The 56,780-nt window shown below is 72.8% G+C and carries 46 protein-coding genes and 2 pseudogenes; 20 read left to right on the forward strand and 28 right to left on the reverse strand.

What is annotated here, in order from left to right; all coding sequences use genetic code 11:
• Both ACFVT2_RS21715 and ACFVT2_RS21720 read left to right on the forward strand, forming a co-directional pair.
• Positions 1-177, forward strand: a pseudogene (locus ACFVT2_RS21715) (transcriptional regulator); the annotation flags it as partial.
• Between the two features lie 96 nt (positions 178-273).
• Positions 274-812 (forward strand): annotated as a pseudogene (locus tag ACFVT2_RS21720) (SDR family NAD(P)-dependent oxidoreductase); the annotation flags it as partial.
• Between the two features lie 210 nt (positions 813-1,022).
• Here ACFVT2_RS21720 and ACFVT2_RS21725 read toward each other — a convergent pair.
• Positions 1,023-1,724: a TetR/AcrR family transcriptional regulator gene (locus tag ACFVT2_RS21725; protein WP_390020227.1), complete on the reverse strand. Its 702-nt coding sequence runs from the start codon at positions 1,722-1,724 to the stop codon at positions 1,023-1,025.
• Between the two features lie 85 nt (positions 1,725-1,809).
• Here ACFVT2_RS21725 and ACFVT2_RS21730 point away from each other — a divergent pair, with 85 nt between their 5' ends.
• From ACFVT2_RS21730 to ACFVT2_RS21740, 3 genes are all read left to right on the forward strand, one after another.
• Positions 1,810-2,565, forward strand: a complete 756-nt coding sequence (locus ACFVT2_RS21730) for a class I SAM-dependent methyltransferase (protein ID WP_390020230.1) — start codon at positions 1,810-1,812, stop codon at positions 2,563-2,565.
• A gap of 342 nt (positions 2,566-2,907) precedes the next feature.
• Complete coding sequence (locus tag ACFVT2_RS21735; RefSeq protein WP_390020233.1) at positions 2,908-3,441, forward strand: GNAT family N-acetyltransferase; 534 nt, start codon at positions 2,908-2,910, stop codon at positions 3,439-3,441.
• A gap of 259 nt (positions 3,442-3,700) precedes the next feature.
• A complete protein-coding gene (locus ACFVT2_RS21740) occupies positions 3,701-4,438 on the forward strand; it encodes an SDR family NAD(P)-dependent oxidoreductase (protein WP_390020476.1) in 738 nt (245 codons plus the stop codon).
• A gap of 209 nt (positions 4,439-4,647) precedes the next feature.
• Here ACFVT2_RS21740 and ACFVT2_RS21745 read toward each other — a convergent pair whose 3' ends face one another.
• Both ACFVT2_RS21745 and ACFVT2_RS21750 read right to left on the reverse strand, forming a co-directional pair.
• Positions 4,648-5,577 carry an SDR family NAD(P)-dependent oxidoreductase gene (locus tag ACFVT2_RS21745; protein ID WP_390020236.1) on the reverse strand — a complete coding sequence of 310 codons (930 nt, stop codon included), beginning with the start codon at positions 5,575-5,577 and terminating at the stop codon, positions 4,648-4,650.
• A 51-nt stretch (positions 5,578-5,628) separates the two neighbouring features.
• A complete protein-coding gene (locus tag ACFVT2_RS21750) occupies positions 5,629-6,516 on the reverse strand; it encodes an SDR family NAD(P)-dependent oxidoreductase (protein ID WP_390020239.1) in 888 nt (295 codons plus the stop codon).
• A 70-nt stretch (positions 6,517-6,586) separates the two neighbouring features.
• Between ACFVT2_RS21750 and ACFVT2_RS21755 the strand changes: the two genes are divergently transcribed.
• On the forward strand, positions 6,587-7,528 hold the full coding sequence (locus tag ACFVT2_RS21755; RefSeq protein ID WP_390020241.1) for a LysR family transcriptional regulator: 942 nt from the start codon (positions 6,587-6,589) through the stop codon (positions 7,526-7,528).
• Between the two features lie 144 nt (positions 7,529-7,672).
• Here ACFVT2_RS21755 and ACFVT2_RS21760 read toward each other — a convergent pair whose 3' ends face one another.
• From ACFVT2_RS21760 to ACFVT2_RS21775, 4 genes are all read right to left on the reverse strand, one after another.
• Positions 7,673-9,157, reverse strand: coding sequence for a family 43 glycosylhydrolase (locus ACFVT2_RS21760; protein WP_390020244.1), 1,485 nt, complete (start codon positions 9,155-9,157; stop codon positions 7,673-7,675).
• A gap of 169 nt (positions 9,158-9,326) precedes the next feature.
• Positions 9,327-10,295 carry an alpha/beta fold hydrolase gene (locus tag ACFVT2_RS21765; RefSeq protein ID WP_390020247.1) on the reverse strand — a complete coding sequence of 323 codons (969 nt, stop codon included), beginning with the start codon at positions 10,293-10,295 and terminating at the stop codon, positions 9,327-9,329.
• Between the two features lie 150 nt (positions 10,296-10,445).
• Positions 10,446-10,664, reverse strand: a complete 219-nt coding sequence (locus ACFVT2_RS21770) for an EF-hand domain-containing protein (protein ID WP_390020250.1) — start codon at positions 10,662-10,664, stop codon at positions 10,446-10,448.
• A 236-nt stretch (positions 10,665-10,900) separates the two neighbouring features.
• A complete protein-coding gene (locus tag ACFVT2_RS21775; RefSeq protein ID WP_390020252.1) occupies positions 10,901-16,714 on the reverse strand; it encodes a TIR domain-containing protein in 5,814 nt (1,937 codons plus the stop codon).
• Positions 16,715-16,967: 253 nt separating this feature from the next.
• Between ACFVT2_RS21775 and ACFVT2_RS21780 the strand changes: the two genes are divergently transcribed.
• Positions 16,968-18,155, forward strand: coding sequence for an SLC13 family permease (locus ACFVT2_RS21780; protein ID WP_390020254.1), 1,188 nt, complete (start codon positions 16,968-16,970; stop codon positions 18,153-18,155).
• A 17-nt stretch (positions 18,156-18,172) separates the two neighbouring features.
• On the opposite strand, the gene ACFVT2_RS21785 is transcribed toward ACFVT2_RS21780, so the two are convergent.
• The 5 genes from ACFVT2_RS21785 to ACFVT2_RS21805 all read right to left on the reverse strand — a co-directional run bounded on the left by ACFVT2_RS21785 (position 18,173) and on the right by ACFVT2_RS21805 (position 21,698).
• The gene (locus ACFVT2_RS21785) at positions 18,173-19,015 is read right to left on the reverse strand and encodes an inositol monophosphatase family protein (protein WP_390020256.1); all 843 of its coding nucleotides are present in this window, start codon (positions 19,013-19,015) and stop codon (positions 18,173-18,175) included.
• A complete protein-coding gene (locus ACFVT2_RS21790; RefSeq protein WP_390020258.1) occupies positions 18,996-19,655 on the reverse strand; it encodes a hypothetical protein in 660 nt (219 codons plus the stop codon). The genes ACFVT2_RS21785 and ACFVT2_RS21790 overlap by 20 nt, the downstream gene beginning before the upstream one ends.
• Positions 19,656-19,674: 19 nt before the next feature.
• Positions 19,675-20,625, reverse strand: coding sequence for a hypothetical protein (locus ACFVT2_RS21795; RefSeq protein ID WP_390020261.1), 951 nt, complete (start codon positions 20,623-20,625; stop codon positions 19,675-19,677).
• Positions 20,626-20,802: 177 nt separating this feature from the next.
• Positions 20,803-21,165, reverse strand: coding sequence for a DoxX family protein (locus tag ACFVT2_RS21800; RefSeq protein WP_390020264.1), 363 nt, complete (start codon positions 21,163-21,165; stop codon positions 20,803-20,805).
• 38 nt (positions 21,166-21,203) lie between these two features.
• Positions 21,204-21,698 (reverse strand): cupin domain-containing protein, encoded by a 495-nt coding sequence (locus ACFVT2_RS21805; RefSeq protein WP_390020266.1) that lies wholly within the window; start codon positions 21,696-21,698, stop codon positions 21,204-21,206.
• Positions 21,699-21,777: 79 nt separating this feature from the next.
• Between ACFVT2_RS21805 and ACFVT2_RS21810 the strand changes: the two genes are divergently transcribed.
• On the forward strand, positions 21,778-22,629 hold the full coding sequence (locus tag ACFVT2_RS21810) for a LysR family transcriptional regulator (RefSeq protein WP_390020268.1): 852 nt from the start codon (positions 21,778-21,780) through the stop codon (positions 22,627-22,629).
• A 129-nt stretch (positions 22,630-22,758) separates the two neighbouring features.
• Here ACFVT2_RS21810 and ACFVT2_RS21815 read toward each other — a convergent pair whose 3' ends face one another.
• The 3 genes from ACFVT2_RS21815 to ACFVT2_RS21825 are packed head-to-tail and all read right to left on the reverse strand — an operon-like array spanning position 22,759 to position 27,946.
• Positions 22,759-24,849: a serine/threonine-protein kinase gene (locus ACFVT2_RS21815; protein WP_390020270.1), complete on the reverse strand. Its 2,091-nt coding sequence runs from the start codon at positions 24,847-24,849 to the stop codon at positions 22,759-22,761.
• A 36-nt stretch (positions 24,850-24,885) separates the two neighbouring features.
• Positions 24,886-27,069: a protein kinase gene (locus tag ACFVT2_RS21820; RefSeq protein WP_390020272.1), complete on the reverse strand. Its 2,184-nt coding sequence runs from the start codon at positions 27,067-27,069 to the stop codon at positions 24,886-24,888.
• Positions 27,070-27,073: 4 nt separating this feature from the next.
• Positions 27,074-27,946, reverse strand: a complete 873-nt coding sequence (locus ACFVT2_RS21825; RefSeq protein WP_390020275.1) for a serine/threonine protein kinase — start codon at positions 27,944-27,946, stop codon at positions 27,074-27,076.
• Positions 27,947-27,980: 34 nt separating this feature from the next.
• Between ACFVT2_RS21825 and ACFVT2_RS21830 the strand changes: the two genes are divergently transcribed.
• Complete coding sequence (locus tag ACFVT2_RS21830; RefSeq protein ID WP_390020277.1) at positions 27,981-28,280, forward strand: hypothetical protein; 300 nt, start codon at positions 27,981-27,983, stop codon at positions 28,278-28,280.
• A 295-nt stretch (positions 28,281-28,575) separates the two neighbouring features.
• Positions 28,576-28,884: a hypothetical protein gene (locus ACFVT2_RS21835; protein ID WP_390020280.1), complete on the forward strand. Its 309-nt coding sequence runs from the start codon at positions 28,576-28,578 to the stop codon at positions 28,882-28,884.
• A 261-nt stretch (positions 28,885-29,145) separates the two neighbouring features.
• Here ACFVT2_RS21835 and ACFVT2_RS21840 read toward each other — a convergent pair whose 3' ends face one another.
• Positions 29,146-29,421 (reverse strand): hypothetical protein, encoded by a 276-nt coding sequence (locus tag ACFVT2_RS21840; protein ID WP_390020283.1) that lies wholly within the window; start codon positions 29,419-29,421, stop codon positions 29,146-29,148.
• A 493-nt stretch (positions 29,422-29,914) separates the two neighbouring features.
• Between ACFVT2_RS21840 and ACFVT2_RS21845 the strand changes: the two genes are divergently transcribed.
• The gene (locus ACFVT2_RS21845) at positions 29,915-30,502 is read left to right on the forward strand and encodes a LuxR C-terminal-related transcriptional regulator (RefSeq protein WP_390020285.1); all 588 of its coding nucleotides are present in this window, start codon (positions 29,915-29,917) and stop codon (positions 30,500-30,502) included.
• A gap of 25 nt (positions 30,503-30,527) precedes the next feature.
• On the opposite strand, the gene ACFVT2_RS21850 is transcribed toward ACFVT2_RS21845, so the two are convergent.
• The 6 genes from ACFVT2_RS21850 to ACFVT2_RS21875 all read right to left on the reverse strand — a co-directional run bounded on the left by ACFVT2_RS21850 (position 30,528) and on the right by ACFVT2_RS21875 (position 38,840).
• Positions 30,528-32,306 (reverse strand): ATP-binding cassette domain-containing protein, encoded by a 1,779-nt coding sequence (locus tag ACFVT2_RS21850; RefSeq protein WP_390020288.1) that lies wholly within the window; start codon positions 32,304-32,306, stop codon positions 30,528-30,530.
• A complete protein-coding gene (locus tag ACFVT2_RS21855) occupies positions 32,303-34,096 on the reverse strand; it encodes an ABC transporter ATP-binding protein (protein WP_390020291.1) in 1,794 nt (597 codons plus the stop codon). The genes ACFVT2_RS21850 and ACFVT2_RS21855 overlap by 4 nt, the downstream gene beginning before the upstream one ends.
• Positions 34,097-34,168: 72 nt before the next feature.
• Positions 34,169-34,297 (reverse strand): SapB/AmfS family lanthipeptide, encoded by a 129-nt coding sequence (locus ACFVT2_RS21860; RefSeq protein WP_390020293.1) that lies wholly within the window; start codon positions 34,295-34,297, stop codon positions 34,169-34,171.
• 65 nt (positions 34,298-34,362) lie between these two features.
• Complete coding sequence (gene lanKC, locus ACFVT2_RS21865) at positions 34,363-36,993, reverse strand: class III lanthionine synthetase LanKC (RefSeq protein ID WP_390020296.1); 2,631 nt, start codon at positions 36,991-36,993, stop codon at positions 34,363-34,365.
• A gap of 264 nt (positions 36,994-37,257) precedes the next feature.
• A complete protein-coding gene (locus tag ACFVT2_RS21870) occupies positions 37,258-37,947 on the reverse strand; it encodes an SDR family oxidoreductase (protein ID WP_390020298.1) in 690 nt (229 codons plus the stop codon).
• Positions 37,944-38,840 carry an NAD(P)H-binding protein gene (locus ACFVT2_RS21875; protein WP_390020300.1) on the reverse strand — a complete coding sequence of 299 codons (897 nt, stop codon included), beginning with the start codon at positions 38,838-38,840 and terminating at the stop codon, positions 37,944-37,946. The genes ACFVT2_RS21870 and ACFVT2_RS21875 overlap by 4 nt, the downstream gene beginning before the upstream one ends.
• A 67-nt stretch (positions 38,841-38,907) precedes the next feature.
• On the opposite strand from ACFVT2_RS21875, the gene ACFVT2_RS21880 reads away from it, so the two are divergent.
• From ACFVT2_RS21880 to ACFVT2_RS21890, 3 genes are all read left to right on the forward strand, one after another.
• A complete protein-coding gene (locus ACFVT2_RS21880) occupies positions 38,908-39,717 on the forward strand; it encodes a LysR family transcriptional regulator (RefSeq protein ID WP_390020302.1) in 810 nt (269 codons plus the stop codon).
• Positions 39,718-39,858: 141 nt separating this feature from the next.
• On the forward strand, positions 39,859-42,858 hold the full coding sequence (locus ACFVT2_RS21885) for an amino acid adenylation domain-containing protein (protein WP_390020305.1): 3,000 nt from the start codon (positions 39,859-39,861) through the stop codon (positions 42,856-42,858).
• 151 nt (positions 42,859-43,009) lie between these two features.
• The gene (locus tag ACFVT2_RS21890) at positions 43,010-43,789 is read left to right on the forward strand and encodes an aminotransferase class IV (protein ID WP_390020308.1); all 780 of its coding nucleotides are present in this window, start codon (positions 43,010-43,012) and stop codon (positions 43,787-43,789) included.
• Positions 43,790-43,912: 123 nt separating this feature from the next.
• Here the strand turns inward: ACFVT2_RS21890 and ACFVT2_RS21895 are convergent, their stop codons facing one another.
• On the reverse strand, positions 43,913-44,617 hold the full coding sequence (locus ACFVT2_RS21895) for a DUF2470 domain-containing protein (protein WP_390020310.1): 705 nt from the start codon (positions 44,615-44,617) through the stop codon (positions 43,913-43,915).
• 124 nt (positions 44,618-44,741) lie between these two features.
• On the opposite strand from ACFVT2_RS21895, the gene ACFVT2_RS21900 reads away from it, so the two are divergent.
• Positions 44,742-45,215, forward strand: coding sequence for a GNAT family N-acetyltransferase (locus ACFVT2_RS21900; RefSeq protein ID WP_390020313.1), 474 nt, complete (start codon positions 44,742-44,744; stop codon positions 45,213-45,215).
• Positions 45,216-45,314: 99 nt separating this feature from the next.
• Here the strand turns inward: ACFVT2_RS21900 and ACFVT2_RS21905 are convergent, their stop codons facing one another.
• Positions 45,315-45,905 (reverse strand): isochorismatase family protein, encoded by a 591-nt coding sequence (locus tag ACFVT2_RS21905; protein ID WP_390020315.1) that lies wholly within the window; start codon positions 45,903-45,905, stop codon positions 45,315-45,317.
• Between the two features lie 239 nt (positions 45,906-46,144).
• Here ACFVT2_RS21905 and ACFVT2_RS21910 point away from each other — a divergent pair, with 239 nt between their 5' ends.
• Positions 46,145-47,134, forward strand: a complete 990-nt coding sequence (locus tag ACFVT2_RS21910; protein ID WP_390020318.1) for a GlxA family transcriptional regulator — start codon at positions 46,145-46,147, stop codon at positions 47,132-47,134.
• A gap of 153 nt (positions 47,135-47,287) precedes the next feature.
• Here the strand turns inward: ACFVT2_RS21910 and ACFVT2_RS21915 are convergent, their stop codons facing one another.
• The 3 genes from ACFVT2_RS21915 to ACFVT2_RS21925 form a co-directional block, all read right to left on the reverse strand.
• On the reverse strand, positions 47,288-48,097 hold the full coding sequence (locus ACFVT2_RS21915; RefSeq protein WP_390020321.1) for an SDR family NAD(P)-dependent oxidoreductase: 810 nt from the start codon (positions 48,095-48,097) through the stop codon (positions 47,288-47,290).
• Positions 48,098-48,162: 65 nt separating this feature from the next.
• Positions 48,163-49,497 (reverse strand): cytochrome P450, encoded by a 1,335-nt coding sequence (locus ACFVT2_RS21920; RefSeq protein ID WP_390020323.1) that lies wholly within the window; start codon positions 49,495-49,497, stop codon positions 48,163-48,165.
• On the reverse strand, positions 49,494-51,017 hold the full coding sequence (locus tag ACFVT2_RS21925) for a prenyltransferase/squalene oxidase repeat-containing protein (protein ID WP_390020325.1): 1,524 nt from the start codon (positions 51,015-51,017) through the stop codon (positions 49,494-49,496). The genes ACFVT2_RS21920 and ACFVT2_RS21925 overlap by 4 nt, the downstream gene beginning before the upstream one ends.
• Positions 51,018-51,352: 335 nt before the next feature.
• Here ACFVT2_RS21925 and ACFVT2_RS21930 point away from each other — a divergent pair, with 335 nt between their 5' ends.
• The 3 genes from ACFVT2_RS21930 (at position 51,353) to ACFVT2_RS21940 (ending at position 55,339) form a co-directional block, all read left to right on the forward strand.
• A complete protein-coding gene (locus ACFVT2_RS21930) occupies positions 51,353-52,933 on the forward strand; it encodes a DUF4334 domain-containing protein (RefSeq protein WP_390020479.1) in 1,581 nt (526 codons plus the stop codon).
• A 430-nt stretch (positions 52,934-53,363) separates the two neighbouring features.
• Positions 53,364-53,501, forward strand: a complete 138-nt coding sequence (locus ACFVT2_RS21935; RefSeq protein ID WP_390020327.1) for a hypothetical protein — start codon at positions 53,364-53,366, stop codon at positions 53,499-53,501.
• A 923-nt stretch (positions 53,502-54,424) separates the two neighbouring features.
• Complete coding sequence (locus ACFVT2_RS21940; protein WP_390020330.1) at positions 54,425-55,339, forward strand: PE-PPE domain-containing protein; 915 nt, start codon at positions 54,425-54,427, stop codon at positions 55,337-55,339.
• Positions 55,340-55,343: 4 nt separating this feature from the next.
• Here ACFVT2_RS21940 and ACFVT2_RS21945 read toward each other — a convergent pair whose 3' ends face one another.
• Positions 55,344-56,006 (reverse strand): TetR/AcrR family transcriptional regulator, encoded by a 663-nt coding sequence (locus tag ACFVT2_RS21945; protein ID WP_390020333.1) that lies wholly within the window; start codon positions 56,004-56,006, stop codon positions 55,344-55,346.
• A gap of 185 nt (positions 56,007-56,191) precedes the next feature.
• Between ACFVT2_RS21945 and ACFVT2_RS21950 the strand changes: the two genes are divergently transcribed.
• Positions 56,192-56,758, forward strand: coding sequence for a rhodanese-like domain-containing protein (locus tag ACFVT2_RS21950; protein ID WP_390020335.1), 567 nt, complete (start codon positions 56,192-56,194; stop codon positions 56,756-56,758).
• Positions 56,759-56,780: the final 22 nt, after the last annotated feature.

Genomic DNA, 56,780 nt, shown 5'->3' on the forward strand with positions numbered 1-56,780 from the left:
CATCCGCAGGCGGGACAACTGACGCTCGCCTACCAGACCTTCGAAGTACAGGACGCGCCCGGCCAGTGCCTCTTGGTCGGCACCGCAGAGCCCGGCAGCCCCGACGCCCACCGCCTGGCCCTGCTCGACTCTCACCGTGCCGGGGGCGGCCAGGACGTCAGCGTCGGCCAGCGGTAACGGAAATCCTCGTTGGCTTGCGGAGCCTCTCTCGAAGTGGACTGGCTGCCGCGTCAGGCATCGATCTCCCCAGGGGGCTTGCCACGCCCGGTCGTAATCACCGAGCGCAGCGGTCATCTCGACATCGTCGTGGCCAACGCCGGCGTCGGGGACTTCGGCCCGCTCGGCGAGATCACCGAGGAGGGGTACGACCGCACCACCTCCATCAACCTCAAGGGCACGGTCTTCACCGTCCAAAAGGCGCTTCCGCTGCTGCCGGCCGGCGCCTCGGTGATCCTGCTCTCCTCCAGCGCGGCCCTGCGCGGCACCCCGGGCCTGGGCATCTACGCCGCCACCAAGGCCGCGATCCGCAGCCTCGCCCGCACCTGGCCGCCGAACTCGCCGACCGCGGCATCCGCGTCAACGCCCTCACTCCGGGCCCCGTCGCAACCCCCGGCGGCGACGAGCTGCGCGCCGCATTCCCCCAAGGCGATCAGGCCACCCCAGCGACCGAGTCCGCCGCACCGGCGCCGACCCCGCTCGGCCGAGCCGGTCGTCCCGACGAGGTCGCCGCCACCGCCGCCTACCTGGCTGGGGACCAGAGCTCCTTCACCACCGGCGCGGAACTGCTCGTCGACGGCGGCACCACCCAGCTCTGGACCAAAACGGTTTCGCCGCCGTCGGTCCGCCACATGTCCGCTCGGGATGCACTGGCGGCGGCGGGCGCCTGTTGCGACATCGGCCTCCCCACCTCCCCAACCCCGCGCCAACATCAGTACCGGTGGATACCCACTCCTCGCCGATGCCGTTCGACGGTTCCGACTCGGCAGCACCCGGGTCAAAGCCCGCCCGATCACCGGCAAGGGTTATGCGGAGCTCGCGGAACGATCCCGTTTCCGGGCCGCCTTGTCCCGCGCCCGGGCGGGCTCGCCAGTTCCCCCGCACCCCTCCTGCTCCTGCTCCTGCTCCTGCTCCTGCTCCCATGACGTGGCCGTCGGATGAAGCACGGTGTCGATGATGAGGTCGAGCTCCCGCGGACTCGGCGGCTCGCCGGTGAGCAGAAAGGTCTGCAGTATCAGAGCGGGACCGGTGCGAGCGGCCAGCGGGTGCACGACCTCGGGACCGTACTCGCCACTGCGCACGCCCTCGCGCAGGATGGCTTCGATGCGCTCAAGTCGCGGCGCGATGATCCTGTCGGCGAATACGGCACGCAGATGCGGCTCGCGCAGCAGGTCGCCGATGAACTCGATGCCTGGTACGAGAGTTCTGCCGGCCAGCACAGCACTGAAGGCGGCGAGCGCGCCAGCGAGGTTTTCCCGGGCCGAACGCCCCGGGTCCGGCTCAGGCAGCGGGGGCAGGGCATAGCGCAGGGCGTCCAGGACCAGGGGCTGCTTGCCGGACCAACGCCGGTAGAGCGCGGCCTTGCCGGTGCCTGCGCGAGCGGCGATGCCCTCCATGGTGAGTTGGCCGTAGCCGTTCGCGGCCCACTCGTCGAGCGTCGCTACGTAGATCGCGTGCTCCAGTTCCGCACCTCGGCGACGGCGTCCGGGTGTTGCGCTCTCTGCCATGGGTCCAACAGTAGACGCTGGCGTTCCTTCCTGCCTACACTCTCTTTAGTGAACAACCCCGTCTACTAGAAGAGGTGAGGGTTGGATGGCCGATCTGCATACTGCGCGTGACCATCAAGGCGGCCGGGAGCCGGCGCTGGATTTCGAGGCGGTGTACCAGGGGCGCGAGATCTCCTACGGAGCGGACGACCACCGGTCGGACCTGATCCCATGGGCACTGGACGCTCCCCAGCCGCTGGTCGTCGAGCTGGAAGCGGCGGGCGAAATCACCGGCCCGGTTCTGGAATGCGGCTGTGGGCTCGGGGACAACGCCCTGTTCCTGGCCGGCCGCGGCTACGAGGTGACCGCCTTCGACGCCGCACCTTCCGCGATCGAGCGCAGCCGGGCCAAGGCCACCGAGGCCGGCAGCCCCGTGACCTTCACGGTCGCCGACGCGACGGAACTACACGGCATCGGTGTCCCCGGAGGCTTCCGCACCGTCGTCGACAGCGCCATGCTGCACTGCCTGGACGCCGATCAGCGGCGGGCGTACCTCGCCGGGCTGCGTCGGGTGTGCGCGCCCGGTGCGCGGCTTCATGCCCTGTGCTTCCGCGGCGAGTTGGCCGCTCGCCTGAAGATGCCGGCCGACATGGACGAACGCAGCCTGCGCGAGGCTTTCCATGACGGCTGGACGATCCGGCGCATGGAGCCCCGCCACTACACCACTGGTTTGACCCGGCAGGCATGGCAGAACTTGGCGCCCGCCGGACCGGGCGCCTCGGAACGGGACGACGCCGTGACCGTCGACCAACACGGCAGAGTTCTGCTGCCGTTCTGGCAGATCACCGCTGATCTGACCTGATCGGTCTGGGGCCGAGACCAGAACCGGCCCCAGACCCGGACCCGGACCCGGATGCGTCACTGGTTGCCGTCGCCGCCCGTGTCCTGGGCGCTGCCGCCGGGGCCGGCGGAACCGTCGGACGGGTTGCCGTCACGGCGGACAGGTTGGGCCCTCCTCCGCCAGTCCTCCACGGGCCGGGGGCTGGGTCCTACCGGACCGTAAATTTCAGGGCGGTAGCGCCCCGCTGTCCGGCGCGGGCCGGGCAGGGACCGTCGGACACGCCGTACTGCCGTGGGGCCGGGAGCGACAGTGCGGCGAGTGCCGATTACCGATGAGTCCCTTGCCTTAGGCAGGATGGGCGCCATGACCGAGATCCGCACCCCCCGCCTCCTGCTCCGTCGCTGGCACGACGACGACCTCGCACCCATGGCCGACATCAACGCGGACCCGCGGGTCATGCGCTGGATCGACGACGGCTCGGTGCGCGACCTGGACCACACGGCAGAGGCCATCGAGCGATGGGAGGAGGAGTGGGACGAGGAGGGCTTCGGCCTCTTCGCCGTCGAGCTGCTGGCCTCGGGGGAACTGGCCGGCTTCACGGGTCTGTACGTGCCTGAGTCCCTGCCGGAGGTCATGCCCGCCGTGGCGATCAGCTGGCGGCTCGGCTCACAATTCTGGGGCCAGGGATACGCGTCCGAAGCCGCTCAGGCCACCCTGGAGTTCGCGCTCCAGGACCGTGGCCTCGACCGCGTCATCAGCATCAGTCGGGCGGGCGACGACGCCTCCGAGAACGTCATCCGCAAGCTCGGCATGGTGCTGGAGCGCGAGACGGCACATCCGGTGTACGGCTTTCCGCTCAACGTCCACACCATCGACCTCACCGAGTACCAGGCGTGAACCAGCCGAGTCATCGGATCATGCGAGCCGGCTGGTCTTCGGCGTCGGCCAGTTCGTCGACCGCGTTCGGTTGCGGTGGGTGGAAGGGCAGTGCCACGACTGACCGCACGCATGGTGCGAGACGGGCCCGGCTCCCGGACCGTGCTGCGCCCCTCGGGGGCTCCGCCGGAGTAGCCGGGCGAGCGCCTGGTCCAGCCCGCGCATAGAAAGAGACCAGGGAGCTGAGGCGACAGAGGGAGTGGCTGTGACGACCGCGTCGATGGCAGGGAAAGTCGCGTTGGTGACCGGGGCGACCAGCGGCATCGGGGCAGCCACTGCGGAAACGCTCGCCGAGCGTGGCGCGCACGTACTGGTGGCGGGCCGGGACCGAGGGCGCGGCGGGGCCGTCGTCGAGGCCATCCGGAGACGCGGTGGCACGGCGGATTTCGTGGCCGCCGATCTGCTGGACGTCGACTCGGTGCGACAGCTGGCTCGGCAGGCTGTCGAACTGGGCGGTGGCCGGGTGGACATCCTGGTCAACGGGGCGGGCATCTACCCCTTCGGGCCCACCGAACAGACGCCGCAGAGCGAGTTTGACGCCGTCTACGCGCTGAATGTGAAGGCCCCCTTCTACCTGGTGGCGGAACTCGCGCCGGCGATGGCCGAGCGGGGCAGCGGGGCGATCGTCAACGTCAGCACCATGGCGGCCGCGCTCGGCGTCTCGGGAATGGCACTGTACGGATCGAGCAAGGCGGCCGTGAACCTGCTGACCAAAGCCTGGGCTGCCGAATACGGCCGGCGCGGGGTCCGGGTCAACGCCGTGCAGCCCGGTCCGACGCAGACCGAAGGCACGGCAGACATGGGAGGGGACCTGGACACCCTCGCTTCCCAGGCGCCCGCCGGTCGGCCTGCTACCCCGAGGGAGATCGCCGAGGCGATCGCGTACCTGGCTGACGACACCGCGAGTTATGTGCACGGTGTGGTGCTGCCGGTCGACGGCGGCCGCACAGCCGTGTGACCCGGGCCCGAGACCGAGCCACCGGCCCGCGCCACCCGAGAGCGGACGGCACGGCATCCGCATCTCGGCCGGCATCCACTCGGCCGAGCTGGAGCGGCAGGTATAGCTGGCCTGACCGGCCCAACTCTGGCCTGACCGGCCCAACTGGCCTGACCGGCCCGACTGGTCTGACCGGTCCAGTTGATCCAGCTGGACCAGTTGATCCAGGGTCAGTCGGCCTGGGTGAGCAGTTCCTCCGACAGTGCCCACAGCCGGCGCGCGTTGTCCGGGTCGACGGCGTAGCGGGCGACGCCGTGCAGGGTGCCGGTGCGGTGGTCGACGACCTCGGTCTCGTTGGAGTCGACGAAGTACCGGCCGCCGATGCCTTCCAGCAGGGGTGAGGTGGCGAGGAGTACGGAGGTGGCGGCGCCCTGCTCGACCGTCTTGATGAACTCGGCCGGGACCCGGCCGCTGCCGCGGCCGCCGGTGTGGCGCTGGAGGTTGGTGTAGATGGCGCCGGGCATCAGGGCGTTGGCGGTGATGTTGTCGTCGGCCCAGCGGCGGCTGGCCTCGACCGCGAACAGGACGTTGGCGGTCTTGGACTGGCCGTAGGCGAGCCACGGGTCGTAGCGGCGGAAGGCGAAGTTGACGTCGTCCCACACAATGGGGGACTGCTGGTGGCCGGTGGAGCTGACGGCGATGATACGGGCGGCGCCGTCGGCGGCGAGTGCGGCGTGCAGGCCCGTGGCGAGCGCGAAGTGGCCGAGGTGGTTGGTGGCGAACTGCCACTCCCAGCCCTGTTCGGTGTGCTGCTCGGGGCAGGCCATGACGCCGGCGTTGTTCACCAGGACGTGCAGCGGGCCCTGCCAGGCCGTGGTGAACGCGGTGACGGACGTGGGATCGGCGAGGTCCAGGTGGGCGACGTGCAGGTCGTGGTTGCCGGTCGCCTCGGCGATGTTCTCGGCGACGCGTTCGCCGGCTGCCACGTCGCGGACAGCCAGGGTGACGGCCGCCCCCGTACCGGCCAGCGCGCGGGCCGTTTCCGCGCCGAGACCGGAGGATGCGCCGGTGACCAGCGCGCGGCGGCCGGTGAGGTCGACGCCCTGTGCGACCTGCGCGGCCGTGCTGGAGAAACCGTAGGGTGTGGTGATGAGGGGCATGGGTGAACTCCTGCTGCTGCGCTGCGAGTTGAGGCCGGAGCGAGGGTCCGCTCAGGGTTTGAGCATGCGGTCCTGTTCCACCGGGGGCGTGCCGCCGTGCCAGTCCAGGGCCTTGCCGAAGCGGATCAACTCGCCGTACAGGGCGGGGTCGGCGTGCTCGGCGAACACGACGTCGAGCACGGCCCGCGCCGCCTCGGACGGCGGCCGGGCCTGGCTGAAGTCGGTGAACCACGGCCGGGAGGTCGCGGTGTCGACCATGCCGGGGCAGACGGAGGCGATCAGGGTGCCGGCCGTGAGGTCGCGCTCGCGGCGTATGGCGGCGACCGCGCGCACCGCGGCGACCTGGGCCACCTTCGAGGGCACGTTCAACCAGAGCGGCCAGCCCGCCTCTTGTGCCGTGTTGTTGTGGATGGCGGTGCGCCAGGACTCGACGGCGTACTCGACCTGGTCCAGGTCCGCGCCGTCGAACAGGTGCCGCAGCCGAGGAGTGAGGTGGCCGAGGGTGCCCAGGCTGCTGGCCACCACGAGCAGCCGGCCGCCAGGGCGCAGTACGGGTCCGAAGGAGCGCAGTATCGCGTGGGTCGCGGTGTTCGAGACGTCGATCAACTCGTCGGCGCGCTCGGCCTGTGACTCCCCGGGCAGCAGCCGGGCGACGGCGTTGGAGATCACGACGTCCACGCCCCCGTATTTGAGGCGGAGTTCCTCGGCGAGCTGCGCGATGGCATCGACGTCCGTGACGTCCAGCACCCGTCCCTGAACCCGGCCGCGCGTGCCGGGCAGCTGCGCCACCTCGCGGGCCGCGTCAGTGACGCGCCGCTGGTCGCGCCCGGTGAGCAGGACGAGGCCGTCGGGCTCCGTACGGGCCGCGAGCCCTTCGACAAGGGCGCGGCCCAGACCTTGGTTGGCGCCCGTGACGAGGGCGATTCGGGAGGCGTTCACACGGCCACGCTAAGAACACTTCGGCCATGAGTCCAACGAAAGTTCAGCACGGCTGGTATGCGTATATGTCATGGACTTCACGGATGTCTCACTGGTCGCGCTGCGCGTCTTTCGCGCGGTGGCGGAACACGGAACCTTCACCGCGGCCGCGGCGTCGCTCGGGTACACGCAGTCGGCGGTGTCCCGGCAGATCGCCTCGATCGAGCGGGCCGCGGGCGCGGAGCTGTTGGAGCGGCGGCGCGACGGTGTCCGGTTGACCTCGGCGGGCCGCGTCGTGATGCGGCGCGCCACGGTCGTGCTCGACGAGATCGACGCGACCGCCCGCGAGCTGGCCGGCCTGCCAGGGCAGGCCGGTACCGTCCGCCTGGGCTGGTTCCCCAGCGCCGGAGCCACCCTCGTGCCCCGGGCGCTCGTCGCCCTCCGGCGCAGCGACCCGGGCCTGCACGTCGTGAGCCGCGAGGGCGGCACCCCGGCCCTCGTGCGCGCCCTGCGGGCCGGCAGCATCGACCTGGCCCTGCTGGCGTCCGGGCCACCGTTCCGCGCACCCGACGACGAGTCGCCGCCGCTGGCGCTGCAGACCCTCACCGAACGCGCGCTGCGCCTCGCGGTGCCCGCCACCCACCCGCTCGCCCGCGGCGACTTCGTCGATGTGGCCGATCTGCGCGGGCAGCGTTGGATCGCCGGCTCATTGTCCGGCGCCGACCGGCTCATGGGGGTGTGGCCGGGCCTGGACGAGCGGCCCGAGATCGCCCACGTCGCCCGTGACTGGCTGGCCAAGCTCCACCTCGTCGCAGCGGGCTGCGGGATCACCACGGTGTCCGCCTCGCTCGCCCCGGCCGCGCCACCGGGCGTACGCATCCTGCCCGTTCGGGGCGGGCCCCGGGAGCTGCGGCGCCTGCTCCTGGCCCGGCTTGCGCACCCGCCCTCGGATGCCGTCACCCGCGTGGCGGCCGCCCTCCGCGCCGCCGCCCTCGACAGCGAAACCCCAGGTGCGTCCTCGCCGCTCTCATGACGACGTCTCGATCAGTTCGGTCAGCGGCAGTCTCCACAAGTGGGAAGCGGCGCGCCTTTCCAGACCGACCCCGCAGCGGGCCCGCGGCGGCATCCGGCGCCCAACCACCGCACACGCTGCGGCAGTCAGGGCGTCGGGACGGTCTCAGTCGGTGTAGACCTCGGCCCGGTCCACGCTCACGAAGGACGCGGTGGACAGGGCGCTGTGCTCCCCGGTGACCCGAACGCGCAGGGTGTGCCTGCCGGAGGGCAGCCGCGGGCTGAGGTACTGGAGCGTCTCGCCCGTCCGGGGCGACCCGTAGAAGTCGACGCGCTGTTCGGGGCCCCCGTCGACGCTGATGGCCGCGATGCCGTTGCCGGTGTCCTGTACGGACAGCAGCGCGATGCGGGTGCCGGTGAAGGTGAAGGCCGCGGTGTTGCCCGCCCGGTCGCTCCAGTGGTCGTCGCCCCAGAAGCACTGGGCCGCGCACCCCGTCCCCGAGTTCCAGGCACCCTGGTAGGAAACGTGGCCGGCTCCACTGGAACGGCCGTCGTCGTTGATCCAGTAGTTGCCGTTGCCCGGGTCACCGGCAGGCAGGTCCTGCGTCGCGCCCAGGGCGAACGGCCGGCCCAGGTCCGGGCTGCCGTCCGCATGCCAGCCGATCGGCTGGGCCCGGGACGTGCGGTGGTCGTAGGTGTAACCCGCGGTCGACTTGGCGTGGTGGACGATCCAGTCCTGCGTACCGTCGGGCGACCGGAAGAAGGCGTGGTGGCCGGGGCCGTAGACCCCCTTGGCGTCGTTGCGGCCGAAGACCGGGCCGGGGTGCTGCTGCCAGTCGCCGGGCGTCAGGGGGTCGGCGTGGTCCGGCAGGGACAGCATCCACAGCTGGTAGTCCGGCTTGCCGGTGTCACAGGTCGAGTACGTCAGCCATGTACGGCCGTTGCGGTTGAGGAACTCGGGGCCCTCACGGACCTCCGGGCAGCCCCCGTCGGCCTTGAGGGCCACCGCGTCGCCGGAGACGGTGTACGGGTTCGACATCGGGGCGATGTTCAGACCGTTGTGCTGGTAGGGGTTGAGCCCCGAATACGCCAGGTAGAGCTTGCCGTTGTGCTGGAAGACGCTGGGGTCGATGGCGAAGTCGTTCGCGTGGTCGGGCGGATTCAGCTTCGCCTTGAAGTGGTACGGCCCGGCCGGGTCACCGGCCTCCGACTCCAGGACGTACAGCCGGTGATGGTCGTCCACACCGTCGTCGGCCGTGTAGTACATGTACCAGCGGTCCCCGAAACGGTAGAACTCGGCCGCCCAGATGTGCTGGTTGCGTGTGGGGTCGGTGTCCCGCCACACGGTCACCGGGTCCGCGTCGAGCAGCGTGCCGAGCGAGGGCGAACTCCACATCTTGATGCTGTCGTCCTGGGTGGTGGTGAGGTGATAGGCCCCGTTCGCATACGTCATGAAGGGGTCCGGCCCCGTGTTCAGTGGATTCCGGAACGTCCCCGCGGCCTTGACCGCCGGCACCTGCCCCTGCCCTGCTCTCACCCCCGCTCCCGGCTGCGGCTCCGGCTTGCCCGCCTCGGCCTGGGCGGCGCAGACCAGGCCAGCGAACAGGGTGAGTAAGACTGCTAACAGGGCGATTTTCGGCTGACGGGGCATCAGCGAGACTCCTCACCGTGGCGCGACTACTACTGGGGCATCGGGCTCGGCTTCCGGACGGATGTCGCCCTACGGCTATGCCGTAACAGCCCTCCCCCCGATGTAATCAGGCCCCGCCGCAAACCCGCGCAGCGGGGCCGCCCGGCGGACCGGTGCCGGTGGACCGGCCTCAGCCCCGCAACTCCGTCAGGAACTCGACCAGCGCGGCGTTCACTTCCCGCGGTCGCTCCTGCTGGGTCCAGTGGCCGCAGCCCGGCAGCATGATGGGCGCGCGGCGGAGACCGGGCAGCAACGTGGGCAGCCGCGCGATGAGTTCCGGCGTACCCGGGAACGTCGCGACCAGGTCCCGGTCGCCGTACATATACAGCGCGGGGGTGGTGACGACGGCGCCGTGCCAGGGGGCGGTCAGTTCCCAGTTGCGGTCCAGGTTGCGGTACCAGTTCAGTGCGCCGGTGAATCCCTTGGCGTAGTTGGCGGTGAGCTCGTCCAGGTCCTCCTCGGTGAGCCAGTCCGGCAGTTCCTCGGGGTCGGTCATGTCCGCGAGCCAGCCTCGCGCCGGGTCGGACACCAGGGCCTGGTCGGGGCGGCCGGTGCCGGGGGCGTCACCGGAGGCGGAGTAGAGCAGTGTGCGCAGGGCGGTCCGGGGGTCCCGGGCGAACTCGGCGTCGGCGAGCCCGGGCTGGTTGAAGTAGTTCCAGTAGAACCGTCCGTCGAACCGCTCCTGCATGGCCGCGAGCGGCGGGTGCTCCCCGCGGAACGGCGGCGGCACGCTCAGCCCCGCCACCCCGCGCACCACATCGGGCCGCAGCAACGCGGTGTGCCAGGCCACCGGTGCGCCCCAGTCGTGCCCGACGACGAACGCCTCCCGCTCGCCCAGGGCGTGGATCAGTCCGATCACGTCCCCGACGAGGTGCAGGATGCTGTACGCGCCCACGTCCTGCGGGTGGTCGCTGCGGCCGTATCCGCGCTGGTCGGGGGCGACGACCCGGAAGCCGGCGGCGGACAGCGGGCCGAACTGGTGGCGCCAGGAGTGCCAGGACTCGGGGAAGCCGTGCAGCAGCACGACCAGCGGCCCCTCACCCTCCTCCGCGATGTGCAGCCGGATCCCGTTCACGTCGATCATGCGATGCTCAACCATGCGGCGAAGATACTCCTGCGCGGCACCGTGAACCGGCTCGGGCAGCGGCCCGCTCCACGCCGCGAGCGACCGCTCGGCGCCCGTCGGGCCCGCTCGGCCGCGCCACGTTCGCGGCGGGTCCGGCACGCTCACGTGCCGGACCCGGCAGTCTCAGCCGGTCATGGCTGCCCAGAACTCCTCGAAGGACATCTGGCGGTCGCCGTTGGTGTCGAGCGAGTCGATCAGTGCCTGGGCCTCCGACTCGGTGATCTCCGTGCCCTCCAACTCCGCCACGACCTTCCGGTATTCCTCCGCCGTGACCTGGCCGTCCCCATCGATGTCGTAACGCTGGAAGACCTTCCGCGCCGCCGCCTCCACGATGTCTGCCATATGCTCCGCCCTTCTGCGATCTTCGCTGACGGGCCCAGATTATCCGTCCGCCCCGAAGCAACACGGGCCCGCCCAACCCGCCTGACTGTCGCGGGGCGAGCTCGCTCCAAGGCCGGCCCGGCGCCCGACCAACAGCGGCTGACGCAGGGAAGCGGCAGAACGAAGCGGCAGGGTGATGCGCACTCACGAGGTGAGCTGGCCTGTCTCCTGCCTGGCGGATCACCGCCGTCGCGGTGTCACAACTCCGCGTCGAGCGGGAGCCGGTGGACGCCCGGAAGGTACTCGTCCAGTTCGCCGGGGGTGAAGCGGGCCATGCCGACGACGTGCCAGAACTCGCCGGCCACCTCGCCCTCGTACTTGTAGCCGCCCTCGGGGGTCAGTGCCGCCCAGCCGCCGGGGACGCCGATGAGCGTGGCGTGCGGGGCGGGTGGGCCGTCCGGTGCGGGGACGTTCCACAGGCGGACCGTGCCGTCCTCGCCGCCGCTGGCCAGGAGGGTGCCGTCGGGGCTGAAGGCGAGGGAGAAGACCCGTCCGGTGTGGCCGGTGAGGCGGGCGGTGCGGGTGCCGGTGCGGGCGTCCCAGAGGCAGATGACGCGGTCGTCGCCGGCGGTGGCGAGCAGTGGCAGCCGGGGGTGGGCGACGGCCGTCCAGAGCCGTCCGTGGTGTCCGGTCAGGACGTGGCGGGGGGTGCCGTCGCGCCAGATGATGGCGGTGCCGTCCCAGGAGGCGCTGGCCAGCCAGTCGCCGTCGGAGCCGAAGGCGACGGCGTAGACGCGGTCGCTGTGGCCGTCGAGTTCGCCCGCCAGGCGGCCGCTCTCCTGGTGCCAGAGGCGGACCCGGCCGTCGTCGCAGCCGGTGGCGAGGGCGGTGCCGTCGCCGCGGAAGCTGATGGACCGCACCCGGCCCCGGTGGTCGGAGAGGGTGGCGACATGGGCGCCGGTGGCACGCCACCACAGGCGGACGGAGTCGTCGTCGTTGGCGGTGGCGAGCAGCGTGCCGTCGGAGCTGAACGCCTCGGCCCAGGTGTGGTCGGTCTCCACGTCGATCTCGCGGAGGTACTCGCCGGTCACGGCGTTCCACAGGTAGACGTCGCCGTCGTTGCTGGCGGTGCCGAGTATCGGGCCGGCGGGGCTGAAGACCGCGGAGATCAACCGGTCGCCGCGGCCGGTGAGTTCGGCGGTGCGGCGGCCGGTGCGGGCGTCCCAGAGGCGGACGATTCCGTCGTTGCCGCTGGTGGCGAGGCGGGCGCCGTCGGCGCTGAAGGCGACGGTGTTGACCCGCCGGCCGTGGCCGCGCAGGATGCGCTGGCCCTGGCCGGTGTCGGCGTGCCATATCTGGGCGCCGCCGTCGTTGCCGACGGTGACGAGCTGGCTGTCCTGTGGGCGGAAGCGGCAGGCCCAGGCGGAGCCGCGGTGCTCGACGGGCTGCTGGCGCAGCAGGCTGATGGCGCGGTGGCCGCCGGAGAGCGCGACGCGCCACAGGCGGACGGTGCCGTCGCTGTCGCAGGCAGCGAGGAGCCGTCCGCCGTTGCCGAACATCACCTGGTAGACGGCGCCGGTGCACCGCTCCAGGACCCCGGCGGGGGCGCCGACGACCGGGTCCCACAGCCGGACCTGGCCGTCGGTGTCGCCGCTGACGAGGAGGGTGCCCTCGGGGTGGAAGTCGAGGGTGTAGACGCGGCCGGTGTGGCCGGTGAAGGTGTGCAGCAGGCGCCGGTCGGCGAGCCGCCAGACGCGGACCGTGCCATGGCCGTCGGCGCCGTGGTCGCCGGTGGCCAGGAGGGTGCCGTCGGGGCTGAACCGGGCGCGGAACACGGCGCGTTCGTGGCCGTCGAGGCTGCCGGTGCACTTTCCGGTACGGGTGTCCCAGATGCGGAGGTTGGCGGCGGCGTCGCCGGTGACGAGGGTGTGCCCGTCGGCGCTGAACACCGCGGTGTAGACGGGGGCGGTGTGGCCGGGGAGCTGGTGCAGCGGTTCGCCGGTGGCGGTGTCCCAGAGGGTGACCAGGCCGTCGGCGTCGCCGGTGGCGACCAGGGTCCCGGCTTCGTCGAGGGAGACCGGCCAGACGCCGCCGGGGTGGACGTCCAGGCGGTGCAGTTGGCGTCCGGAGACCGGATCCCACAGGCGTACGGTGCCGTCGGCGCTGCCGGTGGCGAGGACCCGGGAGCGGAACTTCACGGCGTAGACGCGGCCTTCGTGGCCGTGCAGGGTGCGCAGCGCGCGGCCGGTGTCGGCGGCGCAGATCAGCACGCCGCCGTCCTCGCTGCCCACCGCGAGGAGTTCGCCTTCGGGGCTGTACGAGAGGGGTTCGGGCAGCCGGCTGGTGCGCATGTCGAAGCCGTACGGGACGCCGACGGCGGCGGGGCGGAAGCCGACCTCGACGGGCATGCCGGGGGCGAGGGCGGCGGTACGCAGTTCGGGGGCGGCGCGGACCTGTGGGTCGGTGAGCGGGTCGATGAGCGCGGCGCGGTGCCAGCGGCTGCGGGTCAGGCGGGCGCCGCGCAGGTCGGCGCGGGTGAGGCGGGCGCCGCGCAGGTCGGCGCCGGTGACGTCGGCACCGGAGAGGTCGGCGTGGTCGAGGCGGGCGCCGTTGAGTCGGGCGTCGCGCAGCACGGCGCCGGAGAGGTTGGCGCCGATGAGGCGGGTGTCGGTGAGGTCGGCGCCGGTGAGGTCGACGCCGGAGAAGTCGCGGCCGGAGAGGTCCTCGCCGGACAGGCGGGCGGCGCGCAGGTCGGCGCCGGCGGGGACCCGGAGCCGGTCGATGACGCGGACGGCGTTGGCGCGGGCCGCGTCGCTGACGCCGGGCCCGGGGGTGTTGAGGACGGTGCGGACCCAGGCGGTGCTCAGGTCGTGGTCGGCGAGGTCGCAGAAGAACTCGGCGGCGAGGGCGCTCAGCGGGCGGGCGGCGAGCAGGGTGCTGTCGCCGTCGGCGAGGCGGTCGGCGGCCTGGCGGGCGATGAGCCATTCGACGACGGAGCCGTGGATGAACTGGAACAGGCCGTCGTCGGTGCGGATCAGCAGGCTTCCCGCGCCGACGGCCTGGGCGCTCTCCTGGGTGGTGAGGGTGGTGCCGGCGAGCCCGGCGAGGGCGGTGGCGACGGTGTCGGTCAGTTCGTCGAGGTGCAGACCGCTGCGGCCGGTCTCCCACAGGCGGCGGGCGAGGGCGGTGACGGCGGCCCAGAGGTGGTCGAGGGTGAGGCCGGGGGCGGCGCCGGGGCCGCCCTGACCGCGGCGTTCCTCGTGGGCGAGCCAGGAGGTGAAGACGTCCTCGTAGAGCCGGGCGGGGCTCAGGGCGCGCCCGGCGCCCGCGACGGCGCGCAGTTGGTCGGGGTCGAGGTCGGCGACGAAGCTGAGCAGTCGGGGGTTGGCGCACAGGGCGAGCAGGTCGGGGATGTTGCCGAGGATTTCGAAGCGGCGCTCGGCGGTCTGCTCGTCGCCGTAGCGGTTGACGAGGTAGGCGCGGATCTGTTCGGGGACGAAGCCCTCGACGGCGAGGATGCGGCGCTGCGGGAGCAGGCCGATGCGTTCGCCGAGGGCGGTGAGGATCTGGTCCTGCGATTTGAAGTGCTGGGTGCGGCTGCTGACCACGATCTTGGCGTTGTCGACGGCGGCGTTGAGGAGGACCTGGAGGTGGTCGGCGGCGCGGTCGTAGCTGACACGGTTGACGAGTTCGTCGAAGCCGTCGAAGAGCAGGACGACGCGGCCCTGGCCGAGCATGTAGCGCAGGGCGCGCAGGTCGATGGTGTCGACGTCGTGGCCGGCGAGGTGGGCGGCGACGAGCCCTTCGAGGCTGTGGGCGCGGTCGAGGGTGTGCAGGGGGATGAGCAGCGGGGTGAGGTGCGGGAGGCATTCGGGGATGCGGCGGGCCAGCTCGCGCAGGGCGAAGGTCTTGCCGTGTCCGAAGTCGCCGAGGAGCAGCACGAACCGGCCGTGGTCGGTCTCCAGGAGTTGGAGCATGGCCTCGACGAGGTGGTCGCGCTCGTCGGCGTCGGGGCGTTCGGCGTCGCGGTAGCGCTGCGGGAGGTAGAGGTCGGGGGCGTAGCGGTCGTCGTTGCTCAGCCGGGAGGTCTGGGCGGCGACGTAGGTGCGCAGGTCGAGGAGGCCCTGGAACTCCAGGAAGCTGCGGACGCGGACGCCGCGGCGCCCGGCGCGTTCGCGCAGGGACTGCTCGGGGGGCGGGCCGTCGTGGACCAGCTCGGCCTCGGAACCGGTGTCGGTGGCGTGGGCCTGGGCGAGGAAGCGGTCGAGTTCGGTGTCGGTGGGGGTGCCGGGGTGGACGGCGATCCGCTGCTGGCGTACGACGCCCTCGTCGCTCCAGGTGACCATGATCTGGGCGAGGTCGTCGGGGGCCGCGCGGGGGACGTCGCGGAGGCGGACGCCTTCCTGGCGGGCGCGGCAGACCTCCTTGACGCGTTCGGCGAGGGAGTCGGCGGGCTCGTCGACGGCGCGGTTGTCGGAGGGTTGGACGGCGGCGGGCGGGGCCGCGGGCTCGCCGGGCGCGGCGAAGATCCGTCCGGCGCCGTGCCAGGTGACGGGGAAGACGGCTGGTTCGGTGCCGCCGGCGCCGGTCCAGCGGGTGACGCCGTCGGCGGTGACGCGCAGCAGCTCGAACCCGGCGGGGGCGGCCGCACCGTACAGCGGCAGGGTGCCGTTCTGGAGCGGGAGCTGGTCGTGGGACGGTTCGCCGCCGGTGGTGCGGGGGCCGCCGCTGGGGCCGTGCAGGACGAAGTGGAGGCGGGGCGCGGCGAGGCGGGTGAAGGTGTCGACGTCGCGGAGGGTGCCGGGGCCGCCGGGGGCGTCCTGGGGGCGGCGGCGGCCGGTGAGCGGGTGGCGGAGCGCGCCGATCCGCAGCCAGCCCTCCTCCTCGTAGCTGCGCAGCGCCTCGGCGAACCAGGCGGCCTGGTCGCGGCCGAGGAAGCCGTACTGGTCGTCGGGGCGGTGGCTGGCGGCGATGGAGGAGTTGAACCCGGCGACGACGGTGTGGAGTTCGGGCACCGGGAAGAGGGTCCAGGGCTGGTCGCTGTCGAAGACGGTGTCGAGGCCCTCGTAGAGGCCGCGGAAGAGGCGGGTGTAGTGGCGCCACTTGGGCCAGTACGGGGGCTGCGGCGGGATCTCGTCGGCCTCGCAGGTGTGGAAGTAGCCGCGGCAGGCGGCCTGGCTGACGTCCTGGTTCCCGGGGACGACGACGACGCGCTGCGGCGGCAGGTCGAGCTGGGAGCGGAGCCCGGTGAGGAAGCTGAGGGCCTGGTCGCATTCGCGGGGGCTGCCGGAGGCGGTGAGGTCACCGGTGACGACGAGGAGGTCGGGTGCGGGGGCGCCGGCGTCCTTCAGCTCGACGAGGTCGCCGCGGATCTCCCGGCGCAGCGCCTCCGGTTCGCGGCCGCGGCCGAAGTCGGGGCCGGCGAGGTGCAGGACGGTCAGGGCGCCCTGGTCGCGGGCCGCGCCGGGGGCCTGCGGGTACCGGGGCGCGCGGGCGGGGCGGCGGCGGCCGGACCAGCCGGTGCGGCCGAGCGGACGCTGCCGGTCGTCGGCGGCGGTGGCGGGCAGTTGGAAGGAGCCGCTGGCGGTCAGGGCGCCGGGGTAGCCGGGGCGGCGGCCGGGGCGGGCGTGGCCCTCGACGGCCTGGCCGACGCGGGTGAGCAGCAGGCTGCGGGCGGTCGCGGCGTCGGCGACGCCGACGAGGTCGACGTAGGTGATGGTGGCGAGGAGGCCCTCGATGGGGATGTCCTCGACGCGGACGGTGAGCAGTTTGCGGTCGGGCTCCTCTGGTTCGGCGCGGAGCGCGGCCTGCCATTCCATCCGGCCGTAGGTGGAGCGGCCGTAGTGGCCGGAGAGGACGGCGATGACGGCGACGGATTCGCTGACGCCGCGGTCCATGAAGTCGATGAAGTTGGTGCCGGCGACGAAGTCCCACGCCTGGATGACGGTGCGGTACCCGGCTTCCTCCAGGGTCCACGCGATCCAGGACGCCCACTGTTCGTCGGCGGGTGAGTAGCTGATGAAGAAGTCCAAGTCCCGCGTCCGGCCCAGCAGTTCTCCGTCAGTCGCCATGTCCCCATCGTAGGAGGTCGGGGGGTGGCGGGGCAGGTGGTTGGAAGGATCACGCGGAGTGTCCGTCAACGGGTGGCAGGGCTGCGGGAGCAGGCGGCACCGGTGGTGTGCGAGGTCCGCGCCGCCGCGCGGCCGGCCGTCCGCCGCGGCGGGTATCCGCACGTCGCCGGCGTCGGGACCGCCGCCGGTCCCGACGCTCGCGGCCTCCCCCTCTCCCCCGCCCCGTCCGGCCGCGTGTGCGAGGCTGTCGGGCGTGCGATTCCTCAAGCGTCTGCATCCCCTGGACTGGCTCGCCGCCGGGCTGCTCGCCTGCGGCCTGGTGTGTGTGGCCACGGGGCTGCTGCCGGCCGCGCCCGCCGGGGCCGCGATGGCGCGTATCGGGCCGCTGCTGGTCTTCCTGGCGACGGTCATCGTGATGGCCGAACTGACCGGTCGGGCCGAGGTGTTCGACGCGGTGGCGTCCTGGGTGGCGCGGACCGGCAACGGCAGCTATCCGCGGCTGTTCGGGCTGTGCGTGCTCTTCGCGTCGGTCACCACCATCGTGCTGAACCTGGACACCACGGCGGTGCTGCTGACGCCGGTGATGCTCGCGCTGGCCGGGCGGGTGGGCATCGCGCCGGTGCCGCTGGCGATGACGACGGTCTGGCTCGCCAACACCGCGAGCCTGCTGCTGCCGGTGTCGAACCTGACGAACCTGCTGGCGTCGAACCGGGTCGGGCTCTCCCCCACCGCGATGGCCGCCACGATGGGCCTGCCCCAACTGGCGGCCGTCGCCGTGACGATGGTGTGCCTGTGGGGCTTCTACTGGCGGCGCGGACGGCGGGGCTCCGACGTGTACGTACCGCCCGAGCGGCGGGCGCCGGCCGATCCGGTGCTGTTCCGGGTGTGCGCGCTGGCGTGTGCCGGTTTCCTGGTGGCGATCCTCGTCGCGAACGTGCCGCTGTGGTCGGCGTCGCTGACCACGATGCTGATCGTGGTCGTCGCGTTCGCGGTGCGGCGCCCCGCCGAGCTGCGGTTGTCGCTGGTGCCGTGGCGGCTGCTGGTGCTGGTGCCGGGGATGTTCCTGGTCGTCGAGACGGTGAACGCGCACGGGCTGCACACGCTGCTGACGGCGGCGATCGGGCCGGACGGCGGCCTCGGCGGCATGCTCCGCTCGGCGGGCGTGGGCGCGGGCCTGTCCAACGTCCTCAACAACCTGCCGGTCTACATGGCGGGCGAGGCGGCGGTGCCGGTCGGCAACCACCACCAGTTGCTGGCGCTGCTCATCGGCACCAACGTCGGCCCGCTGGTCACGCCGTGGGCGTCGCTGGCGACGCTGCTGTGGTTCGAGCGGTGCCGCGGCCAGGGCATTGTCATCCCGCTGCGGCGCTTCATGGGCACGGGGTTCGTCCTGGCCGTGACGGCGACACTGGCGGCGACGGTGGCGCTGGCGGTGGGGTGAACGGCCCCCGGCCCCGCTCAGGCCGCCCGTGCGCGTGCGACCACGTCGAGCAGGTACGTCAGGGTGTCGCCACGGGCGGCGACGAAGCTGCGGTCGGTGTCCGGGCCGCCGGAGCTCACCGTGAAGGGGCCACCGGTCAGGGTGCGGAACTCCACGCCCGTCTCGGCGGCCAGCAGGGCGCCCGCGGGGAAGTCGATGCCCTCCGCGCGGTAGCCGACGAAGCCGCCGATCGCGCCGCGCGCCAGCATGCTCCAGCCCAGCAGCGGCGCCCACAACTGGAGCACCCGCCGGGTGCGGCGCTCCAGTTGGCCCCGCAGTCCCACGGCCACCGGGTCGGTCCGGTCCACCGCATGGCCCTGGGTCCAGGCCACCACCGGACCGCTGCGCGGCACCACGCCGTTCGGCCCCGGCAGCCGATCGTGGCCGCAGGAGGCGCCCTGGCCGCGGACGGCCCGCCAGGTGGAGCCGGTGACCGGTTCGTGCACCACGCCGACGACCGGCGCGCCGTCCACGCACAGTCCGATGCCGACGGCGTACGCGGTCAGGCCGATCGCGACGTTGTTGCTGCCGTCGAGCGGATCCACCAGCCAGGTGCGGCGGCTGACGGCGTCGAGGAGGCCCGCCTCCTCGGACAGGATCCGGTCGTGCGGGAAGTGCGTCTGGAGGCGGGCGAGGATGAGTTTCTCCGCGGCCAGGTCGAGGTCGGTGACGACGTCGCCCGAGGCGTCCTTGACGCCCACCGCACGCACCGTGCCGAAGCGGCCGCGTAGCAGGGTCCCCGCCTCCTCCGCCGCGGCGACGGCCACCCGCGTCTCGCTCGCGTACGGTCCGGCGCCCCGGTCACTCGCGCTGCTCGGCATGGATCCTCCTGAGTGCTGTGCGGACGGTCCGTTCGGTGTGTTCCGCACCGCACAGCCGACGCACCGTACGGTGGCCACGGCCGTGCAGGGGGCCCAGGGACAGGTCGGTGTGGCCGGGCAGCGACCGGCCGAGCACCAAGGTGGCGGCGGGCTGCCCGCGCGTGACGACGGTGGCGTGGAACTCCCCGGCCGGCAGGCTGTACGTCTCGCCGCTGCCGCTGGAGGCGGCGGGGCCCGGTGCGCAGTGCACCAGGCGGGGGGTGGGCCGCAGTTCGTCGACGCCCGAGGGTGCGCTGAAGACCTCGAAGATCCGGTGGGTGGGGGTGCGCGCCTCGTCCGTCACGGTGACCGGGAGGTTGCCGACCCGGCCGTAGAGGACGTAGCTGCGCAGCTCCCAGCTGTGGGCGTGCATGGGGTCTGCGGTGGGGTCGGCGGGGGTGCCGGTGCCGAAGAGGTGGACGCAGACGCCGCGGGCGCCGTCGCGGACGAGCGGCAGGCACAGGAAGCCGAGCGGGTGGTGGACCGCGCGTAACTCCCTTTTGCCGCAGGCGATGTCCTCCAGGGCGCCGGTGACGCTGGCGCGGGGCGCCTCCCGCGGGGCGCCGGGCCGGAGCAGTCGGTCGAGCGTGTCGTAGTCCATGAGCCGCGCCCGAGGCGTCTCACCTCCGGTAGGGGTCCTCAGCGTGCAGGGCTTTCTCGACGATCTCCGCGACGTCGGCGTCGCTGAACACCGAGGGAAGGGGGAGGTCGACGTCGTCGAAGACCGCGCGGACCTCGTCGACGGTCGGCTCGTCGCCCAGGGGGGCGATGCCGCGCAGGTCGAGGCGGACGGCCTGTTCGCGGCTCTGGTGCAGTTCGGTGACGTAGTAGTCGTAGAGCGGCTGGTCGCGGGCGACCAGGAGGTTGACGCGGTTCGGGTCGTCCTGGGTGATGATCAGGCAGGACTCGGAGAGGTCGAAGCGGAGGGTGGGGACGCCCGGTGAGAGGTGGACGCTGATCTCCAGAGTGTCGAGCCGCTGGCGGAACCAGCAGGCGGCCAGGACCGTGGCGTACGCCTCCTTGCGGGTGCGGTCGGCGGTCCAGGCGTGCGCCGCGTCGTCGTTGCGGCGGCGGGCGAAGGTCTGGCGGAAGCGGGCGTAGGCGGCACAGGCCCGCTCGTCCGCCGGGTTGATGATGTCGACCTTCACGCTGAGCTGGGCGCGCTGGCGGGTGGCGGCCTCGACGCACCGGGGCAGCGTGACGGCGCGCAGGTAGGTGCCGGTGCCGCCCTTGAAGTACCAGAGGTTGGTCTGTGCGCGGGCCCGTTCCAGCGCGTCGCCGACCTGGTCCCCCGAGAGGGAGCGGACCATGGCGAGGTCCTCCAGGGCGCGGCGGGTGCCCGCGGACGCCTCCCGGATGTCGGACTTGCGGCGCACCCGCTCCGTCATCGAGCCGACCGCGAGTGCGCCCAGCACCAGCAGCGTCGCGCCGGACGCCACCTTGTCGCTGATGACGTCGCCGAGGACGTCCATCAGGCCGATGGTCAGGCCGAGCCCCACGGCGATGAGCCCGTCCAGGTTCCTGATCGCCCAGGCGATGCCGAACTCCACCCGCCCCACACGCTGTACCACGTCGAGTCCCCCTCCCCGCTCCCTGGCATCGTAGGAGCAACGGGACGGCTCTGGCCAGGGCTACCCGACGACCTCAAGATCCTTTCCAGGGTGGGGAGTTACCGCACCGGGCCGGTGACGTGGCGTCTGAGCCCGCCGGCCCTGGGTGCGCCGAGCGCTCGCCGGTCCTTTCCGGCGTCACAGCCAGGTGGTTGCCAGCCAGAGGGTTACGGCCGCGGCCAGCAGGAGTGTGAGGTTGAGGGCGATCTGGCGGTCTCCGCGGCTCAGGTGGACCCTCGTCGCACCGATCTGAAGGACGACGAACCCGAGGGCCGCGGCCAGGGCCAGCCAGGGCGCGATGCCGGTCAACGGCGGGACGACCAGTCCGATCGCGCCGAGTACTTCGATCAGCCCGAGGGCCCTGACCGCCGGCATCGGTGTGCTGTCCACCCAGGCCATCATCGGTCGGAGCCGCTCACGGCTCCGGACCACCTTCACCCCGCCCCCGTAGAGGTAGAACAGGGCGAGCAGGCCGGCAACGATCCAATAAGCAACGTTCACGATTCCCCTCCGCGGATCTGATGTGAGTGCCCCCGCCCTCAGGCGAAGTCACCTGCGGGCTCGGTGGCATAGCGGCGCATCGTTCGGATACTCGCCTGGGGGGTCGGTGCCTGGCCGCCGGCAAACATGTCCTGCAGGTCTCGGAAGTACTGGACGTACAGGTCCGGTGTGAATGTGCTGAGCATGACGGCCGGTTGGTCCGTCACGTTGGCGAACGTGTGGGGGGCTCCGGGCGGGACCATCACGAGCGTGCCCGCGGTCGCGTCGTGGTGCCTGTCCCCGACCGTGAACCGCACCGTCCCGGAGATGACGTAGAAGCCCTCGTCGTGCTGGGCGTGACGGTGCTGCGGCGGTCCGGGCGTGTGCGGTGCGAGGACGGACTCGGCGAGCCCGAGACGGTGACCGGTGTTGCTGCCGTCTTCGAGGACGCGCATGCGCGTGGTGCCCAGGAAGATGGTCTCCCCGTCGCCCGGCCCGACCACCGATACGGCGGGGTCGGCAATCGGCTCGCTGGCCTTCGGTTGATCAGTCATGCCTCGATCCCACAGCCAGGCACCGCGACTGTCCAAGACCCGTTCTGCGAGGTCGATACCGTACGAGTATCGTCGCACCATGGAGCTACGCACGCTGCGCTATTTCGTGGCCGTCGCCGAGGAACTCCACTTCGGCCGGGCCGCCGCCCGGCTGCACATGAGCCAGCCACCCCTGAGCCGGGCGATCAAACAGTTGGAGACCGAGGCCGGCGCCCCGCTCCTGGATCGATCGCCCGCTGGTGTCACGCTCACCCCGGTGGGGGCGGTTCTGCTCGATGAGGCGCGCGCCGTGCTCGACCGGGCCGACCGGGCACGCGCCCGGGTGGCCGCGGCGGCCGGCAACGCCACCCTCACCGTCGGCATCCTGGGCGACAGTGACGACCCGGGCGCCACACGGCTGGCCCGCGCCCACCACCGGCAGCACCCGCGCGTCGAGACCCGCATCCGCGGCACGGACCTGACCGACCCCACCTGCGGGCTGCACGCCGGAGTGGTCGACGTCGCCCTGACCCGCGGCCCGTTCGACGAGACCGGCCTGACCGTGCACGAGCTGCGTGCCGACCCGGTGGGGGCCCTGCTGCGCGCCGACGATCCGCTGGCCCGCCGCGACCGCCTGATCCTGGCCGACCTGGCCGACCGCCGCTGGTTCCGGTTCCCGGAGGGCACCGACCCCCGCTGGCAGTCTTACTGGAACGGCGGGGAACCCCGCGAGGGTCCGGTGGTGCGCGCAGTTCAGGAATGCCAGCAGGCCGTTCTCTGGAACGGCACGGTCGGCATGACCCTCCTGGACCACGAGCCGGTGCAGGGGCTCACGGTGGTACCGCTGATCGACATGCCACCGAGCCGTGTGGTGGTGGCATGGAACGCGGGCGACACGAATCCACTGGTCCGCTCGTTCGTCCAGCTCGCGGCCGCCGCCTACCGCGACTGAGCGCCCCACCCGCGGCGTACCGACACGACCCCGGCTCGAACCCTTCCGCCGGCGAAGAAGAACCGGCTCGGGAAGCGGACCGCTGCCGGAGTACCCAGGGCCGATCCGACCGTGCTCCCCGGACCGGCCCTAGTACACCGGCAGTGCCAGCAGTGTCGTGTGGTTGAGGACGAAGAGGCGGTTGCCGCTGGCGGCGATGGAGCGGGGTCGGCCACCGGAGAGGGGGTACGTCTGGGGTCGGCCCTGTCCCGAGCGCGGCAGGCCGGTCACTCCGGTTTCCTCGCTCTCCACGATCCAGACGCCGTTGCCCTGGACGACCGGTGGCAGCCACGGCGGGACGACGCCGGCGACCATCATCGGGTCGGCGGCCTGGCTGCCGTCGACGCGCACCGACCGCAGTGCGTCGCAGTCCAACGCGTGGACCACGCCGCCGGACACGGCGGGCGGGCCCCAGCCGCCGGCGCCGCGCCTGGGCGGTCGCAGCGGGTTCAGGGCCCACAGCTGGCGGCCGCCGGCGACCTCCACCGCCGCCAGGGTGCGGCCGCCGAGATAGGCGGTGCCGCCGTCGATGGCGGGCCGCAGCGCTCCGTCGGCCTGGCCCTTGCGGACCCAGGCGCGGGCGCCGTTGTCGGCGCGGACCGCGGCCACGTCGCCGGTCTGTGTGCACAGCACCAGGTGGCCGGCGCCGAGGGCCGCGACGGGGTGGCCGCCGGACAGTGCCAACGGTGGCTGCCGGGTCCAGCGCACCTTCCCGTCGGTCCCCACGCAGCGCAGTCGGCCGTCGGTGGTCAGCAGGTAGACGGCGTGGGCGTCCGCGGCCAGCAGGGCCCCCACCTTCGCGTCCACCGTCCACCGGGGCGATCCTGTGGCGGCGACCCAGGTGCGCAGCGTCCCCTCACGGTCGGCGGTGGCCACCAGGCGGTCCCCGATCGAGAGGTAGCCGGCGTCCGCCTTCGCGTCGCCGACCCGCCACCGTTCCCGGCCGTCGGTGACCCGGCGCGCCGCGATGCCGCCGCCGGAGGCGCCGAACACCACCACGTCGCGCACCGGCAGTGGGGCCGGCGACCCGGTGTCGGCGATGTCCTGGAGGGGGCCCCACAGCGGCTTCGGGGTGCCGTCGGCGGAGCCCAGCGGCGCGGCCTGCACCTGAGCGGCGGGCGGGATGTCGAAGGGATCTGCCGGGGTGTCATTTCGGCTGAGCCACCAGGCGGTGCCGCCGCCCGCCGCGGCCAGCAGCGCGCCACCGCCGGCGGCCGCGACCAGCAGGCGCCGCCGGGTGAGGCCGGGGCCGCCGCCGGCCACCGCGTCCCCCGGGGCGGGCGGGGGGCCGGCCGGCCGGGACGTCAGGCGCCGTGCCGCCACCTCCCGTTGGCGGATCTCCTCCCCCAGTCGACCGGACTTCCACAGTTTCTCGGGCTGCCGTGGGGCCGCCGCGGCGTCGGCGACCTGGCCGGGCAGCGGGCGGGCCGCCGGGTCCTTGGCGAAGCAGGGCGTGAGGAGGTACCGCAGGGCCTCGGGCACGGCCGCCAGGTCGGGGTCGCCGTGCACGACCTCGTACAGGACGGCCGTGATCTCGGCGCCGGTGTACGCCGGGCGGCCGGCCGCGGCGAAGGCGAGGACGGCGCCGAGGGAGAAGACGTCGGCGGCCGGTCCGACGCGCCGGCCGAGGACCTGTTCCGGCGCGCCGTAGCCGGGGGTGACCGGGATCTGTCCGGTGCGGGTGAGGGTCAGGCCGTGTTCGGGGCGGGCGATGCCGAAGTCGATCAGGCGGGGGCCGCCCGAGGTGAGGACGACGTTGGGGGGCTTCACGTCCCGGTGGACGAGCCCCGTGGCGTGCACGTCCTGGAGCGTGCGGGCCAGTGACCGCGCCAGCTCCCGCACGGCGGCGTCGTCGAGCGGCCCGAAGCGCGTGACGGCGTCGTCCAGCGTCGGGCCGGCCAGGAACTCGGTGGCGATCCACGGCCGGCCGCCCTCCAACTCGGCGGCCAGGACGCGCGCCACGCCCTCGCTGGTCACCGCCTGCGCGGTCCGCGCCTCGCGGAGGAAACGCTCGGCCAGGTGCCCGTCGTGGGCGAGTTCCGGCAGCAGGACCTTCACCGCGGCGGGGCGTCCGGAGGCGTCCACGCCGAAGTACACCTTGCCCATGCCGCCCTCGCCGAGGACGCCGTGGAGGCGGTAGGGGCCCAGGCGCAGCGGGTCTCCCTGGCCGAGGGGTTTCACGGGTGGTCGTCTCCTGGAGCGTGAAGGGGCGGTGTGTCAGGCGAGCGGCAGGGCGAGGGTCCGCTTCTCCTGGCGGACGTACAGGTGGCCGGCCTCGGCGTCGGCGGTCAGGACGACGGGCGTGGCCTCGTAGGTCCAGGCGGCCTTGCGGGCCTGGAGGTCGACGGCGCGTACGCCCTTGTCATCGGCGCAGTAGGCGTACCGCTTGCCGACCGCCGGGGCCACGTCCCGCAGGCTCTTCCTGCCGGACAGCCCCTTCTCCTGCCAGTTCAGCGTGCCGGAGAGGGCATCCACCGCGAGCAGCCCCCGGTCCGCCTCGGTGCAGTAGACGACGCCGTCCTGGATGACAGGCGTGCCGTAGCGCCGCTCCTCCCCCGCGCTGTCGCCGACGGCGCGCCCCATGCCGAAGAGCCACGCCAGCCCTCCGTCGGACAGTCGGCCGGCGGTGAGGCTCTCGGCGCCCGTGTAGATGTTGCGGTCGTCGATGACCAGGCGGGACGGGGGTGCGCCCGCGAACGTCTCGGAGAAGTTCCACAGTTGGCGGCCGTTGGCCTTGTCGTGCACGGACAGGCGGATGAACTTCGAGCCCTGCGCCGGGCTCCCGCACACCACCACCCGGGACCCCGCCACGGCGCCGCACAGCGCGGGCGGCATGCCCTCGTTCTGCGGCCCGTCCACCGGGCTGCGCCAGCGTTCCTTGGCGGTGCCCAGGTCGGCCGCGACCAGGTACCAGTGCCCGTCGGAGGCGGCCTTGGCCACCAGGTACGCGACGCCGTCGACGACGCACAGCAGTTGGTTGAGCTTCTCCTTGCCGGCGAACGCGGACAGCTCCACCAGGGGCTTGCCCAATTGCCCGTCGGTCTGCCCGACCTCGCACACCGCAAGCGACGCCCCGTCCTGGTACCCCCGCAGGGCGTAGAGCCGGGTGCCGTCGGTGGCCGAACGGTAGGTCTCCTCGATGTTCGCCTGCCACGTCGCGTTGCCCGATTCGGCGTTGACGCCGCAGAGCACGATGCCCGCGCGCATGGCCAGGTTCCGGCCCACCCGCATCACCTCGCCGCCGGATTCCGGACACCACAGGCCGGTGCTCCACAGCACGGCCGGCGGCTTCGGCCGCTCGACGGCGTCCTTCTTCGAAGTGCCGCCGCCACCGCCGCCGGAGTCCCCGAACAGGGCCCAGCCCCCGCCACCGAGGAGCCCACCCCCCAGGAGCGCGCCGCCGGCCACGGTCAGCAGCAGCCGCCGCCGGGAGACCCCCGGTGCGGCGGCCGGCTCGGCCCTCGGCGCCTCCGTGGGGGCCGGCGGCGGCAAGCGGTGCGGCGGCTCGCGCCAGGCATCGTCGCTGCGCCGGGCGATCTCCCGCAGCACCGCGTCGGGCAGCAGCTCCGCGAAGTCGCCGGGTCCGGCCGGGGCGTGGCCGGCACCGCCCAGTGCGGTGCGCAACTCGGTGGTGGACGGGCGGTGCGCGGGGTCCTTGGCCAGGCAGCGGGCGAGCAGGGGACGCAGCGCCTCGGGGACCCGGCCGAGCTCCGGCTCGCCGTACCGGACGCGGTACAGCAGGTCGGTGGGGGCCCCGCCGCCGAACGGGCCGACGCCGGTGGCGGCGAAGACCAGCACGCCCGCCAGCGCGAACACATCGCCCGGCGACGCGTGTTCCAGGCCCGCCGCCTGCTCGGGCGACATGAACGCCGGTGTTCCCACGGCGCTGCCGACGTTCGTGAGGTGCTCGTCGCCGAAGGCCCGGGCGATACCGAAGTCGATGATCCGCGGGCCCCGTGCCGTCACCAGGACATTGGACGGCTTCAGGTCGCGGTGCACCACCTCCGAGCGGTGGAGCTGCTCCAGCCCGGCGGCGAGCGACGCGCCCAGCGCGCGTACGGCCGGCACCGGCAGCGGCCCGCCGGCCTCGACGGCGGCATCGAGCGGCGGGCCGAGGACGTACTCCGTCGCCAGCCACGGGGTCGGTGCCTGGGGGTCGGCGTCGACGACCTCCGCGCCGTGCTCGGAACCGATGACGCGTGCCGCGTCCGCCTCCAACCGGAATCGGGTCCGCAGTGTGGTGTCCGAGGCGAGACGGGTGTGCATGGTCTTCACCGCGACCGTGCGGCCGCCCGCCGAACGGGCCAGGTAGACGGTGCCCATGCCGCCCCCACCGAGGCGGGCGAGGATCCGGAACGGGCCGACGGTGTACGGATCGTCGTACAGAAGTGGGGAGATCATGGCCTCAGCGCTCATGGGTGGGGAGTGCGGCGGCGAGGACCTCCGCCGACTGACGTGACAGCGCCTCGACGACGCGGCCGGGCAGTGACACCGGCTCGGTGGCGCCGGCCAGTCCGCCGTACGCCGCGCCCGGCAGCAACTCCGCCAGTACCCTTGCCGGTTCGGGTCGGCCCTGCGGGTCGCGCGAGCGGCACGCCGAGATGAGGTCGCGCAGGCCGGCGGGGATCTCGTCGCGCTCCGGGACGGTGTGCCCCGTCGCCGCGTACGCCAGCACGGCGCCCAGGGCGTAGACGTCGCCGGCCCGGTCCGCGGGGCCGCCCGCGGCCCGTTCTGGAGCGAGGCAGCCGGTGTCCAGGCCGGTGGTCGGTGCGGGCGAGTGCTCGGCAAGGAGGTGGGCGCGGGTCGCGCCGAAGCAGCCCAGGAGCGGCCCACAGGCGGTCAGCAGCACACCCGCCGGGCACACGCCGCCGTGCACGATGCCCAGGACGTGGGCCGAGGCCAGGGCTTCGGCCAGCGTGCCGCCGAGCGTGCGGACCAAGAATTCCGGCAGCGGGCCGCCGTACGCGGCCAGAACGGCCGGCAGCGGCAGCGCGGGCCGATAGGGGCTGGCGTACCAAGGGAAGGCCGGCGTCCCCCCGAGCTGGGCGACCGGCCAGAACCCGGGCTGGGTCAGCCGGGCCGCCTGTTGTGCCTCGGCCGCCCACCACGCCGGGTCACTGCCGGAGGCCGGCAGGCACGCCACGACGGTGTGCCCGCCGTCAGCGCTGCGGGCCAGATAGCGACGTTCGGGTTCGCCCCGGCCGCCGTCCGCGTCGAGACGTGCCAACGTCACGAAATCCCCGATCCGCGGTGGATCGTCCTGCCGCAGCTGCTCCACTCTGCTGTTTCTCCCCGTCAGGCGCGTTACGGCCGTGAGCCTATATACGGCCCGAAGTCGAAGGGAACGCGGGTCCGCATCCGGGCATCTCAAGGCCGGTCCCCTCACACCGGGCGAGTCGGCACGAGTCGCCCACGCCCTCCTCACCGACTTCGGGATCGCCGCCCACGAGGCCGACACCCGCATGACCGCCACCGGAATGGTCATCGGCTCCGCCGCGTACATGGCCCCCGAACGCATCGACGGCACGCACGACGGCCCGGCCGGCGACCTGCTTCTCCCTCGGCGCCACCCTCTACGAGGCGGCTACGGGCACGTCCCCGTTCGGTCGTGAGACGCGCACCGCCACGCTCAATGCCGGCTGCCTCCACACTCCCGCACCGGCCGAGCCGCCCGGCCCGCTCGCGGAGCTGATCACAGCACTGCTCGACAAGGACCCCGAGCAACGCCCCACCCCCGCCGAGGGGTTGCGCACGCTCGACGAGCATCGGCCACCCCGTACGAAGCCGATGCCCCTCCCGACGCCGCGAGCGGGCCGGCGGAGCCGGCGCGGTCCCGGGCCCAGCCGAGTGGCCGTCGGGGGCGGCACGCTCAGGGGCGACGACGGGCGCACACCGGCGAAGCGGGAGGTGGAACACCAGGAGGAGAAAGGGTCCTTCGACGTTGCTCCGCTGCTCGGCGGGCTCTTCTTCGTCCTCTTGGGAACAGTCGCCAGCGTTCTCGTCGGCGCGTTCGCCTACACCCTGGCCTGCGAGGACCCCGGCTCCGGAGAGGTACTCGGGATCAGTGCGGTCTGCGGGGGTACCGTCGCCTTCGGCTCGGTGGGCGTCCTGCGGGGACTGCGCGTACCGGACGCCATGGCCACCGTGGGCGCGCTCACGATCGGCGTGCTGTGGACGCTGGTGCTGACGGCGACCCTGTGGCCGCGGGTCCGCTGACCGGCTTCGGGGGATGTCTTCGAGTGGCTCGAACCGGGCTGCTCTGTCGCTGACTTCTCGGGAACGTCACGCCCGGCATCGGCGGACCCTGTCCCCGACCGCGATGCGGAATCCCTACAGAAGTCTTCCCCAGTCTTCCGCCAGGAACGGTGCTTCGCCTCGGGCGAGGGCACCGCCACCGCGCCCCCGACCGGCCGGGCCCTGCCGTTGGCGCTGCCCCCCGCACCCCGGAGCAGCGTGCTCCGGGGTGCGGGGCTGGTGTCAGCGGCGTCCTCTGCCGCCGTCCACGTCGATGCCGTAGATGCTGCCCCCGGCGCTCTGGACGACCTTGGTGATCCGCTTGTTGGCGCTGATGCCGACGTCCGTGCGGCAACCGTCCGTGGGCGGGAACAGCAGGCTGAGGCTGAACGACGGTGCGCAGCGCACGTCCTCGATGAACCGGTCGCCCCCGCCCTTCGCGCTGGCCGTGCCTGCCACTGACAGCAAGAGCGCACCGGCCCCGAGGGTCCCCGCGACCACACGCAATGCCTTACCCATGACGGAACTTCCTTCCTTTACCGGTCCCGGTCTGATTCCGGGATCACCGCGACAACGAACCAGGAACCGGAAGATCACGCTCCGTTACTCCGTCACAGTGACGGGTTTTGAAAATTGCCCGGGCACCGGCCCGCCCGGCGGGGTGACGGTGGCAGGAATGCGTCGCCGGCCGGGGGCGCGGGCCGCCGGGAGCACTGTGCGGTTCCTACGGAGATGTCGCCGGCCGGCTGCGGTTCCGTTGCGGCCCGGTGGCGGTCGACCGGCCGTGCGCGGTGTCCACGGCGGGCGGCCGGGCTCCGGGGCGGATGGATCAAGGCCGGCGGGCGGGAGGAGATTGTGTGATCCCGCTATGTCCGGCATGTATTGGACAGTGCGTCAATACGGTGGCGAAGTGTCTTTTCAGGTCAGCCGGGCCGGAACCTGCCCGGTGTCGGGCCCGGCCGGTGAGAATCTCAGCCGTGCATCCAGAGTCGGCCGGCCCGAAGGGACACAGGTGATCCGGGTCTTGGTGGTTCATGAGACACGGCTGTTGCGCTCGGCGCTGGCCGCGCTGCTGCGTGACGAGGAGAACATCGAGGCGGTCGCCGCCTGCTGGAGCAGTGCGCCCGGCACGGCCCGGTCCTTCCGTCCGCAGGTGTGCGTGGTGGACGGCGACTGCGTCGACCCGATCCCGACGGCCACCCCGCCCGGCGGGCCGGACTGCGCCCTGCTCGTCCTCGCCAGCGCCTGCCGGCCGGGCGTACTGCGACGGGCCCTGGCCGCCAAGGCCCGCGGGTTCGTGGACAAGGACGCGTCCCCGGATCGTTTGCGGGACGCGGTGCGCCTGGTCGCGGCGGGCGAGCGCTACCTCGACCACTCCCTGGCCCGCGACCTCCTGCACGCCTCCGACATGCCCCTGACCGCCCGTGAGTTGACGGTGCTGCGGCTCGTCGCGAAGGGGGCCGGCGTGTCGGAGATAGCGGGCGAGCTCTATCTGAGCAAGGGGACGGTGCGCAATTACATGGCGGCCATCAACCGCAAGACCGGCGCCCGGAACCGGGTCGACGCGCTCCGCATCTCCCAGGCGGCGGGCTGGGTGTAGCGCGCCGGTCGTCCTGCCCGCGCCGTCAACGGCTGCGGGCCTCCGTCCGGGGCCGCTCCGGGCGCCGCGGATCCCACCCTCCGGCCAGGTCGCGGTAGAGCGGTGAGCACCGGAGGAGTTCGGCGTGCGTGCCGAGGGCGGTGTGGGTGCCGTCCAGGACCAGGATGCGATCGGCCCGCCGGGCGGAGCTGATCCGGTGCGCGACGACCACGAGGGTGCCGGGACGGTTGCGGAAGGCGCGTTCGGCGCGTTCTTCGGCGGCCGGGTCGAGATGGCAGGTGGCCTCGTCGAGGAGTACCAGCGGGGCCGGGGAGAGGTGGGCCCGGCCCAGCGCGAGCAGTTGGCGCTCGCCCTGGGACAGTGCGGCCGGGTCGAGTGGGGCGTCCAGTCCGCCCAGCCGGTCCACGAGCGGGCCCAGGCCGACGGCGTCCAGGGACGCCTCGACGGCCTGGGGCGGCGCGCCGTCGGGGCAGAGGTACAGCAGGTTCTCGCGCACCGTTCCGGTGAACACGTATGCCTGCTGCGGGATGAGGACGCGGTGCCGGTCGGGGCCGGTGGTGGTCGCGGACGGTGCCTGGCCGGCGATGCGCACCTCGCCGGACGTGGGCGTGAGCAGCCCGGCGGCGAGTCCGGTGAGGGTGGATTTGCCGGTTCCGCTCGGTCCGACGACCACGAGGTGTTCGCCCGGTTCGACGGTGAGGTCCAGGTCGCGGAGGACCGGTTGGGCGCCGGTGCCGTAGGAGAAGGTGGCGGCGCGGAATTCCACTCGGGGTCCGGTGGCGGGCGGTGCCGTCGGCTCCGGCGGTGGCGTCGGGTGCGGCGGTGGCGTCGGGTGCGGGACGGGCGGTGCCCCGCCGGTGAGCCGTTCGAGGACCACCAGGAGTCTGGTGCCGGCGGAGCCGAGGGCCTGCATCACGGTCTGGAGGGCGGGTTGCAGCGCCTGGGTCAGGTAGGTGAGGGCGCCCAGGACGGCCCCGGTGGTGAGGTGCCTTCGCATCAGCCAGGGGGTGGCGGTGAGCAGCAGGAGTACGGGCAACTGGCCGGCGATGCCGAGCGCGAGACTGCGGGCGGCCGTCCAGCGCGCCAGGCGCCGTGCCGTCCGGGCCTCGGCCTCGATCAGGGCGTACGTGCGGGCCGCCGTCCGGCGTTGGGCCCCGCAGGCGACCACGTCGCGCAGTCCGGTGGTCACCGCGCCGAGCTGCGCGGCCAGGGCCTCGTCGGCGTGCAGGAAGGCCCGTTGGTGGCGGGCCATCGGGACGAGGGTGGCCAGGAAGAGGGCCAGGCCGACCAGGAGCGGCGGTACGACGACGAGCAGGAGTTCCGGGGCGAGCGAGAGCAGCCCGAACAGGGCCCCGGCGACGGTGAAGACGAAGGAGCGGGCCACCAGCACCAGGCCGGCGAAGCTGTCCCGGGCCAGTTCGGTCTGGTTGGTCAGGCGGGAGACCACCGCGGTGTCCGCCGGGCGGGACGGGTCCGCCACCGCCCGGCCCAGTGCGGCGGTGACCACCCCGCGCACCAGCCGGTCGCGCAACGGCTCGACCAGTTCGGCCAGCCCCCGGAAGACACCGCGGCCCGCGGCCCCGCCGAGGACGACGGCCACCGCGGCGACGGCCAGCCAGGCCAGGCCGGTGCCGGTCCGGCCGGCCAGGAAGCCGGCGTCGAGGGCGTGGGCGACGGCGTAGCCGCTGAGGAAGGTGTGGCCGGACTCCAGCGCGGACCAGCCCGCCATCACCAGGAGCGCCCGGGGCCGGGCCCGCAGGAAGCGCAGGGCGCGGGGCAGCAGCCGGTGGACGGGGGCCGTCATGGGGTGGCCCGCGGTTCGGCGGGGGCCGGGGCGTCCGGGGCGCCGGGGGCGAAGACCGCCCGGTACGCGGCGTCCTGCCAGAGCCGGGCGTGCGGTGCGACCGCCCGGACCCGCCCGTCCGCGATCCAGGCGACCAGGTCGGCGCGGGCCGCGGAGGCGACCCGGTGGGTGATCAGCAGCCGGGTGCCCGGCCGTACGTCGTGCAACAGGGCCTGGGTGACCCGGTGTTCGGTGACGGTGTCCAGTCCGGAGGTGGCGTCGTCGAGGATGAGCAGCCGGCCGGCGTGGGCGAAGGCCCTGGCCAGTCCGATGCGTTGGTGCTCGCCGCCGGAGAGTGGCGCCCGGTCCGGCGGGGTGCGGTACCCGTGCGGCAGCAGCCGGATGAACGCGTCCGCACCGGCGGCGCGGGCCGCGGCCACCCGGTGGCGTTCGCCGGCCGGTTCGTCGGGGCCGAAGTCGATGGCCTCGCCGAGGGTGTCGCCGAACAGCGCGGGCCGCTCGAAGGCGTAGCCGACCTCCCGGCGCAGCTGGCGCGGGTCGACCGTTTCGAGGGGGACGCCGTCCAGCAGGACGCATCCGGCGTCGGGGTCGACGAGCCGTCCCGCGACGGCCGCCAGCGCGGACTTGCCGGCGCCCGAGGCACCGACCACCGCCATGGTCGTACCACCCGGCACGACCAGGTCCACGTCGTGCAGCGCGGGTGTGCCGTCGCGGACCACGGTGACCGCACGCAGTTCGAGCCGTCCGGGGCCGTCGGCGGGCAGGGGGTGGGAACCGGCGGCGAGCGCGGGCAGGGCGTGGAGTTCGCCCAGGCGCCGGGCCGCGGACCGGCTGCGCACCAGGGCGTTGAGCGCTCCGGTGACGCCGCCGAGCCCGGCGGCCAGGTTGGCGTAGCGGGCGGCGGCGAGGAGTTCGCCGACGGTGAGGGCGCCGTGGGCCAGCCGGATGCCGCCGACGGCCAGTACCGCGGTGGTCAGCAGGGGCACCAGGACGGCGCTGCCGGCCACGGCGTTCCCGTAGACCCGCCACATCTGCCGTCCCTGTGCGCCGAGTTGTGGCAGTGGGGCGAGGATCCGGTGGCGTTCGGTGTGCAGGGTTCCGGCGGCGGCGATGGTCCGGGCCCCGCCGAGCGCCTCGACGAGGCGGGCGGCGAGCTCGGCCTGGGCATGCTGGTAGCGGCGCACGACGGCGGAGGAGTCTCGGGTGAAGGACCGCAACAGTCGGACCAGCAGCGGGAGTCCGGCGACGAACACGGCGGCCAGCCAGGGGTCGGTGAGGGCCAGCGCGAGCAGGGCGCCGACGGGGGTGAGCAGGGCCGCCACTCCCCCGGCCACGGTACTGGGCGCGGTCCCGGCCTCCGCGGCGTTGCCGGTCAGGCGGGTCACCAGGTCGCCGGGGGCGAAGCGGTCGGCCGCCCGGTGCGGGGCGAGGGACAGCAGGTGGTCCAGGCCGCGGCGGCGCAGCCAGGCGGTGCTGCGGGCGGTGGTGGTGCCGCCGGTGTGGGTGACCAGCGCTTCCAGGAGGACTTCCGCGGCGAGCAGGGCGGCGCTCAGTGCGAGCGCGCCGGGCGCGGCCGGGGCGTTCGCCAGCAACAGGTCGAGGGTGCGACCGAGTTGGGCGGGCAGGGCCAGGGCGGCTCCGGCGGCGGCCAGGGCGCAGAGGCAGAGCGCCACGGTTCCGGTCGCGCTGTGTCGGAGCGCGCCGAGGAGCACCGTTGCGGTGGCGTCCCCGTGGCCGCGGGGTCGCGCGGCCGGCGCGGTCGCGGCGGAACGACGAGGGGCTGCGGGCACGGTGGGAACGTCACCTCCGTCGGGCGGGCGGTCACCCCGGGGCGTTCGCTGCCGCCCCGGGGTGACCGGAGGTCACTTACAGGTGGTCACGCTCAGACTGCTGTCGCCGCAGAGCAGCAGGCTCGCGCGGCTGCCGGTGTGCAGCTCGTCCGTGCTCTCGGGCTCGGGGGTCTGGAGGGTCTGGAGGTCGAGAAGGGACATCGGGTTTCCTTTCGTGATGGGACGGGAGTGCCTTCCGGAACGGTCCCGGGTGACCGGGACCGGCTTCAGGGCCGCCGCAGCGGCGGGAGGAAGGGCAGCTGCACGGGTGCGTCGTGCAGGGCGCTGCCCAGGGCGAGCAGGCATCCGGCGGTGCCGGTGCTCAGGTCCATGGAGAGGCGCATCATCTGCTCCCCGGCGAAGGCCAGATGGCCCTGGTAGGGGACGGCGCCCCAGGAGAGCGAGTCGATCTGCCGGCCGAGATCGGCCCGTTCGGTGCCGGGGCCGGTGGCGGTGGTGCGGCTGAGGTACAGCACCATTCCCGCCGCGCCCCGGAACAGGCCCGGTTGGGCGTAGAACCTGGCCTGCGCGGCCCGGACGATCTCGCTCCGCGCCCGGGCGAACTCCTCGTCCGGGCGGTGCGCGAGGTAGTCGTCGAGGACCATGCCGATGCCCACGCTGCCGGCGCCGAGGTACGGCATGGTGCGCCAGCCCTCGTCGACCTGGAGGGTGCCGCCGGCGCTGCGCACGCAGTGGGCGAGGTCGTGGCGCAGGGCGTCGGCGGCCAGGTCCAGGAGGGCCGCGTCGCCGGTCCGCTCGCTCAGCCGCAGGCACAGCAGCGCGACGCCGGTGGCGCCGTGCAGCAGTCCTGTGCGAGGCACCGGGGCCGCTCCGCCGGCGGTGGAGTGGGCGGCCGGGAGCCGGTGGACGGCGAGTTCCGCGCAGTGCAACGCCCGCTCGTGCAGGCCGCGTTCGCCGGTGGACGCGGCCAGTTGGTCGAGTGCCAGGCCCAGGCCGGCCAGTCCTCCGTGCAGGTCCGGGGCGAGCGCCTGCCACGGCTGCTCGGCGATGAGGTCGACCAGGTCCAGGGCCGGCTCGCGGTGGCCGAGTCGGTCGAGTACCCACGCCACCCCGGACAGGCCGTCGTAGAAGCCGAGCGGGCTGCCCGACGCCGGGCTCTTCATGCGCCGCAGCAGCCACTCCTCCCCCGCCGGGAAGGGCTGGGCCCCGGTCGCGGCCAGGGCGTACAGCACGCCCGCCGCCCCGTAGGCGACGCATGTCCCACCGCCCGCGAGGGCGAACTGGGCGATGTCGCCGGGGAAGAGCCGGTCCTCGCGCTCCGGGGTGGCCGAGGCCAGCAGGGCGCGGACCATGGAGTCCCGACTGCGCGGCCAGTCGTCGAGGCGGACCGGGAGGTAGGCGTCCGGTGCGCTCGGTGGTGCGGCGCTCGACGCGTCCCGGTCGGCGGTCGTCCGGCGCGCCACCGGTGGCCGCCGGCCGCGGGTGAGGTCCGCGACCGCCGCCGCCAGGAACTCGGGCGGCACCGGGAACTGTTCGGCGGCGATCCGGGCCAGATGCGCGGACTTTCCCGGGTCCAGGGCGCACAGGCTGGTCAGCGGCAGGAAGAGGGCCAGCCGCAGACAGGCCAGGGCGTAGCGGTCGACGTCCGGGCCCCGGCGGTCGGCGGGCGCCACGAAGCCGGGGTTGGCGATGGTCTGGCGGCTTTCCGGGTCGTCGACGGAGGCCGCCTCGAAGTCCAGCAGGACCACGGACGACTCGTCCTCGGAGAGCATGATGTTGAACAGGTGGAGGTCGTTGAAGACGACTCCGCGGGCGTGGATCGCCTCGACCGCCTCCGTCACCATGCGGTGCACGCGCAGCGCCCATGCGGTGTAGTCGGCCAGTCGCTCGGGGCCGGGGTCGTTCTCGATCAGGGGGTGGCGGCGGGCGAAGAAGGTGTTGAGGGGGCGGCCCTCGATGTACTCCAGTGCCAGGAAGGTGTGCTCGCCGAGCGTGAACCAGTCGAGGACCTCGGGTGCGCAGTCCAGGCCGGACAGTCGTTGCAGTGCGTCGCGCTCCCGCGCCAACCGGGCGACCGCGTCCGCCTCGTCCGCGGCCAGACCGGCGTGCGGACGCGCCTCCTTGAGCACCACGCGCCGCTGGGTGCGCCGGTCGAGGGCGACGTAGACGCCGCCGCCGTTGGAGAAGTGCAGGGCCCGTTCGATCGTGTACGGCAGGTCGGCGACGGTGGTGGCGTTGCGGGCGGCCAGGTGCGGTGCGAGGAAGTCCGGGAGCGGAACCCACTCGGGGAGTCGGAAGGCGGGTTCCCGGAGATCGGGGACCAGCTTTCCCCGGGCGTCCTCGATCGCCGGCCGCCGGTCGCCGTGCTCGTCGTGGCAGTACCGCTCGGTGAAGGCGCCGTAGCGGACGTGGACCGGGCCGGCGCCCCAGCGCAGGTCGCTGAGGATGTAGGGGCCCGGCTCACCGGCGAGCAGTGCGGACAGCTCCTCGGCGAGCACCCGGCACTCCTCCGCGTCGGCGGGGTACACGGTCAGGAACTTGCCGCTGGCTCCGCGGTCCGCGTACTTGGCGTTGCGCATGTGCAGCAGGTAGCGGCTCGGTAGGCATTTGAAGGCCACCGAGCGCGGGACGCAGTGGTCCCAGACGGCGGCCAGCACCCGTTCCGCGTTGTCCAGGCAGGCCGAGACGTGGATCTTCCAGCCCTGGACGGGCAGTTCGCGGTGGAGCGGCCGGAACGCCAGCCAGTCGCCCGAGCGGTGGCGCTGCCAGCCGTCCGGCAGCTCCCGGCTCAACACCGGGTACGGCGCGGTGCGTCCGGCGGGATCGCCGGCGACGCGGTGCGGAGCGTCGTAGAACTGCCGGTCGGCATCGCAGAAGACCGCGTACCCCTTGTTCATCGCACTCCCCTCGGGCGGTGTCACCAGTCACGCTGTCACGCCGGTGAAGGGTGAAACAGTCATGACTGTCATGGGGAGGGCGTGCAGAATGCATGTTTCTGGTGAAGGCGTGCGGCCCTTGGAAGGGTGCGGCGCGCCCGTTGCCCCGGTACTGGAGGGGCAACGGGCGCGCGGAGCTTGTGCCGCTCCGCCTGGCCGCCGGCCTCGGGCACGGAGTGGTGGGCTGCGCTCGTCTCCTGGCCGGGGATGTCACGCCGACGGCTGCTACCAGGGCACGGGCTGGTCCTGGTAGTTGAGGTATTGCAGACCCGGTTCGCCGCCGTGGCGGTCGATCGTGTCCACCACGCCCGGGATGGACTGGTCGATGGTCAACGGTGCGGTCGGTCCGCCGAGTTCGGTGCGGACATGGCCGGGGCAGATGAGCAGCAGGGTGTGTGCGGCGTCGGCGTACCGGGCGGCGTAGCTGCGCATCAGCTGGTTCAGGGCGGACTTGCTGGCGCGGTAGACGTCCTGACCGCCGTTGGTGTTCAAGCTGAGGCTGCCTTGGCGCGAGGACATGACGCCGATGGTCCCGGTGGGCGCGACCAGCGGGCGGAGCGACTCGACCACGCGCATCGGGCCGAGCGCGTTGGTGACCATGACCTCGACGAACATCTCCGTCGGGACCTCGCCGACGGGGATATCGCCCCGCGCGATGCCGGCGTTGACGAACAGCAGGTCGAGGGTGCGGTCCGCCAGGCGTTCGCGCAGCGCGGCGATCTCCTCCGGTTTCGTCATGTCCAGCGACTCGACGGTGACGCGACCGCCGGACGCGTCGGCCAGGTCGTGGAGGCCGGTGCGCCGATCGCCCCGGACGGTCCCGATGACGTCCCAACCGCGGTGCGCGTACTCGGTGGCCAGGCCGAGCCCGAGGGCCCGGGAGGCGCCGACGATGAGGACGGTGCCGGCGCTCATGCCTGGACCGCCGGCTTGAGGACCTGCTCGCACCACTCGCGGAAGGTCGTCGGGCTCGCGGTCCGCGGGGTGCGCGGCACCCCGTCGTCGAGGCCGTCGTCCTTGGCCCGCATCATGTCGAGGTAGCCCTGTGCGAGTGCGTCCTCCATGCCGCGTCCGGCGAGTGCGGTGCGGAACGCGTCCAGGGTCTGCCGTTCGTAGCGGATGGGGCGGCCGAGCGCGTCGGACATGGTGCGCGCCAGGTCGTTGGGCGAGAGGTCCTCGGGGCCCAGCACCGGGACCTCGCCCGTCCCGGTCCACGAGCGGTCGAGCAGCAGGCCGGCGGCAGCCGCGGCGATGTCGCGGGTGGCGGCCCTCGGTGCCTTGCGGTCGGCGGCGACGGTTTCGGTGAACACGCCGTGGTCGCGGATCGAGGCCACCTGCCGCAGCAGGTTGTCGAAGAACGTCGGGTTGGCGAGCGCCCGGTAGGCCACGCCCGTGCCGGCGATGAGGTCGTCCATGGCCAGTGACGCGGTCACGTGTCCGGCGCGGCCGGCGACGGGGGTGCCGCGGCCGAGCGCCGAGACGCCGACGACGTGTCCGACTCCGTGGGTCGTGAACGCCTTCGCGGCGGCGCGGGTGAAACCGGAGTACATGGCGTCCAGGCTCGGTACCTGTGTGTGCGACGGAACCAACCAGAAGACGGCGTCCGCGCCGGCGAAGGCCCGGTCGACGGTCTCGGCGTCGTCGTGCGAGCCGGTGACGACGTCGACGCGGGCGCGGACCGCTTCGGGGAGTTTCCCGGGGTCACGCACGATGACGCGCAGTTCTTCGCCGCGCGTGCGCGGTTCGTCGAGGAGGATCTCCAGGAGCCGGCTGCCGATCTGGCCGGTCGGAGTGGTGATGACGATCATGCTTCGAGTCTCGGGGCGGCCATCTGCGGCGTCCAATACCCTTCCCGACAATTGATACCTTCAGGGCATGGATCTCGATCTGCGCAAGCTCCGCTACTTCGCCACGGTGGCCGAGCACCGGCACTTCGGCCGGGCGGCGGAACAGCTCTACATCGCCCAGCCGGTACTCAGCCGTCAAATCAGGTCCTTCGAGCGGGAGTTGGGGTGCACCCTGCTCGTTCGGACCACCCGCAGCGTGGAACTGACCGCCGCCGGAAAACAGCTCTACGAGGAGGCCCAGCAGATCCTCCCGTCGGCCGCCGCGGCGGTCCGGCGCGTGCACGACGCCGATCAGGGCGTCCAACGGCTCGTGGTCGCGTTCTCCCCCGGGCTCCATGTGTCGGATGCGATCCGGGCGTACGCGACGCGCCACCCGGACGTCGAGACCGACGTCGTCCCGGCACGCTGGTGGGAGCCGGACCGGCCGCTCCGCGACGGCCGTGCCCAAGTCGGCTATCTGCGGCGGACGTTTGACATCTCCGGGTTGCGCACCATTCCCATCGGCCACGAACCCAGGGTCGCCTGCATGCCCGTGGCGCACCCGCTGGCGGCTCGTCAGGAACTCACCTCCGCAGACCTCGACGGTGAGCAGATGCTCGACGTAGCAAAACGGCGGACGTCGTCGCTTGAGGAGAAGTTCGAGCTCATCGCCTCCGGGCACGGCATCGCGCTCATCCCGCAGAGCGTCGCGCGGTCCTACTCCCGCCCCGACCTCGCCTATCTCCCCGTCACGGACGCCCCGGGGTACGAGACCTGCCTGGCCGTTGCCGCGGACCGGCGCGAGAAGCCGCTGCGCGACTTCCTGGAGATCGCCACCGCGACCCTGCGGCACACCTGACCGGCCAACGCGCGAGGCCACGGCCAGCGCCGGCACTGGCCCGCACGCCCGCGGGCCTCTGCCAGACGGCGTCGCACGCTCTAGGGATTTGCGTAGTGCCGGGTGCAGTTCGATGCGGGGATGATGTCAAAACCAGCCAACATGGCGGACTCCGACCGATTCGCCAGAACAGTGGTCCCCTTCGAGCACTGGTACCTGGGGTTCCCCGCCGCGCTGTCGCCGGTGCTCAACCTCGTCGTCGAGGGCACCGGCCGGATCGCGGCCGCGGATCTCCACCGGGCGGTCGATGCGGCCGCGGCGTCCTGCCCCGGCGCCCGGCTGGCCCGCCACGGCTCCCGCTGGTCGGACAGTGGTCAGCCGCCGCCGGTCCGGTTCGCGGCCGGCACGGTGTTGGACCGCACCACCCTCAACGACGTCGCGGAACTGCGGCGGCCCCTGCCGGTGCGCGGCGCGTACTGCGAAGTCGTGCTGTTCGACGGGGAGTTCCCGGCCGTCGTCTTCCGCGCCTCGCACGCGGTGATGGATGCGCGCGGGCTGCGACTGTGGGCGCTGGACGTCTTCCGGGCACTGCGCGGCGAGGCGCCGGAGGGTGCGCTGTCGGTGACGACCGTGGCCGATCTGGACGACCCTCTGATCGCCCAGGCGGACGCCAGGAACCAGGACTTCGTCCTCCCGTCGCTGCTGGGCGTGCCTGCGGACGCGCGGTTCGGCGGCTACCGCTGGTGGCGGCGCTCGATCGACGGCACCTTTCCGGCGGTGGCCGCGCGACTGGCCACCGAACTGGCCCGACTGTCGGGGCAGGAGACGGTGCCGGTGAGCATTCCGGTGGACCTGCGGCCGTTCCACCCGAAGGTGCGGTCCACGTCCAATTTCGCGGTCACCGTCTCGCTCCAGGTCACTCCGGACAAGGGGTGGGAGGCCACCCAGCAGCAGCTGCTGACGGTGCTGGCCGAACGCCGGGGCACCGTGCGCGCGCCGGGGCCGGAGGTGCTGAAGGTGCCGCTCGGGCTGCTGCGCATGGCGGTGCGCGGGGTGGACCGCAAAGCGCGCCGGACGGATCGTTTCTCCTCGCTGGCCGGGGTGAACAGTCTGGGCAGGACCTCCCCCGACGCGTTCGCCACCGACGACTTCGAGCCGGACGCGGTCTATCTGCTCTGCCCGCGCGAGCCGGCGAGCCCGTTGGGACTGAACGTCGTGGAGTCCGAAGGGCGTACCGAGCTGACCCTGGCTTGGTGGCCGGGCGAAGAGGCCGCGGCCCGGGCGGAGCAGCTGCTCGACGCGCTCTGCGAGACGCTGTCGCCCGCCGCCCACCGGGAGCAGGCCACGCTCCTGCCGCCGGCCCCGGCTGACCGGGGTGCCGGGCCCGCGGACCGGACGGTGGTCGAGCTGTTCCGGGACCAGGTGCGGTCCCGGCCCGACGCCGTGGCGATCAGCGGCCCCGAAGGCGAGGTGAGTTACGCGGAACTCGACCGCCGGGCACGGGTGATCGCCGCGGAGCTGCGGGCCCGCGGCATCGGCCGGGACACGGTCGTCGGACTGTGCACGGACCGTTCGGTGGCCGCGGTCACCGGGGCCTGGGGGGCGCTGCTGGCCGGCGCCGCCTACCTCCCGATGGACACCAAGCACCCGGACGGGCGGATCCGCGCCCTGCTCCAGGACGCGCGGGCGCCGCTGTGCCTGACCCAACACCCGCACGACGGGCGGGACTTCCTGCCCGACGGCTGCGAACAGCTGGTGCTGGACGACCTGTCGTACGCGTCCGATCCCGACGCACCGCCGACGCCGCCCGCGCCGTCGGACCTGGCGTACGTGGTGTACACCTCCGGCTCGACCGGCCGGCCCAAGGGCGTCGACATCGAGCACCGCAGCCTGAGCAACTACGCGGACTGGGCGGTGCGCGAGCACGGCATCGGTCCGAACACCCGGCTCCCCCTGCTGTGTTCGCTCTCCTTCGACGTCGCGCAGATCTCCCTGGTCCTGCCGTTCCTGGTCGGCGGCACGCTGCTGCTCATGCGCGACGAGCTCGACCACCTGTCGTTGCAGGAGGTGATCGACGCCGGTGCGACCGCACTCGCGCTGACGCCGTCGCACCTCGACCTGATCACCCGGTTGGGGCTGCGCCCCGGCGCGGTCGGCACGCTGATGGTGATCGGGGAGCAGTTCACCCGGGCCCTCGCACTACGGGCCCGCGAGCTCTTCGGCCCGGAATGCCGCATCATCAACCTCTACGGGCCGGCGGAGGCGACCATCGGGGTCAGCCACCACGTCTTCGACGCCGAACGGGACACCGGTGCGAACGTGCCGATCGGGCTGCCGCAGGACGGGGTTTCGCTGTTCCTGCTCGACGCGGAGCGTCGTTTCGTCGCCCCGGGCGAGACGGGCGAGCTCCATATCGGCGGCGTGCAGCTCGCCCGCGGCTACCGCGGACGCCCGGACCTGACCCGGCAGCGGTTCGTGCGCCTGGCCGACGGCACCCGCGTCTACCGCACCGGAGACCTGGCGCGCCGGCTGCCGTCGGGCGCGGTGGAGTGCTGCGGGCGCGTCGACGACCAGGTCAAGGTGCGCGGACACCGCATCGAACCGTCGGAGATCGCGTTCACGCTGGAGACACACCCGGCGGTCGCCGCCGCGGTCGTAGTCCCCCGCACCCCGCCCGGCCGGACCGACCGGGCGTTGTGCGGCTACGTCGTGCTGCGGCCCGGCGTCCCCCCGGTCGAGATGCCGGAGCTGGCGACCCATCTCCTCGAACGCCTGCCGTCGTACATGGTGCCCGCCGCCATGTTGGCGGTCGCGGAGATCCCACGCACCGTGAACGGCAAGGTCGCGGTGTCGGCGCTGCCCGATCCGTTCGCCGACGCGGAGGCGCCCGGTGACGCGACACCGCTCAGCGACACCGAGGCGGCCGTCGCGAAGATCTGGGCGCGGGTGCTGGGCACCGATCCGAACGGGGTGGGTCCGGCCAGCGACTTCCACCAGTTGGGCGGGGACTCGCTGGCGATGATCGCCATGGTCGCGCAGGTGGCCGGCGAGATCGTCGGGGCCGCGGGAGCCGAGGCGTTCACCCGCCGGGCGCCCGACTTCCTCGCGCAGCCGACCCTGACACGCGTTGCCAAGCTCGCCGAGACGGTCCGCACGGCCTGACGGGCCCGGGATCCGTCTCCGCCAGACCGGACGGACGGTGCGGGTGCGGCGGAGGCCCCGGGACGGCACGCGCCGCCCGGGCCCGCATCGCGCCCGCGCAGCCCACGCCCATCGGCGCCTGCGCCACCTGCGGCGATGTCAGACTGAGTCGATGGACTACCTCAACGGTGAACCGGTCGGTGTCGATGAGCTCAAGGCACTGGCGCTCACCAATTTCGGGCACTTCACCACGCTGCGCATCGACGACGGGCGCGTCAAGGGGCTGTCCCTGCACCTCGACCGCCTGGACGCCGACTGCCGGACCGTGTTCGACGTCGCGCTGGACCACGAGCGCGTGCGGTCCCTCATCCGGCAGGCAGTGGGCGGGCGGACGGGTTCGCTGGCCGTGCGGGTGACCGTGTTCGATCCCGGTCTGGGGGTGGCGCGGCCCGGGGCCGACGCCGAACCGCACCTCCTGGTCACCTGCCGACCCGTGGGGGACGCGTCGTCACCGCTGCGGGTCACGACGGTCGCGTACCAGCGGGACATGCCCGAGGTGAAACACGTCGGGCTCTTCGGGCAGTTGGCCGCCCGGCGGACCGCCCAACGGGCCGGCTTCGACGACGCGCTGTTCACCGAACCGGACACCGCCTTCGTGGCCGAAGGGGCGACGTGGAACGTCGGTTTCATCGACGCCCGGGAACGCGTCGTCTGGCCGGCGGCCAGGGTGCTGCCGGGGGTGACCATGCGCCTGCTCCAAGCAGCGCATCCGTGGGAGCGGCGTGCCGTGGCCCTCGCGGAACTCCCGGAGATGCGCGCCGCGTTCGCCACCAACGCCGCGATCGGCGTCCGGGCCCTCGCCACGGTCGACGACGTACCCCTGGACCCGGAGCACCGGATGCTCGACGTGCTGCGGCGACGTTATCTGGACGTCTCCGACGACCGCCTCTGAAGCCTCTATGGGGTGGCGGTCGATCTAGCTGAGCAGCACGGGACCGAAAACGTCGGGCGGCGGCGCACGGCGGCGGGCCGGCGCTCGCGCGGACGGCGGCCAGGCGCGGCGCCTCCCCGCGGGTCAGGTCAGCAGGTGACGGGTGTGCGAGAGGCGGCGCGCCGTTGCCGCGAGGGCGTGGATCCGGGGGCCGGCCTGGTCGACGTGGGTGAGCGGTGTGGTGAAGGGCAGCCGGACGTCGTGGTGGCGGTGCGCGTATTCGAGGCGCAGGGTCAGGCCGTAGCGGTCCATCCGCACCGGGAGCACGCGCAGCACGCCGCCTTCCGGTAGCGGACGGACCAGGCGCAGCAGCAGCGGGACGAGTTCGGCGTGGTGGTCGACGAGGTGGGTCAGCAGGCCCGCCTCGCTCGTCGCCACGGGGTCGGGTTCCGCGGCCTCCAGGGCTTCGAGGGTGACGTAGGCGCGCCCCTCGAAGTCTTCGAGGACCGCTTGGCCGAATTCCATGCAGGCGCCCTTCGTGGACTCCGGGTTGTACGGGGCGGCCAGCAGTCCGGCCACCGTGACGCGGGCCCGCAGGCGGTCGCGCACGGACGTGGGCGCGATATCGGTGAGTTCCAGCCGGACCGGGACGCGCCCGACCGCCTGGCCACGGTCCCCCTGACAGGGCGCGTGCAGGTGGAAGTGGCCCATCGCGCCGGCGCCGTCGAGCCGCCGCAGTTCGGTGTGCAGCCCGTCGCTCACCACCGTCATGGAGTGGGCGGCGGCCAGGATCGAGCGGACACGCTCGGCGGCGGTCGGTGTACTAGCGCGAGCACTGAAAAAACGCATCCGGGTTCTCCAGGGGCAACCAGGGAGGGCTACTTAGGTTTGCCTAACCTAACTTACACCTCGAACCCCTGAATGCGGAGGAACCCCCAGGCGGACGCGCACCCCTCCGCGGTAGCTTCCTGCAATGACTCCTGACGGAAAGACCGCGATCCGACGCGCGGACGCGGCGGATGCGGCCGCGGTCGCCCGCATCCACCTGGCCTCCCGGGCGGCGACCATGCCGTACCTGCCTCCGCAGAAGCGCAGCCATGACCAAGTGACCCAGTGGATCCGGGACCTGGTGTTGACGCAGTACCGGACGTGGGTCGCGGTGCGCGGCACGGAGATCGTCGGCTACGCCGCCGCCGAGAGCGGCATGCTCCACGACCTCTACCTACGTCCGGACGTCCTGCGCCAGGGCATCGGGACGCTGCTCCTGGACGAGGTCAAGCGGGACAGCCCCGGCGAGGTGTCGCTGTACGTCTTCCAGCAGAACACCGGTGCGCGGGCGTTCTACGAACGGCACGGATTCACGGTGGTCGACACCAACGACGGCAGCCGCAACATGGAGGCGCTGCCCGACATGACCCTGCGCTGGCGGGCGGACGGCGCGCGGTAGGCCACGTCGGTTCGGCGCGCCGGCGCGGGGGCGAGGGCCCACCGCGCCGGCGCAAGGTTTGAGCGGTCCCCGTTGCCGCCTCACCCGCGGGGCCGACGCTCAGCTCAACGATGCGGCCGACGGGACGACGACCCCGTAGAGGTCGGTGATCGTGGCGAGGGCGCTGTGGTGGATCTGGTCGGCGGGCTGTTCGGCGACCGCCGTCCGCAGCGGCCGGGTCGCGCAGGCATCGGCGACCACGGTGGGCCGGTTGCCGCGCAGGAAGGCACCCTGCGCGGTGAAGGTCACGCACATGTGGGTCATGAATCCGACGACGATGACGTCCTTGTTGCCGGCGGCGTCGACGTGCTCACCCAGGTCGGTGCCGACGAACGAATCGGGAGCGCCCTTCACGACGACGTGCTCACCGTCAAGGGGCGCCACACTGGGGTGGATCTGACCGATTTCGACTCGGATGTCGAACGCGGACCCCTCCCCGCTGTCGTGAATGACGTGGATGACCTTCGCGCCGGCCGCCCGGGCGTCGGCCAGCAGTGCGGCGGCGGCGTCCAGGGCGGGCCGCCACCCCGTCAGCTCCATCACGCCGCGGGTGTAGGTGTTCTGGTAGTCGACCAGGATCAGGGTCGCGTCGGCCAGCGACGCCGGAGTCTGGTCGAGGCCGTTGAGTTCGCGCAGGGTCGTCGTAGGCATGGAAGTGCCCCCTCGGGCTGTATGTCGAATCGTCAGGGCCATCACGCGGTGGCCGTCACCCACGCTAGAAGGCACCGCACATGTCGGCAATGACATGTAACCTGCAGATACGGACATCCACGAGGCGTCGCGCCTCCCCCGCGCACCACACACCACGCACCTCGCCCCGCGCGGCACGCGCCCCGCATCGCCGTAACCATCACCATCACCATCGCCGTCGCCGGCCGGATGGAGCCCCTTTGAGCAGCATCGAACGGTTCATCGTCATCGTCCTCTTCGACGGCGTCGACCTGCTGGACGTCACCGGCCCGCCGGAGGTGTTCGCCCTGCTGCAACGCGAGTTGGACGACGCGGCGGGGTACCGCGTCGTGCTGGCCGCCGAAACCATGGACCCCGTCACCACCTTTGCCGGCGTCCGCGTCCTCCCCGACACCACCTTCCACGAGGTGGCCAAGAGAAGCATCGACACCCTGATGGTTCCGGGTTCGGTCGAGGTCGACAGCGAACGCCGCATCCGTGCCCTCGCCGACCCCACCGTGGTCAACTGGGTGAAGACGCTCGCCGGCCGGACACGGCGCATCGCCTCCGTCTGCGTCGGAGCGCACATCCTCGCCGCCGCCGGACTCCTCGACGGCAGGCGCGCCACCACTCACTGGTCGACCGCGCAGCAACTCGCCGCCGAAAACCCGTCGATCGAGGTCGACGCCGATCCCATCTTCATCCGTGACCGCGAGGTGTGGACCGGCGCGGGCATCAGCGCCTGCCTCGATCTGTCGCTCGCCCTGGTGGCCGACGACTTCGGCGAGGCCGCCGCCCTGCGCGTCGCCCGGCAGCTCGTGATGTATCTCAAACGCCCCAGTGGACAGAGCCAGTTCAGCGTCCCGATGGAACCCGTCTCGACCACCCGACGCATGGACGAGCTCCGGCACTACATCACGCGCAATATCGCCGAAAGCCTCACCGTCGCCACTCTCGCCACACACGCCCGGGTGAGCGAACGACAGCTGACCCGCATCTTCAAGACCGAACTCGGTATGACCCCCGCCACCTACATCGAGGCGGCCCGGGTGGAAGTGGCCCGCAACCAGCTGGAATCCACGGACGACACCCTCGAACGCATCGCGTCCACCTGCGGATTCAACACGACCGACACCCTCGTACGCGCATTCCGCCGGAAGCTCAACACGACACCGACGGAATATCGGAATCGCTTCCGGTCGTCCGTCTAGCGGGATGCGGCGATCCGGAACCGTCCGCCCCTGACCTGTCCACCTCGGAGCCGTCCGCCCTGGACCCGCTGCCGCAGGGCATCCGGATCCAGTGCCGCAGGGGATCCGGTGCTCCGGTACTCCAGCGCTCTCCCGTTCCGCCGTTCCGGTCGGCTACTTGGCCAGGTAGCCGCCGTCCACCACATGGTCGCTGCCCGTCAGGTACGAGGCGTCGTCGGACACCAGGTACGCGATGAGCGCGGCGACTTCGGCCGGCTGGGCGGTGCGCCCCAGGGGGACGGCGGAGAGCAGACCATCGGTGGCCCGGGGCGGCAGTGCGGCGACCATGGGGGTGTCGACGATGCCCGGCGATACGGACAGCACCCGGATTCCGTGGTCGGCGTACTCACGCGCCGCGGTCCGGGTCAGGGCGAGAACCCCCTGCTTGGCGGCGGCGTAGGCGGCGTGGTGGCGGAAGCCCGAATGTGCCGCGATGGAGGCGAGGTTGACGATGACGCCGCCAGTGGAGTCCATGGCGGGCAGCTGAGCGCGCATCGCGTGGAAGACGCCGTACAGGTTCACCTTCATCACGGTGTCGAAGTCGGCGGGCGAGAGGTCTGCCAGGGGGCTGAGCTGCCCGTTGATTCCGGCGCTGTTGACCGCGATCCGCAGGCCGTCGCGCAGGGTGGCGGCGTCCGCGACGACCCGGGCGACGCCGTCCGGGTCGGTGACGTCGATCCGGCGGGGCAGGGCCGTACCACCGGCCTCGACGATCTGCCCGGCCACCCGGGTCGCACCGTCCTCGTCGAGGTCCGCGACCACCACCACCGCGCCCTCCGCGGCCAGGCGCGCCGCACACGCCGCGCCGATCCCGGAGGCGCCGCCGGTCACCAGGGCAACCCGGTCCCGTAGTCGGCCTGACCGATGGAGGGGCTGCGGGAAGGGCTGCGCCGCGTCGTCGGAGGGCGGGGCGGGTGTGGGCATCTGCGGCTCCTGCCGAGAGGAAGAGGGCCAGCGGGTGGCGGCGGGGACGGTGCGGCGGTGTGGAGTCAGGAGGGGCGGGCCTGCGCGGTCAGCGGCAGTCGGTCCGGGCGCAGAACGGTGCCGACCAGGGGCCGTACGGGCGTGGAACCGGCCGGTGCCAGGCGCCGGTGGGCCGTGAACGCGGCCACCGCCAGCGTCAGTTCGGCCCAGGCATAGTCCTCGCCGATGCACAGTCGACTGCCCGCGCCGAACGGCAGGAAGGTGTGACGCGGTGCCTTCGCGGCGGCGTCGGCCGGCCAGCGGTCGGGGTCGAAACGCTCGGGGTCCTCGTAGAGTTGCGGATCGCGGTGCAGGGCGTACGGGCTGAAGAACACCTCGTCGCCCGGGGCGAGCGGTACGCCGCCGAGCGTGACCGGCCGCACCGCGCGGCGCATCAGCAGCCAGGACGGCGGGTACAGCCGCAGCACCTCGGTCAGCACCTGCCGCATGTGGACGAGCGCGGGCAGGTCCTCGAAACGGGGCGGTCGCCCGTCGAGGACGGTGTCGAGTTCGTCGTGGATCCGCCGTTGTACGTCGGGACGGCGGGAGATCTCGTGCAGCGCCCATGCCATGGACGCGCTGACGGTGCCGGTCCCGGCCAGGAAGAGGGTGATCAGTTCGTCGGTCACTTCGGCGTCGGTCAGCGCGCCCTCCGGGCCGCCCGCGAGCAGGAGCATCGACAGCAGATCGCCGCGGTCGCGCCCGTCGGCGCGGTAGCTCTCGATGATCCGCAGCTGGACGTCGACCAACCGTTGCAGCGGACCGGCGTCCGGCGGCCGCCACCCCGGTAGCAGCGGGAGGCGTTCGGCCCAGGCGTGCAGCGGGGACAGGGCCAGGCGCATCGAGTGGTACTTGACGGACAGCCAGTCCTTGACGGCGGCTTTCAAGGCCGGGTCCTGCGGCTCCGCGAAGAGGGTGCGCAGCAGGACGTCGAGGGTCAGGCGGTGGATCTCCGGCACCAGATCGCGCGTGGTGCCGGGCTCCCAGCCGTCGGCCCGGGACCGGGACCGTTCGGACATGATCCGCGCGTAGCGGGCGATCCGCTCGTGGTGGAAGGCGGGCTGCACCAGCCTGCGGTGCCGGAGGTGACGGTCGCCGGCGGCGGTGATCAGCCCGTCGCCGAGCGGGACGCGCAGGGCGTCGAACATCGCACCCTTGTCGAAGGAACGGGCCTGAACCGTCAGCAACTCCCTGATGTTTTCAGAGGAGTTGACGACATGAACCGGTCGCGGGCCGATGTAGATCTTCGTCACCGGGCCGTGGTGCCGCAGCTCGCAGAGGAAACGCAGCGCGTCACGGTGCAGCAAGGGGGCGTGCCCCACCAGCGGCACCCGGCCCGGGGCGACGACGGCCCTCCTCATGCCGCTCCTCCACATGCCCCAGCGGTGGCGCGGAGGCGACGCAGGCCGGCGAGGAGGCCATCGGCGGCGAGCGCATGATTCTGGGTGGGATAGTGCGTCAGGAGCGGGCGCGGGCCGTACATGAGCGGCACGCCCGGCCACGTACCGTCAGCACGCTGGGTGTCCACGAGGTAATCGAGTCCCGGAAGCCAGTACGCGTCGTCGAGGACGCCGCCGCGATCCAGGGCGGCGAGCGCGATCCCGGTGGCGACAGGTGTGCTGGGGCCGCCCGCCTCGACGGGCCAACCACCGTCGGGATTACGGGTTTCGGCCAGCGCCCAGGCAGCGGGGTGGCCGCCCTCGTGGGCTGTCGCGTCGAGCGCCGGCAGCACCTCGGCGGTGGCATAGGCCGGGCCCCGGTACCAAGCGGCGCGCCAACGCTCCTGTTCGGCGAAGCGCTTGGCGAGCCAGTCGCGCGCCGTGGCCAGCGGTATCCGGTGACGGCCGGAGTGGCGGTCCAAAGCGGTGACGACATGGGCGATCACGTCGTCCACCGGAGGGTCACCGGCGGACTGCCAGGTCCGCCAGAGCCCGTCGGGCGTTTGCTGCCTGGCCAGGTGACGCAGGCCGGCCCGGATCGTCGTGCCGGGCGCGCCGCTCGCACCGCTCAGGGCGATCAGAGCGGCCGCGGTGGTGTCGTTGTCGGACTCGACGCCCGAGCGGTACGGCCATCCGCCGTCCGGGTTCTGTGCCGCGACCAGGAACGCCACGGCGGCCGGCAGCCCGCGGCGATCGAAGGCCGCGGCACCGCGGAAGACCCGCACGGTCAGCGCGGTGTCCCAGACATCGGTGGTGACGAAGCGCCAGGTCCCGTCGGGAAGTTGACCGGCGAGCAGGTGCTCGGCGCAGCGCCGGGTGGCTGCGGTGCCGGGGGCGGCTGCCTGGAGCGCGAGCGCCGCGAGTGCGGTGGTGACCGGGTTGGCGAAGAAGTCGCCTGACGGTGATTGCTGGTCGGCGATCATCCGGGCGGTGCGCCGGGCGGACATCTGGTCGCCGAAGTGGATCTCCACCAGGGCGTGGGCGGACCAGAGTTCCACCTGTGTCCAGCGCTTGAGCCGGTTCGGGGCTGCGACGGCGGCGGCCAGCCGTGTGCGCAGAGCGGTGGGTTCGGGGCCGCCACGGGTCGATCGGGCGGTGTGCAGGGCGACGGCCTGGAGGAGCCTGGCGCGGGCCGAAAAGGCCCGGTCCGTGAAGGCGGGGTGGCTGACGTCGACGGCCTCACCGGTGTCCAGGGCCAGGGAGAGCAGCGCGGTCTCCATCGCGTGGGCCACCGGATGGTGGTGCTGCGGGGCGGCGCCGGCGGCGAGCCACGCCCTGCCCCGCTCGGCGGCACGGGCGGCGCCGGGGATCGGTGAGCGCGCCAGGGCCAGCGTGCACAGTGCGGTCTCGGTGATGCGGGGGTCGGGGGCGGCGAGCCAGGAGCCGTTGTCCCGTTGGGTGGTGAGGAGGTGCCGGGTGGCGAGGGCGGAGGCGCGGTTCACGCGGGGTAGGAGGGTCGGCGATAAGTGCGCGTCCGGTATGGCGGGTTCAGCACGTCCGTTTGACATCGGGCCCCTGCTTCTCCTGATTTCGCTTCGGCTTCTCCGGGTTCCGCTTCAGCTGGCCCCGGCCCCGCCGGTCCCGCCGATCCCACCGGTCCCATCGTCGCCTCCGCTGCGGACGCTGCATACGCTGCGGACGCATGAGTCACCGGCGGGCCGAACGTAGATCGACGGGCCGGACGTAGCCTGACGGCGTGGACACTTCGCGACCTGCCTGCCACCCTCCCCGAGAGATCGTTTCCATAGCGGACACATGCTCCGCCGCATTGCAGAACATGCCGCGGCTGGAGATCTGGCTCAAAGGGCTCGGGCTGCCCGTGAGCACCGCGCTCGTCCCCCTGATGTGCCTTCAAACGGCGTTCTTCACCCCGTGGCTGCCTTCGGAGACCTGCTATCAGATCTCCCGGCTCACGCTCTGGCTGATGGCGATCGACAACGTCCTGGACGCACCGGAGGCACCAGACGCACCGGTGGCGTCAGGTGAACCGGAGACGTCAGAGGCACCGGAGGCGTCAGGCGAACCGGAGACGCCGAAGGCACCACGGACACCATACGAACCGGATCCGCCGAGCGGACCTCAGGACCGGGAAGAGCCGGGTGACGGGGCGGAGCCAGGCGACGGGGACGCAGCGGATGTCCGGAATGCATCGGACTCCGCCGGCCCGGACCCGACGGATTCCCGCGTCCGGACCTGGCACCGGGTCCTCGCCGGGAGCGAGAACGGCAGCGACAGCACCGATCCGATGGCGCGCGCACTGGCGGAGATCGCCGAGGGCCTGCACCACGGCGGTCGACCCGAACTCATCGCCCTCTGGCGGAAAAGCATGCACCAGACCCTGACGGGCATGGACCGCGAACGCGCGGCGGCGCGGACCGCGGCCGCCGGTGGCGGGGCACCCCGACTGACGGATTATCTGGAGCACGGCGCCTGGACCATCGGCGTAGAACAGCAGGTCACCGCCCTGTGGGCGCTCATGGACGAGCCGGGTCTGGCCCGGCGCCTCCCCGTGCTGCTCGGCGCGCTGCGCCAGGCCGCGATCGCGATCCGGCTGCTCAACGATCTCCGCGGCCACCACCGGGAACGGCACGAGGGGAAGGTCGACGCACTCGCCATCGGGCTGAGCGAACCGGAGGCGTACGAACGGGCCGAGGCGGCGCTCGGCGCCTGCCGGCGGGCCCTGGCTCCGCTCACCGCGGCCGGGTATGGTTCCGCGGTGGCGTTGGAGCGGGTGGTGCTCTGGCATGCGCGGATGTACCACCGTTTCGACCCCGTACGGCCCGGCCGGGCGGTCGCCGCTCCCCTGCCGGGTGGTCCGGACAGCGCCGCGCACACCCGGCACACCCCGTTCGTCCACCGGCCGAAGGAGGCCCCGCCCATGGACATCGAGCAGGAAGTCCTGGACGTCATCGCGTCCGGAGGGGAGTACGACAGCACGAAGCTGGCCGAACTCTTCGACCGGCTCGAACCGGTCGACACCGCCCTCCTCATCGGCACCTGGCAGGGCGGCGGGTTCGAGCGGACCAGCGAGAACGCCGCGCTGCTGGCGCAGATGCGGTGGTACGGCAAGCGGTTCGTCGATGCCGATCACGTCGAGCCGCTGCTGTGCCGTGACGAGCAGGGGACGGTCTTCTCGTTCGAGGAGATGGGCCTCGCGACGTTGCGCGGGGTGGACTTCCGCGGCAAGCAGTCCACGGCGATGGTCTACGACCAGTTGCCCATCATCGACCACTTCCGTCGGCTCACCGACGACGTCCTGCTGTGCGTGATGGACAAGAAGGGGGCGCCGGCGGACTTCTTCTTCCACCTCACCCGCGTACCCCGGCCGGTGCCCCAACCACCCGGCGACGGCGGGTGACCAGCCACGCTCCGCGGTTCTGCGCACCGGACGACTCACCACGCCCGCCCGGCCGGGCGACCAGTACAAGTCCACGCGGACGGTGGCCGGGTCAGGCCAACGGGATGAGGCGCGGGTCGAGTTCAAGGAGTTCGTTGTTGGTGCGGTAGCGGCCGGGGCGAAGCGGAGTACGGCGTCGCGCACGAGGACCGGGTCGGCGTCGAGGTGCTTGAGGGTGCCGACGGAGACATAACCCAGTGCTTCGAGACCGCCGTTGCCCGCCCGGCTCGGCAGGTGTAACACCGGTACACCGGCCCGTAGTCGCACCACCACGATGTTCTCGAAGGTCTGCTTGGAATCCTCGCTCGCCAGCTCGGCGCGATGGAGAAGCCCGACGTACGCGACGTCCTCCCAAGGGATGTCGGTGCGGGCCCGGGAGACCGCCTCAAAGGTGACCGAGAGCCCCGCGGCATCCACCGTCAGGCGGGGGCGACCGGCCGGGATCGAGGCGACGCCGGTGAGCGACAGCATGATCACGGTGGCGTACGGCGCGGCGGGCCCGACCGCCAACGGCACCCACAGGGCGTAGGTGATCGGGGCAATGGCCAGCAACGACGTCCAGGCGAACAGCCGTGCAGAGGCCCTGACCCAGTGCCTGACCGGTGGTCGGCCGAAGACGGCCGCCGGCGGGACGGCGGTTCCGGGCGCCCCGGCCGACTCCTGGTCCGTCGGCCCGGGGCCACGGACCAGCGTGAGGTCACCGGCCACGTTCACCGCCTGACGTTGGGGACAGGGCAGGCCGCGGTTGGCCAACTCGGCGTCGACGGTGGCGTGGATCTCATCGAGCGTGAGCGGCTCCGGGGCGGCCAGCGCGCGCAGCAGCGCACCGGTGAACGTGGTGTGCGGCTCGCCGGCCGGGGCGAACGACGGCGCCGGACATGGTGGGCGGTTCGCCGTCGCCCACCACACGGCAGTGCGGCGGCGCGAGCAGCCCGCGCTCCGGGGTGGTCAACGCGGCGCGGAGTCCGGCGAGGTTCTCCCGCACGGCGGGTATCGAAGTCAGCTCGGATGACCGGTACTCAGCGGTCCCGAACAGCACGGCGCGCGACGCGGTGCCGTCCGGGCACCAGACGTCACGCATCGACCGACGCCCCGGACCGCGCCACGCCCGCGAGGGCCCTCGGATCGGCCGACCCCGGCGCGCACCGAACTACCCCATGCCCGGCATCCTCCCAGAGGGCCCCGAAAATTTCCGCCCCGCCCGACACCGCACGACATTCACAAACAGAGTCCATCCGTCGGCGCACCGCGACCAGGGGCCAGCAGCGGTTTCCGCAGGTTCGACTCCCCGGCAGACCGCCCCGGCGCACTCCGCACCGCCACGACACGCCCCTCACGCACACCGTACTTTCACGAACATCCCTGTTCGCAGAAGCTCGCCCAGCGCTACCTTTGGCGTCGCACTGGGCCGGAACTCCCGTTCCACCCAAGCCCATTCGAGACGAGGTGCACATGCGAAAGGCACGATCGTTCCTCGCATTACTTGCCGCGCTGCCCGTCCTGGGGCTGAGCATGCCGCAAGCCGTGGCCGCCCCACAGGCACAGCCCCGGGCCGACTGCCCGAACACCATGATCTTCGAGGTGGGCGGTCACCTCGATCCCGATGCGGGGGTCTACGACCCCAGTAACGCCAAGCTTCCCGAGGGCGTCGCCTTCACGAAGATCCACTACTCGGCGTCGATCGCCCCGTATCCGGGCGACACCGTGTCGTTGGACGACTCCGTGGCCGAGGGCATCGGCAAACTCGACTCCGCGGTAAAGGAGTTCCACGGCGCCTGCGGGGCCAGTCACGTCACCATCGCCGGCTACTCGCAGGGCGCCATCGTCGCCGGCGACGAGCTGGCCGCCCTCTCCGGCAGCGACGTCGTCCCGCACAACCAGATCAACGGCGTGCTCTACGGCGATCCCCGGCGTCCCGGTGCGGACGGCGGCCCGGGCGGCGTCGAGACCAACCTGCCGACGATCCTGCCGGGCATGACCATGAAGGGGCCGCGCGGCTTCGGCGACCTGACGGTCAAGGAGATCTGCAACACCAACGACGGCATCTGCTACTCCGAGAACGTGATCACGAACCTGGCGTGCTTCGCCAACGGCGTGGTCGGTTACTTGACCGGTGACCACGGCTACCCCATCGACCCGCACGCCGTCTCCGGCGGGGGCGACCAACTCAACCGTCAGGCACCGAGGATTCCGATCTGCGGCCCGGGGTTGCCGATCCCGAGCAAGACACCCCACGAGCTGTTCAAGGGCAACCTCACCGAGGGCCGGCAGCAGGTGGCCGGCTACCGCTCGCTGGTGACACCACTGCTTCCCGCCAACCTCCGGAACCAGTTGGGGAACGTCGCCTGGCTCCCCGTGGCCGGCTAACCGCTCAACCCAGCAGCCGAACGGCGAGACGGACGAGCGGATCCTCCAACCCGCGGATGCCCTGCACGTCGTCCGCGACCAGATGCACCGTCACCAGGTGTGCCGCGGCCGCGACCAGGGCCTCGCAGTCGAAGCGCCGCTCGTCCGCACCGCCCTCCGCGCCCACCCGGAAGATCTCGGCGATGGCGTCCGCGAACCGTCGCTGCCACGCCATGCGCCGGGCCATCGCCTCGGGCCCGGCGGCGTACACCTCGACCAGGAACAGCCGCGCAAAGGCGGACCGTTCGGTGAGGGTGTGCAGATAGAGGCGCAGCAGTCGGCGGAAGGTTTCCTCCGGCGCGACCGGCCGGGTCGCCTCCGGGGAGCCGTCCGCCGACTGCCAGGCCGTCTCCAGCAGGCCCGCCAGTTGGTGCGTGGCGGCGTCGAGGGCCTGGACGAAGCAGTCCTCCTTGGACCGGAACTGCTGGTAGAACGTCTCCCGCGACACCCCGGCGCGCCGGATGACCTCGGCGACCGAAGTCCCCACGTACCCCTTGTCCTTCATCGCCTCCGCGAGCGCGGTCAGCATCCGCAGCCGCTGCGACGCCACCACCTCCGCGCGGCTGAGGTGGTGCCGACCGTTGGGCAGCGGCCCGGGCCGCGCAGCGTTCCGCCGGGACTCGGCCACTCGTTCCTCCACGTAGCGTCTGATCGGGCCCACGGCGCCGGCCGGTGACCGCCGCGGCCACCCCTCTGATGGTGCCCGACCGTGATTGCGGGGTGGGCGGGTCGGTTCCACGGCAACTCCCGTCGATATACCCCTATGGGTATCCTACCGAAGGGGGCACCACCCACGAGAACGGAATGATCTTCATGAGCTCTGCTACCGAACTCACCCCGGACCAGGTCCGCACACGCCTGGCCGAGTTCACCGTCATCGACGTGCGCACCCCCGGCGAATACGCCTCCGGCCACCTGGCCGGCGCCCACAACATCCCCCTGGACCTTCTCGATGCGGCGCTCGACGCCCTGCGGGCCGCAGCCGGCCGCGGCGACCTCCTCGTCGTCTGCGCCTCCGGCGCCCGCTCCGCCCAGGCACGCGAGCGCCTCGCCGAGCACGGCGTCCCCGCCGTCACCCTCTCCGGCGGTACCGGCAACTGGACCCGACTCGGACACGACCTCCACCGCCCTGCCGGCGCCCGCCCGGTCTGGGCGATGGAACGCCAGGTCCGGCTCGCCGCCGGCTCCCTCGTCCTGGTCGGACTGCTCGCCGGCCGGCGTTGGACCGCCGCCCGCTGGCTGTCCGCGGGAGTCGCCGGCGGACTGGTCTTCTCCGCCGTCACCGACACCTGCGGCATGGCCCGGGTCCTCGCCAAGCTCCCCCACAACCAGCCCCGCGCCACCGACCTCGACGCGACGCTGACCGCCCTCGGCGGCTGAAGGAGGGCGCGCCGGCGGCGCG

Origin of the sequence: Streptomyces sp. NPDC058000 (assembly GCF_042886435.1) — a bacterium.
In the GTDB taxonomy this organism is placed as follows: domain Bacteria; phylum Actinomycetota; class Actinomycetes; order Streptomycetales; family Streptomycetaceae; genus Streptomyces.

What these genes read in the sequence shown, in the direction of transcription:
- ACFVT2_RS21850 (WP_390020288.1), bottom strand. Translation starts at nt 32,306, where the DNA reads ATGACGGCCCCCGTCCACCGGCTGCTGCCCCGCGCCCTGCGCTTCCTG.
- ACFVT2_RS21890 (WP_390020308.1), top strand. Translation starts at nt 43,010, where the DNA reads ATGGACTACCTCAACGGTGAACCGGTCGGTGTCGATGAGCTCAAGGCA.
- ACFVT2_RS21860 (WP_390020293.1), bottom strand. Translation starts at nt 34,297, where the DNA reads ATGTCCCTTCTCGACCTCCAGACCCTCCAGACCCCCGAGCCCGAGAGC.
- ACFVT2_RS21765 (WP_390020247.1), bottom strand. Translation starts at nt 10,295, where the DNA reads ATGGTTGAGCATCGCATGATCGACGTGAACGGGATCCGGCTGCACATC.
- ACFVT2_RS21840 (WP_390020283.1), bottom strand. Translation starts at nt 29,421, where the DNA reads ATGGGTAAGGCATTGCGTGTGGTCGCGGGGACCCTCGGGGCCGGTGCG.
- ACFVT2_RS21940 (WP_390020330.1), top strand. Translation starts at nt 54,425, where the DNA reads ATGCGAAAGGCACGATCGTTCCTCGCATTACTTGCCGCGCTGCCCGTC.
- lanKC (WP_390020296.1), bottom strand. Translation starts at nt 36,993, where the DNA reads ATGAACAAGGGGTACGCGGTCTTCTGCGATGCCGACCGGCAGTTCTAC.
- ACFVT2_RS21790 (WP_390020258.1), bottom strand. Translation starts at nt 19,655, where the DNA reads ATGGACTACGACACGCTCGACCGACTGCTCCGGCCCGGCGCCCCGCGG.
- ACFVT2_RS21735 (WP_390020233.1), top strand. Translation starts at nt 2,908, where the DNA reads ATGACCGAGATCCGCACCCCCCGCCTCCTGCTCCGTCGCTGGCACGAC.
- ACFVT2_RS21730 (WP_390020230.1), top strand. Translation starts at nt 1,810, where the DNA reads ATGGCCGATCTGCATACTGCGCGTGACCATCAAGGCGGCCGGGAGCCG.
- ACFVT2_RS21785 (WP_390020256.1), bottom strand. Translation starts at nt 19,015, where the DNA reads ATGCCGAGCAGCGCGAGTGACCGGGGCGCCGGACCGTACGCGAGCGAG.
- ACFVT2_RS21775 (WP_390020252.1), bottom strand. Translation starts at nt 16,714, where the DNA reads ATGGCGACTGACGGAGAACTGCTGGGCCGGACGCGGGACTTGGACTTC.
- ACFVT2_RS21760 (WP_390020244.1), bottom strand. Translation starts at nt 9,157, where the DNA reads ATGCCCCGTCAGCCGAAAATCGCCCTGTTAGCAGTCTTACTCACCCTG.
- ACFVT2_RS21745 (WP_390020236.1), bottom strand. Translation starts at nt 5,577, where the DNA reads ATGCCCCTCATCACCACACCCTACGGTTTCTCCAGCACGGCCGCGCAG.
- ACFVT2_RS21870 (WP_390020298.1), bottom strand. Translation starts at nt 37,947, where the DNA reads ATGAGCGCCGGCACCGTCCTCATCGTCGGCGCCTCCCGGGCCCTCGGG.
- ACFVT2_RS21875 (WP_390020300.1), bottom strand. Translation starts at nt 38,840, where the DNA reads ATGATCGTCATCACCACTCCGACCGGCCAGATCGGCAGCCGGCTCCTG.
- ACFVT2_RS21920 (WP_390020323.1), bottom strand. Translation starts at nt 49,497, where the DNA reads ATGAGGAGGGCCGTCGTCGCCCCGGGCCGGGTGCCGCTGGTGGGGCAC.
- ACFVT2_RS21930 (WP_390020479.1), top strand. Translation starts at nt 51,353, where the DNA reads ATGCCGCGGCTGGAGATCTGGCTCAAAGGGCTCGGGCTGCCCGTGAGC.
- ACFVT2_RS21770 (WP_390020250.1), bottom strand. Translation starts at nt 10,664, where the DNA reads ATGGCAGACATCGTGGAGGCGGCGGCGCGGAAGGTCTTCCAGCGTTAC.
- ACFVT2_RS21915 (WP_390020321.1), bottom strand. Translation starts at nt 48,097, where the DNA reads ATGCCCACACCCGCCCCGCCCTCCGACGACGCGGCGCAGCCCTTCCCG.
- ACFVT2_RS21885 (WP_390020305.1), top strand. Translation starts at nt 39,859, where the DNA reads ATGGCGGACTCCGACCGATTCGCCAGAACAGTGGTCCCCTTCGAGCAC.
- ACFVT2_RS21755 (WP_390020241.1), top strand. Translation starts at nt 6,587, where the DNA reads ATGGACTTCACGGATGTCTCACTGGTCGCGCTGCGCGTCTTTCGCGCG.
- ACFVT2_RS21900 (WP_390020313.1), top strand. Translation starts at nt 44,742, where the DNA reads ATGACTCCTGACGGAAAGACCGCGATCCGACGCGCGGACGCGGCGGAT.
- ACFVT2_RS21740 (WP_390020476.1), top strand. Translation starts at nt 3,701, where the DNA reads ATGGCAGGGAAAGTCGCGTTGGTGACCGGGGCGACCAGCGGCATCGGG.
- ACFVT2_RS21725 (WP_390020227.1), bottom strand. Translation starts at nt 1,724, where the DNA reads ATGGCAGAGAGCGCAACACCCGGACGCCGTCGCCGAGGTGCGGAACTG.
- ACFVT2_RS21880 (WP_390020302.1), top strand. Translation starts at nt 38,908, where the DNA reads ATGGATCTCGATCTGCGCAAGCTCCGCTACTTCGCCACGGTGGCCGAG.
- ACFVT2_RS21805 (WP_390020266.1), bottom strand. Translation starts at nt 21,698, where the DNA reads ATGACTGATCAACCGAAGGCCAGCGAGCCGATTGCCGACCCCGCCGTA.
- ACFVT2_RS21895 (WP_390020310.1), bottom strand. Translation starts at nt 44,617, where the DNA reads ATGCGTTTTTTCAGTGCTCGCGCTAGTACACCGACCGCCGCCGAGCGT.
- ACFVT2_RS21950 (WP_390020335.1), top strand. Translation starts at nt 56,192, where the DNA reads ATGAGCTCTGCTACCGAACTCACCCCGGACCAGGTCCGCACACGCCTG.
- ACFVT2_RS21820 (WP_390020272.1), bottom strand. Translation starts at nt 27,069, where the DNA reads ATGATCTCCCCACTTCTGTACGACGATCCGTACACCGTCGGCCCGTTC.
- ACFVT2_RS21810 (WP_390020268.1), top strand. Translation starts at nt 21,778, where the DNA reads ATGGAGCTACGCACGCTGCGCTATTTCGTGGCCGTCGCCGAGGAACTC.
- ACFVT2_RS21905 (WP_390020315.1), bottom strand. Translation starts at nt 45,905, where the DNA reads ATGCCTACGACGACCCTGCGCGAACTCAACGGCCTCGACCAGACTCCG.